Source organism: Rhizobium sp. T1470 (assembly GCF_042140505.1).
GTDB classification, from domain to species: Bacteria; Pseudomonadota; Alphaproteobacteria; order Rhizobiales; family Rhizobiaceae; genus Rhizobium; species Rhizobium favelukesii.
On the sequence record NZ_CP148094.1, the window covers coordinates 686,124 to 741,139 of the forward strand.

Annotated in this window: 56 protein-coding genes, 7 pseudogenes and 1 other annotated feature (2 of these 64 cut by a window edge); of the genes and pseudogenes, 43 read left to right on the top strand and 20 right to left on the bottom strand. The window is 58.7% G+C overall.

Going from position 1 to position 55,016, the window contains the following annotated elements; translation table 11 throughout:
- The 5 genes from WGT02_RS37730 to WGT02_RS37750 all read left to right on the top strand — a co-directional run.
- Positions 1-189 carry the 3' portion of a hypothetical protein gene (locus WGT02_RS37730; protein ID WP_024316507.1) on the top strand. 123 nt of this gene lie to the left of the window's left edge, so 189 of the gene's 312 nt are visible here — the last part of the coding sequence; its start codon lies off the left edge, out of view; it ends in the stop codon at positions 187-189.
- A gap of 417 nt (positions 190-606) precedes the next feature.
- The gene (locus tag WGT02_RS37735) at positions 607-987 is read left to right on the top strand and encodes a nuclear transport factor 2 family protein (RefSeq protein WP_024316506.1); all 381 of its coding nucleotides are present in this window, start codon (positions 607-609) and stop codon (positions 985-987) included.
- Positions 988-1,118: 131 nt separating this feature from the next.
- Positions 1,119-1,487 carry an AbiEi antitoxin N-terminal domain-containing protein gene (locus WGT02_RS37740; RefSeq protein ID WP_245272563.1) on the top strand — a complete coding sequence of 123 codons (369 nt, stop codon included), beginning with the start codon at positions 1,119-1,121 and terminating at the stop codon, positions 1,485-1,487.
- A 203-nt stretch (positions 1,488-1,690) separates the two neighbouring features.
- Positions 1,691-1,924 (top strand): type IV toxin-antitoxin system AbiEi family antitoxin domain-containing protein, encoded by a 234-nt coding sequence (locus tag WGT02_RS37745; protein ID WP_225040513.1) that lies wholly within the window; start codon positions 1,691-1,693, stop codon positions 1,922-1,924.
- A 359-nt stretch (positions 1,925-2,283) separates the two neighbouring features.
- A complete protein-coding gene (locus tag WGT02_RS37750) occupies positions 2,284-2,430 on the top strand; it encodes a DUF1127 domain-containing protein (RefSeq protein ID WP_065814348.1) in 147 nt (48 codons plus the stop codon).
- 217 nt (positions 2,431-2,647) lie between these two features.
- Here the strand turns inward: WGT02_RS37750 and WGT02_RS37755 are convergent, their stop codons facing one another.
- The 3 genes from WGT02_RS37755 to WGT02_RS37765 all read right to left on the bottom strand — a co-directional run bounded on the left by WGT02_RS37755 (position 2,648) and on the right by WGT02_RS37765 (position 3,940).
- The gene (locus WGT02_RS37755; protein ID WP_331000965.1) at positions 2,648-2,845 is read right to left on the bottom strand and encodes an ATP-binding protein; all 198 of its coding nucleotides are present in this window, start codon (positions 2,843-2,845) and stop codon (positions 2,648-2,650) included.
- A 362-nt stretch (positions 2,846-3,207) separates the two neighbouring features.
- A complete protein-coding gene (locus WGT02_RS37760) occupies positions 3,208-3,609 on the bottom strand; it encodes a response regulator transcription factor (protein ID WP_225040511.1) in 402 nt (133 codons plus the stop codon).
- Positions 3,610-3,634: 25 nt separating this feature from the next.
- Positions 3,635-3,940: an FAD-dependent oxidoreductase gene (locus WGT02_RS37765; protein ID WP_375679957.1), complete on the bottom strand. Its 306-nt coding sequence runs from the start codon at positions 3,938-3,940 to the stop codon at positions 3,635-3,637.
- 92 nt (positions 3,941-4,032) lie between these two features.
- Here WGT02_RS37765 and WGT02_RS37770 point away from each other — a divergent pair.
- Positions 4,033-4,292: pseudogene (locus WGT02_RS37770) on the top strand (MFS transporter); the annotation flags it as partial.
- 376 nt (positions 4,293-4,668) lie between these two features.
- Here the strand turns inward: WGT02_RS37770 and WGT02_RS37775 are convergent.
- A complete protein-coding gene (locus tag WGT02_RS37775; RefSeq protein ID WP_037070569.1) occupies positions 4,669-5,706 on the bottom strand; it encodes a LacI family DNA-binding transcriptional regulator in 1,038 nt (345 codons plus the stop codon).
- Between the two features lie 160 nt (positions 5,707-5,866).
- Between WGT02_RS37775 and WGT02_RS37780 the strand changes: the two genes are divergently transcribed.
- The 12 genes from WGT02_RS37780 (at position 5,867) to WGT02_RS37835 (ending at position 16,070) form a co-directional block, all read left to right on the top strand.
- The gene (locus WGT02_RS37780) at positions 5,867-7,144 is read left to right on the top strand and encodes an amino acid ABC transporter substrate-binding protein (protein WP_208245555.1); all 1,278 of its coding nucleotides are present in this window, start codon (positions 5,867-5,869) and stop codon (positions 7,142-7,144) included.
- Between the two features lie 74 nt (positions 7,145-7,218).
- Positions 7,219-7,965: an ABC transporter ATP-binding protein gene (locus WGT02_RS37785; RefSeq protein ID WP_024314217.1), complete on the top strand. Its 747-nt coding sequence runs from the start codon at positions 7,219-7,221 to the stop codon at positions 7,963-7,965.
- Positions 7,965-8,690: an ABC transporter ATP-binding protein gene (locus tag WGT02_RS37790; protein WP_208245554.1), complete on the top strand. Its 726-nt coding sequence runs from the start codon at positions 7,965-7,967 to the stop codon at positions 8,688-8,690. Before WGT02_RS37785 ends, WGT02_RS37790 begins: the two co-directional genes overlap by 1 nt.
- A gap of 11 nt (positions 8,691-8,701) precedes the next feature.
- Complete coding sequence (locus WGT02_RS37795) at positions 8,702-9,580, top strand: branched-chain amino acid ABC transporter permease (RefSeq protein WP_024314215.1); 879 nt, start codon at positions 8,702-8,704, stop codon at positions 9,578-9,580.
- Positions 9,580-10,623, top strand: a complete 1,044-nt coding sequence (locus WGT02_RS37800; RefSeq protein ID WP_208245553.1) for a branched-chain amino acid ABC transporter permease — start codon at positions 9,580-9,582, stop codon at positions 10,621-10,623. The genes WGT02_RS37795 and WGT02_RS37800 overlap by 1 nt, the downstream gene beginning before the upstream one ends.
- A 69-nt stretch (positions 10,624-10,692) precedes the next feature.
- Positions 10,693-11,478, top strand: a complete 786-nt coding sequence (locus WGT02_RS37805; protein WP_208245552.1) for a glutathione S-transferase family protein — start codon at positions 10,693-10,695, stop codon at positions 11,476-11,478.
- Positions 11,479-11,510: 32 nt separating this feature from the next.
- Entirely contained in the window at positions 11,511-12,437 is a 927-nt protein-coding gene (locus WGT02_RS37810) for a dioxygenase (RefSeq protein ID WP_082321287.1), read from the top strand.
- Entirely contained in the window at positions 12,434-13,201 is a 768-nt protein-coding gene (locus WGT02_RS37815; RefSeq protein WP_231052451.1) for an SDR family NAD(P)-dependent oxidoreductase, read from the top strand. Before WGT02_RS37810 ends, WGT02_RS37815 begins: the two co-directional genes overlap by 4 nt.
- A complete protein-coding gene (locus WGT02_RS37820) occupies positions 13,201-14,079 on the top strand; it encodes a 3-keto-5-aminohexanoate cleavage protein (RefSeq protein WP_024314210.1) in 879 nt (292 codons plus the stop codon). The genes WGT02_RS37815 and WGT02_RS37820 overlap by 1 nt, the downstream gene beginning before the upstream one ends.
- A gap of 42 nt (positions 14,080-14,121) precedes the next feature.
- On the top strand, positions 14,122-15,126 hold the full coding sequence (locus WGT02_RS37825) for a zinc-binding alcohol dehydrogenase family protein (protein ID WP_208245551.1): 1,005 nt from the start codon (positions 14,122-14,124) through the stop codon (positions 15,124-15,126).
- Positions 15,127-15,134: 8 nt separating this feature from the next.
- Entirely contained in the window at positions 15,135-15,467 is a 333-nt protein-coding gene (locus tag WGT02_RS37830; protein WP_029709955.1) for a cupin domain-containing protein, read from the top strand.
- Positions 15,468-15,500: 33 nt separating this feature from the next.
- Positions 15,501-16,070 (top strand): gamma carbonic anhydrase family protein, encoded by a 570-nt coding sequence (locus tag WGT02_RS37835; protein ID WP_225040509.1) that lies wholly within the window; start codon positions 15,501-15,503, stop codon positions 16,068-16,070.
- Between the two features lie 270 nt (positions 16,071-16,340).
- Here WGT02_RS37835 and dinB read toward each other — a convergent pair whose 3' ends face one another.
- A complete protein-coding gene (dinB, locus tag WGT02_RS37840; RefSeq protein WP_225040545.1) occupies positions 16,341-17,435 on the bottom strand; it encodes a DNA polymerase IV in 1,095 nt (364 codons plus the stop codon).
- 347 nt (positions 17,436-17,782) lie between these two features.
- Between dinB and WGT02_RS37845 the strand changes: the two genes are divergently transcribed.
- The 6 genes from WGT02_RS37845 (at position 17,783) to WGT02_RS37870 (ending at position 25,621) form a co-directional block, all read left to right on the top strand.
- On the top strand, positions 17,783-18,544 hold the full coding sequence (locus WGT02_RS37845) for an ImuA family protein (RefSeq protein WP_208245541.1): 762 nt from the start codon (positions 17,783-17,785) through the stop codon (positions 18,542-18,544).
- Complete coding sequence (locus tag WGT02_RS37850) at positions 18,459-19,982, top strand: DNA polymerase Y family protein (RefSeq protein WP_024314206.1); 1,524 nt, start codon at positions 18,459-18,461, stop codon at positions 19,980-19,982. Before WGT02_RS37845 ends, WGT02_RS37850 begins: the two co-directional genes overlap by 86 nt.
- Entirely contained in the window at positions 19,979-23,248 is a 3,270-nt protein-coding gene (locus WGT02_RS37855) for an error-prone DNA polymerase (protein ID WP_208245539.1), read from the top strand. The genes WGT02_RS37850 and WGT02_RS37855 overlap by 4 nt, the downstream gene beginning before the upstream one ends.
- A gap of 355 nt (positions 23,249-23,603) precedes the next feature.
- Positions 23,604-24,575, top strand: coding sequence for an agmatinase (gene speB, locus WGT02_RS37860; RefSeq protein ID WP_208245537.1), 972 nt, complete (start codon positions 23,604-23,606; stop codon positions 24,573-24,575).
- A gap of 378 nt (positions 24,576-24,953) precedes the next feature.
- Positions 24,954-25,331, top strand: a complete 378-nt coding sequence (locus tag WGT02_RS37865; RefSeq protein WP_208245535.1) for a type II toxin-antitoxin system RelE/ParE family toxin — start codon at positions 24,954-24,956, stop codon at positions 25,329-25,331.
- Entirely contained in the window at positions 25,328-25,621 is a 294-nt protein-coding gene (locus WGT02_RS37870) for an XRE family transcriptional regulator (RefSeq protein WP_208245533.1), read from the top strand. The genes WGT02_RS37865 and WGT02_RS37870 overlap by 4 nt, the downstream gene beginning before the upstream one ends.
- Before the next feature lie 129 nt (positions 25,622-25,750).
- Here WGT02_RS37870 and WGT02_RS37875 read toward each other — a convergent pair whose 3' ends face one another.
- From WGT02_RS37875 to WGT02_RS37890, 4 genes and pseudogenes are all read right to left on the bottom strand, one after another.
- A complete protein-coding gene (locus tag WGT02_RS37875; protein ID WP_208245531.1) occupies positions 25,751-26,278 on the bottom strand; it encodes a flavin reductase family protein in 528 nt (175 codons plus the stop codon).
- Between the two features lie 15 nt (positions 26,279-26,293).
- Positions 26,294-27,646: an LLM class flavin-dependent oxidoreductase gene (locus WGT02_RS37880; RefSeq protein WP_208245529.1), complete on the bottom strand. Its 1,353-nt coding sequence runs from the start codon at positions 27,644-27,646 to the stop codon at positions 26,294-26,296.
- Positions 27,647-28,018: 372 nt separating this feature from the next.
- On the bottom strand, positions 28,019-28,234 hold the full coding sequence (locus tag WGT02_RS37885; protein WP_024314201.1) for a hypothetical protein: 216 nt from the start codon (positions 28,232-28,234) through the stop codon (positions 28,019-28,021).
- A 104-nt stretch (positions 28,235-28,338) separates the two neighbouring features.
- A pseudogene (locus WGT02_RS37890) lies at positions 28,339-28,631 on the bottom strand (hypothetical protein); the annotation flags it as partial.
- Between the two features lie 195 nt (positions 28,632-28,826).
- On the opposite strand from WGT02_RS37890, the gene WGT02_RS37895 reads away from it, so the two are divergent.
- A complete protein-coding gene (locus tag WGT02_RS37895) occupies positions 28,827-29,171 on the top strand; it encodes an antibiotic biosynthesis monooxygenase (protein WP_208245666.1) in 345 nt (114 codons plus the stop codon).
- A gap of 438 nt (positions 29,172-29,609) precedes the next feature.
- On the opposite strand, the gene WGT02_RS37900 is transcribed toward WGT02_RS37895, so the two are convergent.
- Positions 29,610-30,251, bottom strand: a complete 642-nt coding sequence (locus tag WGT02_RS37900) for a dihydrofolate reductase family protein (protein WP_208245664.1) — start codon at positions 30,249-30,251, stop codon at positions 29,610-29,612.
- Positions 30,252-30,341: 90 nt separating this feature from the next.
- Here WGT02_RS37900 and WGT02_RS37905 point away from each other — a divergent pair.
- Positions 30,342-30,686 (top strand): annotated as a pseudogene (locus WGT02_RS37905) (winged helix-turn-helix transcriptional regulator); the annotation flags it as partial.
- 103 nt (positions 30,687-30,789) lie between these two features.
- On the opposite strand, the gene WGT02_RS37910 reads toward WGT02_RS37905, so the two are convergent.
- The gene (locus WGT02_RS37910) at positions 30,790-32,286 is read right to left on the bottom strand and encodes a DDE-type integrase/transposase/recombinase (RefSeq protein WP_208245018.1); all 1,497 of its coding nucleotides are present in this window, start codon (positions 32,284-32,286) and stop codon (positions 30,790-30,792) included.
- A gap of 113 nt (positions 32,287-32,399) precedes the next feature.
- Between WGT02_RS37910 and WGT02_RS37915 the strand changes: the two are divergent.
- Positions 32,400-32,582 (top strand): annotated as a pseudogene (locus WGT02_RS37915) (transcriptional regulator); the annotation flags it as partial.
- A 317-nt stretch (positions 32,583-32,899) separates the two neighbouring features.
- Here WGT02_RS37915 and WGT02_RS37920 read toward each other — a convergent pair.
- Complete coding sequence (locus tag WGT02_RS37920; protein ID WP_024314198.1) at positions 32,900-33,244, bottom strand: helix-turn-helix transcriptional regulator; 345 nt, start codon at positions 33,242-33,244, stop codon at positions 32,900-32,902.
- Positions 33,245-33,352: 108 nt separating this feature from the next.
- On the opposite strand from WGT02_RS37920, the gene WGT02_RS37925 reads away from it, so the two are divergent.
- The gene (locus tag WGT02_RS37925) at positions 33,353-34,099 is read left to right on the top strand and encodes a glucose 1-dehydrogenase (protein ID WP_024314197.1); all 747 of its coding nucleotides are present in this window, start codon (positions 33,353-33,355) and stop codon (positions 34,097-34,099) included.
- A gap of 354 nt (positions 34,100-34,453) precedes the next feature.
- On the opposite strand, the gene WGT02_RS37930 is transcribed toward WGT02_RS37925, so the two are convergent.
- The gene (locus WGT02_RS37930) at positions 34,454-35,914 is read right to left on the bottom strand and encodes a SulP family inorganic anion transporter (protein WP_208245527.1); all 1,461 of its coding nucleotides are present in this window, start codon (positions 35,912-35,914) and stop codon (positions 34,454-34,456) included.
- 72 nt (positions 35,915-35,986) lie between these two features.
- Positions 35,987-36,042 (bottom strand) — a sequence feature (sul1 is cis-regulatory element that is thought to sense ions involved in sulfur or methionine metabolism; They are found in Alphaproteobacteria).
- Positions 36,043-36,291: 249 nt separating this feature from the next.
- Between WGT02_RS37930 and WGT02_RS37935 the strand changes: the two genes are divergently transcribed.
- The gene (locus tag WGT02_RS37935) at positions 36,292-36,600 is read left to right on the top strand and encodes a GNAT family N-acetyltransferase (RefSeq protein WP_375679968.1); all 309 of its coding nucleotides are present in this window, start codon (positions 36,292-36,294) and stop codon (positions 36,598-36,600) included.
- 86 nt (positions 36,601-36,686) lie between these two features.
- On the opposite strand, the gene WGT02_RS37940 is transcribed toward WGT02_RS37935, so the two are convergent.
- Together WGT02_RS37940 and WGT02_RS37945 are read right to left on the bottom strand one after the other, a co-directional pair.
- Positions 36,687-37,664 carry a LysR family transcriptional regulator gene (locus WGT02_RS37940; RefSeq protein ID WP_208245526.1) on the bottom strand — a complete coding sequence of 326 codons (978 nt, stop codon included), beginning with the start codon at positions 37,662-37,664 and terminating at the stop codon, positions 36,687-36,689.
- A 16-nt stretch (positions 37,665-37,680) separates the two neighbouring features.
- Positions 37,681-38,403 carry a UTRA domain-containing protein gene (locus WGT02_RS37945; protein WP_208245525.1) on the bottom strand — a complete coding sequence of 241 codons (723 nt, stop codon included), beginning with the start codon at positions 38,401-38,403 and terminating at the stop codon, positions 37,681-37,683.
- A 226-nt stretch (positions 38,404-38,629) separates the two neighbouring features.
- Between WGT02_RS37945 and WGT02_RS37950 the strand changes: the two genes are divergently transcribed.
- The 4 genes and pseudogenes from WGT02_RS37950 (at position 38,630) to WGT02_RS37965 (ending at position 41,641) form a co-directional block, all read left to right on the top strand.
- Complete coding sequence (locus tag WGT02_RS37950) at positions 38,630-39,457, top strand: transporter substrate-binding domain-containing protein (protein ID WP_208245524.1); 828 nt, start codon at positions 38,630-38,632, stop codon at positions 39,455-39,457.
- Between the two features lie 90 nt (positions 39,458-39,547).
- On the top strand, positions 39,548-40,189 hold the full coding sequence (locus tag WGT02_RS37955; RefSeq protein ID WP_208245523.1) for an amino acid ABC transporter permease: 642 nt from the start codon (positions 39,548-39,550) through the stop codon (positions 40,187-40,189).
- Positions 40,186-40,854 carry an amino acid ABC transporter permease gene (locus WGT02_RS37960; RefSeq protein WP_024314191.1) on the top strand — a complete coding sequence of 223 codons (669 nt, stop codon included), beginning with the start codon at positions 40,186-40,188 and terminating at the stop codon, positions 40,852-40,854. The genes WGT02_RS37955 and WGT02_RS37960 overlap by 4 nt, the downstream gene beginning before the upstream one ends.
- Positions 40,851-41,641, top strand: a pseudogene (locus WGT02_RS37965) (amino acid ABC transporter ATP-binding protein). The gene WGT02_RS37960 and the pseudogene WGT02_RS37965 overlap by 4 nt, the downstream one beginning before the upstream one ends.
- A 158-nt stretch (positions 41,642-41,799) precedes the next feature.
- Here the strand turns inward: WGT02_RS37965 and WGT02_RS37970 are convergent.
- On the bottom strand, positions 41,800-43,023 hold the full coding sequence (locus tag WGT02_RS37970; RefSeq protein ID WP_024314189.1) for an NAD(P)/FAD-dependent oxidoreductase: 1,224 nt from the start codon (positions 43,021-43,023) through the stop codon (positions 41,800-41,802).
- 101 nt (positions 43,024-43,124) lie between these two features.
- Between WGT02_RS37970 and WGT02_RS37975 the strand changes: the two genes are divergently transcribed.
- Complete coding sequence (locus WGT02_RS37975; protein WP_040680843.1) at positions 43,125-44,663, top strand: sodium:proton antiporter; 1,539 nt, start codon at positions 43,125-43,127, stop codon at positions 44,661-44,663.
- 253 nt (positions 44,664-44,916) lie between these two features.
- Here WGT02_RS37975 and WGT02_RS37980 read toward each other — a convergent pair whose 3' ends face one another.
- From WGT02_RS37980 to WGT02_RS37990, 3 genes are all read right to left on the bottom strand, one after another.
- Positions 44,917-45,810, bottom strand: coding sequence for an alpha/beta fold hydrolase (locus tag WGT02_RS37980; protein ID WP_208245522.1), 894 nt, complete (start codon positions 45,808-45,810; stop codon positions 44,917-44,919).
- A 209-nt stretch (positions 45,811-46,019) separates the two neighbouring features.
- The gene (locus WGT02_RS37985) at positions 46,020-46,478 is read right to left on the bottom strand and encodes a GNAT family N-acetyltransferase (RefSeq protein WP_208245520.1); all 459 of its coding nucleotides are present in this window, start codon (positions 46,476-46,478) and stop codon (positions 46,020-46,022) included.
- Positions 46,479-46,652: 174 nt separating this feature from the next.
- Complete coding sequence (locus WGT02_RS37990) at positions 46,653-46,979, bottom strand: GYD domain-containing protein (RefSeq protein WP_208245519.1); 327 nt, start codon at positions 46,977-46,979, stop codon at positions 46,653-46,655.
- Between the two features lie 1,085 nt (positions 46,980-48,064).
- On the opposite strand from WGT02_RS37990, the gene WGT02_RS37995 reads away from it, so the two are divergent.
- From WGT02_RS37995 to WGT02_RS38005, 3 genes and pseudogenes are all read left to right on the top strand, one after another.
- Positions 48,065-48,898 (top strand): IS5 family transposase, encoded by an 834-nt coding sequence (locus WGT02_RS37995; RefSeq protein ID WP_037070297.1) that lies wholly within the window; start codon positions 48,065-48,067, stop codon positions 48,896-48,898.
- Positions 48,899-48,992: 94 nt separating this feature from the next.
- A pseudogene (locus WGT02_RS38000) lies at positions 48,993-49,364 on the top strand (hypothetical protein).
- 277 nt (positions 49,365-49,641) lie between these two features.
- Entirely contained in the window at positions 49,642-50,400 is a 759-nt protein-coding gene (locus WGT02_RS38005) for a hypothetical protein (protein WP_024314183.1), read from the top strand.
- 119 nt (positions 50,401-50,519) lie between these two features.
- On the opposite strand, the gene WGT02_RS38010 is transcribed toward WGT02_RS38005, so the two are convergent.
- A complete protein-coding gene (locus WGT02_RS38010) occupies positions 50,520-51,416 on the bottom strand; it encodes a LysR family transcriptional regulator ArgP (RefSeq protein WP_024314182.1) in 897 nt (298 codons plus the stop codon).
- 125 nt (positions 51,417-51,541) lie between these two features.
- Between WGT02_RS38010 and WGT02_RS38015 the strand changes: the two genes are divergently transcribed.
- The 6 genes and pseudogenes from WGT02_RS38015 to tnpB all read left to right on the top strand — a co-directional run.
- Positions 51,542-52,123, top strand: coding sequence for a LysE/ArgO family amino acid transporter (locus tag WGT02_RS38015; protein WP_374046195.1), 582 nt, complete (start codon positions 51,542-51,544; stop codon positions 52,121-52,123).
- Positions 52,124-52,143: 20 nt separating this feature from the next.
- Complete coding sequence (locus tag WGT02_RS38020; protein WP_208245517.1) at positions 52,144-52,776, top strand: LysE family translocator; 633 nt, start codon at positions 52,144-52,146, stop codon at positions 52,774-52,776.
- A gap of 16 nt (positions 52,777-52,792) precedes the next feature.
- Positions 52,793-53,689, top strand: a complete 897-nt coding sequence (locus WGT02_RS38025) for a dihydrodipicolinate synthase family protein (RefSeq protein WP_208245515.1) — start codon at positions 52,793-52,795, stop codon at positions 53,687-53,689.
- Positions 53,690-53,937: 248 nt separating this feature from the next.
- Positions 53,938-54,347, top strand: a pseudogene (locus WGT02_RS38030) (cupin domain-containing protein).
- Positions 54,348-54,482: 135 nt separating this feature from the next.
- Positions 54,483-54,926, top strand: a complete 444-nt coding sequence (locus WGT02_RS38035) for a transposase (RefSeq protein WP_375679911.1) — start codon at positions 54,483-54,485, stop codon at positions 54,924-54,926.
- A protein-coding gene (gene tnpB, locus WGT02_RS38040) for an IS66 family insertion sequence element accessory protein TnpB (RefSeq protein WP_208245196.1) crosses the window boundary here: on the top strand, positions 54,923-55,016 show its beginning. The gene runs 260 nt beyond the window's last position; 94 of the gene's 354 nt are visible here — the first part of the coding sequence; its start codon is at positions 54,923-54,925; its stop codon lies off the right edge, out of view. Before WGT02_RS38035 ends, tnpB begins: the two co-directional genes overlap by 4 nt.

The following is a 55,016-nucleotide window of genomic DNA, read 5'->3' on the forward strand; positions in this document are numbered from 1 at the left end:
GGTTTCTGGGGAGCATCGAAGGTGCATGTCATTGCAGTCGAACGGAAATCCATATCGGGGCTGAGCTCGGACGAACTTGTCCAGAGCGGGTTTCTCAGCGTCGACGCAATGGTTGAAAATCTTCGTCCGGCACATCCCTGCATATCGACAGAATCCGAAGTTACCGTCATCAGTTGGGAGTCTGCATAAAGGCGTATGGCTGAGGAGGCTTGGTGCCTGGTCGTCGTCAAATTCAAGTCTGCTAGACTGGCCGCTTTGATGCCGTCTGGTACCCAAGGAGCTGTTTGTTGCCGCAGTCTTTGCTTGAAGCCTCATTCGGTCGCCTGTAGCATCGACTGCTCGTAAGAGGAAACGATCCGAGAGATGAACTCGAAATCGTTCAGCCTTTGATGGTGCTCGGATCCCACGAGGGTGACGGTCCAGTATCCGCGCATTGTGGGGTGCTCCCGACAGGCGTACCTTTAAACGAGATCGCAGTTAACGGCACGGTGAGGCGACACATGACTGGCGCGGTCGGCAATATGTCACCACGTTTGAGAAAACCATTTCCAACACGTTGAACTCAGGGCTTCCGAATGTAGCCGGAAGCGTAGATGGGAGTTTGAGATGGATGACCGAACCGTGCGCATGGCGCTGGAGCGCCATTGGGATGCCTCGGATGCGGGCGATTTCAAGGTTGAGCATGACATCTACGGCGAGGATGCCGTGCTTTATTACCCGCAATCGGGCGAGCGGATTCGCGGACGGCACAACATTCAAGAGAGCCGGTTCGTACAGCCGAACAAGAAGCATTTTACGGTCCGGCGAATTATCGGCGGCGGCGATCTCTGGGTCACCGAATTCGTACTTACCTATGACGGCATACCAACTTATGCGGTCAGCATCATGGAATTCCGCGAGGGACTGGTGGTCAACGAAACCCAATATTTCGCCGCTCATTTTGACCCTGCACCGTCGCGTGCGCATCTCGTTGAGCGAGTGGGATGAAATCACGTAATCATAGATGCACAGCAACCCGATCGCCGTTGATCCAGATGAGATTCAGGGGTGGGATATAGAAATTACGGAAAATCCTAGCGGTTTGGAAATGTCGTGTTTTATAGCCCTATGGACGACTTATGGGAAAGCTAAACCACCTGCAGCGCGAACTCCCGCAAGGGCTGGTCGTGGACGCCGCCTGGCTGAGCGACCACGGCTACTCTCCACAGCTTTGCCGGAAATGCGTCATGAACGGGTGGCTGGAGCGCGTGGCTCACGGCGTGTACCGAAGGACCGGTGGCAAACTCCTCTGGGAACATCGTCATATCGCTGCAAACCCTGCTGCTACGGCAACCCTTCCTCGTGGGTGGCCGCACAGCGCTGTCCCTTCACGGATTCTCACACTATCTCAGGCGGGAAGAAAAGCAGATACATCACTATGGTCCCGAGCCGGCGCCCTCATGGCTGAACAAGCTCCCTCTGGAAGCCAGGTTCGTTTATCACAATAGCGACGCGCTGTTTCGCAATGAGCCGACAACGTTCGGCACGACCAGTCTGGCCTGGAACGTGAAAGACAAAAGTCAAATCAACGCGGACCCTATCGTCGGCGCGGCTCCTTCAACGTGATGCCCTGGGGACAACGGGAATGGCCGCTCACCCTCTCGGGCGCCCGAGCGCGCCGTCCTCGAAATGCTGGGCGAACTGCCTAACCATGAGAGCTTCGATCAGGCTGACAAAATCCATCGAGGGCCTTACAACCTTGAGCCCGCGGCGGCTTCAGAAGCGACTGGTTGACTGCAAAAGCATCAAGGTCAAACGGCTGTTTTTTCTTCGCGGACCGCCATCAGCTTCCCTGGCGAAAGCAATTGAACAAAGACGCGATCGATCTCGGGACAGGCAAGCCGCATGCTTGTGCGAGGCGGACGTCTGGACCCGACGTATCTGATCCGTTCCGGAGGATATGTATGCCGCTCAGATGCCTCGCAAGATATGGGTCGCGGTCAGCGCCAGGGGTTAGGCGCCGTCGCCGTCATACCCGCCGATCCGCATCGTCGAGCAGTGGCAAGGACGAGTCATTTCCCGTCGTTGCTAGCACGAAGCTCGTGGTTCAGCAGTTGTGGCCGTCACTCGCAATGAGCGGACGGACCGATTGTGACCAGGTCACGCTATGCGCCTGTCGCAAGGGTGGCGTGAAGCCTTGATGCTGTTCGCCAATCAGGGATGCGCCTATATGACAGTCATCGAAGCAAACAAGGCGCCAAGGTTTGGCAGCTCTGCTTCGAAAGCCCAGGAAAGGGGATTATCATGAACGTAGCACGCTCTTTCAACAATTGGCGCAAATACCGTCAGACGGTCTCCGAACTCGGCCGCATGAGCTCGCGCGAGCTCTTCGATCTTGGCATCGAACGCGCGGACATCCGCAGTGTCGCCCGGGCAGCGATTGCTCGCTAAGGCGAGCGCCAAAGTTTCGACGTGTCGAGCGTCTGCCAGCCCTCTGACAGACGCTCTTTTTTGGTAGAGTTACTTTCGAAGGTGTCGGGAAATTCTGCCGAGCCACCGCCAAGCCCATTGCTCGCATGTTGCCCACCGTTGGCACTGAGCGCTCTGCTTCCCCCGCTGAGGCCGGATCTGCCGGATTTCACACTCTGAGCGCCGGCTGTCTTTTCGTTTACGCGGTGGGTTCATGACTGGCGTCCGATTCGATCGGCAATGTGAAGATAAACACAGCACCCTGCGGTTCATTCTTTTCCGCCCATATCCTTCCTTCGTGAGATTCGACAATTGAACGACAAATTGGCGAGCCCCATGCCCATTCCGTGCCCTTTCGTCGTAAAGAATGGTTCGAATATCCTGTCAGGGATTTCAACGCCCCGTCGGTGGACGCGCACCTTCACGACTTTGTCACTCACCATGATGTCCATGGCGTTGCGAATGAGGTTGATCAGAACCCTGCTGGATCTGTACGCGATCGAACCTAACTGGCGGCATGTCGCTCGCAACCTCAACATCCATGTACACAAGATGTCTTGACGGATCTTCGGCCACGAGGTCACGTCTCACGCTGACGACGCTGACGACGCTGACGACGCTGACGACGCTGACGACGCTGACGACGCTGACGACGCTGACGAGCGCCGCGAGATTTCTCGTCTTTTCGGAATGCCTGAACAGCGCTTTGAGCTTTATTGCCGCTCCCCTCCTGTGTGAACGGGATAAGCCATTAATCAATCAAAGCAGAAGCCTGAAGCATCGGATGGCGTCTTCCATCCGATACGGTTTTTTTAAGAAACGGCAACGCTCGGGCAGGGAAGATTGTCGGAGTTCCACCACGGCAGAGGTCATAACGATTGCCAACTTTGGCCAATCACGATGGATGCGAACAGCTAGGCCTAGTCCGTCGATTTTTCCGGTCATATTAATCGAGGTGAACACCAAACCAATGTCGTGGTCCCCTTGCAATATGCGCAAAGCATCATCGCCATTCGAGGCGTCGGCAACGTAAAACCCGGCCGCTGTGATCGCGTTGACGGCGGCATCTCGCGTCTGTGCGCTTTCCTCGACGATGAGTATCGTTGGCAGCGGCAAAGCAAGTTCCCCTATCAAGTGCACCTCTATCTGCGTAATCACCACTATGAAACACGTATGCTGCGGCGCATCAATACCGACCTGACTTATGCTGCTCGTCGGGATCGTCAGTGCCGAACGGCCGAGCCTCCTCCGCGTAGACTTTCGAATGGGCCGGCTTCAGTGCTATTATTGCCTGCCCTGCTGCACGAACGCCGCTTTGATAAGCGCCGTAGGCAGTTGAAAAATCGGTGGCACTCGTCGCTTCGCCAGCGAAGAATAGCCGATTGTCGAATGGCTTCGCCAGTTGACGGCGGGCTGGCCTGGCCTGGCAGTGCATGGCTGTAAGCTCCGCCGATCGTGGCGACCTGCGCCCAGCCGGAAGCAACGAGCGCATGAAGACTCCGCCGAACGGCCGCTCCAAAGAGATTGACGAGTTGTTCAATAGCGCGCGCAAAGGCTGCGTTAGTCCCCTCCGCGGCGGCTGCACGTGCGCCCGCCCGCCTGTCCAGCGCGCGCCGTAGGGACGGCGCTTATGGCTGGGGCGTCACCGAAATGCCGCCGATCCCGGCAAAATGGTGGAATGGTTCATGGTCGAATCCTGGGCCGAGCATCTGCGCCAGCACAAGCGCGTGTCGAAGGCGGACGCCGACATCCAGGAAGAGGTAAGGCGATTCCATCAAGGGCCGGAGCCCCCGGTTGTCCGCCACTTGCTGTCAATCAACCGTCCTGCCCAGGGCATCGCCTGACTAAAGTGTCTGGCCTGACTGATCGAATGACCGGGGTTAAAGAGGTCCCCACCTTTTTTAAAAAGATCGCTCGGAGAGCATTGGTCTTAGCGACAACCCGAACTGCGGGCCTCGACCATCGCCCCTCAATTCGCCTTCGCCTTGCTGTCGCTGTGAAAACGCCGCAGTAGCCTTTTCACCGGACACCTTTATCGGCTTTCCTCGCAAACAAGTGCCCGCTTTTGTCGTGGCGCTGCGGTAAGTGAGACGCGTCGATGGGATTCGTATGCGCGGCATAGGTCCGAACTTTCTTCAGGACGAAAGGAGCGCGAATTGCTCGGCTTAAGGGGCATAGCGTGGCTGCGGCTAAATGGCGTGAAAGATCTGCGGAGCCAGGTTAGGCTCCGTTGGCGGTACGGGCGGTGCTGTCCCGGACGATGAGTTCTACAGGCAGGACCGTTGCCACCGGAATCATCGCCTTGTCATCGGAATTCAGGAGCCGCAGGAGAATATTGGCTGCCGCTTTTCCCGCGCCGAATTGCTGAATACGGATCGTGGTAAGCTTGGGCTGAATGAGGTTCAGAAAGGGCATGTCATTGAAACCGGTAACTGAAATCTGCTCTGGGCAGGCAATATTTCGTTCCCTCATTGCCTCAATGGCTCCCAGAGCCAATCGGTCGTTGGCGCAAAGCACGGCCGTAAACGGTCTACCCGTGGTCAGCAATGTCGCAAGGCATCGTGCGCCTTCCGCCTCGTCGAACCGCGCAGCAACGGCGATCAAATCATCCGCGACGTTGATGTTCATGTCCTCTGCCGCCCTGCGGAAGGCTGTCAAACGAAGTTGGCCCGTCGACAGATCCTGCGGGCCGGCGATATGGGCAATGCGCGTATGACCAAGGCTCCGCAGATGTCGCAGCATCTGACAAATGCCGGAATCCTCATCGTTGACGACCGAAGGAATGGGCGAGCCATCGACCTTTCTGTTTAGCGTGACAACGGGCAATCCGTCTTGAGCAGCCTTTGCGATCGCCGGGTCACTTCGGAGTACCGCGGCATGGATGATCCCGTCCACGCCGCGGTCGCGCAATACGTCGATCAGCCGCTCTTCCCGTTCGGCGTCGCTATCCGTATTGACGATGATGGAGGCGTAGCCAAACGGCTCGAGAACACATTCGATTCCGCGAAGGATCGGCGGAAAAATGACGTTGGTGATATCAGGGATCATGACCCCGACGGTCATTGTCCTGTTGGTGCGAAGACCAGCGGCAATTCTGTTCGGACGATAGCCGAGCGTGTTCGCCGCCGCCTGGATGCGATTGGCGACTTCCTCGGTGATGTTCTTGCGTTCGACAGGATCGAGCGCGCGTGAGACGGTCGAGACATGAACTCCTGTCTCGCGCGCTATGTCCTTCAATGTAATTCGTTTTTTTAGCATATACATGCTCCAGAAGCACGATCTAGCATATCGATTGCATACAGTCAGCGGCTGCCTTGGAAGACGGAGGAGTTTCCAGATGGCATCGGTGGGCGGAATTTCGGCATTTTGTGCAATCGATTGCACGTAGATTTCGTGGTGGAACGGTGGAGGAGCATCGATGAGGCTTTCAGGACTTTTTGCGGCAACGGTCGCCTTTGCGCTAATCGGAGCGAACGCGCACGCGGGGAATATCAAGATCGGTGCGTCGTTGCCGATTACTGGCAGCCTGTCGGTCAGTGGCGAAAAGCACAAGCGCGGATATGAACTCTGCACGAAGCTGATTAACGACGCCGGCGGCATTCTCGGGCGGCAAGTCGATCTCGTCGTCAGCGACAATCGTTCGGATCCGGCAACCGCGATCAATCAGTACGAGCGCTTCATCAACGTCGACAAGGTGGATGCGGTTTACGGCACCTTTTCAAGCCGCCTCACTTATCCGGTGGCAAGCATTCTGTCCAAATACAACATGGTCCACCCGGTTCCATCAGGCGGCGCACTGCGCATCTACGAGCAGGGCTACAAGAACCTCTTCTACTTCCAGGTCGGCGCGGCAGAATATACCGGCAAGGATGTGGTCAATGTCATCAAGGATCTGATCCCGGCAGGGCAGGGACCGAAGACCGCCGCGATCGTGCATGCCGACGACTTCTTCGCCAACGCCATCGCTTCAGGCTTACTTGGCGAAAAGGTCGTCGATGCGGCAACCAACAAGCAGATCGCCGACCTTGCGCCTGGTTTCCTGAAAGACGCCGGCATCGACGTGGTCATGCAGGAGAAATGGCCCGACGACGGCTTCAATGACTGGCTGAACCTTGCCAACTCGATTAAGCGTTCGGGTGCCGAGTTGATCATCGGCCTGACGGCATCGGAAGAGGAAGCCGTCCAGCTGACCCGGGCACTCAAAACGGTCGGTGCCAAGCCGAAGTTTGTCTACCTGAGCCAGGGCGCACAGCACGAGTTCATCGACGGCGTAGGTGCAAGCGCAGCCGAAGGCGTGATGGTTCATGCCAACTGGCACAAGGACGCGCCTTTCGAAAGCACGCTCGCGCGCAAGCCGTTTACCAATGCCGACTTCGTCAAGGCCTTCAAGGCAGCCTACGGCGTCGATCCGGATGAGGACAGCGCCATCCCGTTTGCTGTCTGCCAGGGCATCGAACAGGCGATCGCCGGAGCGGGCTCGACCGACAACGCCAAGATGGGCGAATGGCTCCGCCAACGTACTAAGGACAATCCAGTGCGCACTGTACTCGGCCGCTTCTCATGGGACGATCGGGGCCTTGCCAAGGACAAGTCCTACATCATGACGCAATGGCAAGGGGGCGAGTTGAAGTTCGTCTATCCGAAGGATGAGTTCAAGGGCGTTTCGCCGCTCAGCTACCCCAAGGCAGGTTTCTGACGAAACCGTCAGCGGGGCTGCCACAGGTCGCCCCGCGTTCAAAAAGCCAGCATACGATAATGGAGGCCGGGCAAATGCTCGAAGTCAGGAATCTCTGCAAGCACTACGGAGGGGTAAAGGCCGTCGATGGTGCTTCCTTCACCGTCGAGAAGGGGTCGATCACGGCTCTGATCGGACCCAACGGGGCCGGCAAGACCACCGCGTTCAACTGTATCAGCCGTACCGCCACGCCCAGCGGCGGCGAAGTATGGCTCGACGGCGAGCGGATCGACAATCTGCGCCCGCATAAGATCACCGCCAAGGGTCTCAGCCGCACCTTCCAGATCTCGCGCAACCTCTCTGACATGACAGTGATCGAGAACGTCATCGTCCAGTCGAAGGTTCACGGATTTGGCGGGCTCTTCCGCCCGGCGATGAGCCGGGATGAGAAGGACAAGGCAATGTCGATCCTCGATTTTCTCGGGATCACGAGGATCGCCTTCGAGGATGGTCATAACCTCTCCTACGGCCAGAAGAAGCTGATGGATCTCGCGGCTCTCCTGATGTCCGACCCGAAGGTCATCCTGCTCGACGAGCCGGCCGGTGGCGTCAATCCATCGCTGATGGAAGAGATCGTGGATCGTATTCGCGCGCTAAACGAGAAGGGGATGACGGTCCTTATTGTCGAGCACAACATGGATCTCATCATGCGGCTTTCACACAAGGTCGTCGTCATGGCACAGGGCCGCGTCATCTGCACGGGCACGCCTGATATTGTGCGCAAGGACGCACAGGTGCTCGACGCCTATCTCGGCGGCGTTCTGGAAGAGGAGGAAGCGTGATGGCCGAACTCCTACACGTTTCCGATATCACCGCCGGCTACGGCGACGGACCGGCCATCCTTGATGGCGCCCATCTGACAGTCGAGCCGGGCAAGGTGCACTGTATCATCGGGCCCAACGGGGCCGGCAAGTCGACGCTGCTGAAGTCCATCTGCGGGATGCTCACAATCCGTGACGTGATCTTCAGGAGCAAGCGGTTGAACGGCATGCGCCCGGATCAGATCCTGAGGGAAGGCATCTGCTTCGTGCCGCAGGAGCGCGCCCTCTTTCCGAAGATGACGGTGCGCGAGAACTTGCGCATGGGCGGCTTCATCATCGACGATCACAAGGAGCTCCATCGCCGCGTCGAGGAAGTCCTCGAACGCTTCCCGATGCTGAAGGCAAAGGCGGACGAGTTTGCCGGCACCATGTCCGGCGGGCAGCAGCAGACACTTGCCATGGCGCGCACGCTGATCATCAAGCCGAGCATCGTCATGCTGGACGAGCCGTCGCTCGGTCTCGCGCCGAAGGTGATCCAGGAGATGTTCGACATCATGAAGACCATGTCGGCGGAGGGCATCACTGTTCTTCTCGTCGAGCAGAACGCCCTCATGGGCCTGAAGAATTCCGACTGGGGCGTCGTGCTCGATCTCGGCAGCACGCTCTTCGAAGGGCCGGCCAAGGAGATCCTCGCCGATCCACGCATCCAGGAACTCTACCTTGGTGGCAAGAAGGCCGCCGCCTGAAGGGAACACAAATGGCTGAAATCATCCAGATACTGATACTGGGACTGGCGCTCGGCGGCGTCATCGCTTTGATGGGGTCGGGCCTGTCGCTCGTCTTCGGTGTGATGCGCATCGTCAACCTGGCCCATCCGGTGCTCATCATCGGTGGCGCCTATGTCGCCTACTGGGCCTTCGCGCTGTTCGGTCTCGATCCGATCCTCATGCTGCCGGTTGCGGCCGTCGTCATGGCGGCCGTGGGCGTCGTGCTTTACCGGCTGCTGTTCGAGCGCGAGGCAAAGAGTGCCAAATACTCCGAGATGACCGTGCTTCTGACCTTCGCGCTGGCAATGATGGTGGAAGGTCTGCTCGGCAGCCTGTTCAGCAACACGCAGCGGATCACTTCGCCAGCCTACGCAACCGATGCGATCTTCATCGGAGATATCTTCATTCCGAAGGGCCAACTATATGCCGGTCTCGTCTCGCTGGTTATCATCGGCGGGCTGACGCTGTTCCTGAAATACTCGCGGCTGGGTTATGCCATTCGTGCCACCACCCAGAACCGTGAGGCTGCAGAGCTGCTCGGCGTCAATGTCAACGCAATCAGCATTCTTGCCTTCGCGATCGGCATCGGCCTCGCAGGTGCGGCTGGCTCGCTCGTCAGCTTCGTCTTCAGTTTTTTCCCTGCCAAGCATTGGGAATGGGTAGCGATGCTGATGTCGGTCGTCGTCCTTGGCGGCATGGGTAGCATCCTCGGTACCGTCGTCGCTGCACTCGGCCTTTCCATCATTGCCGCCTTCGTCGGAACCTGGATCGGAGCCACGTGGTCGACGATGACCTTCTTCCTCGCTCTTTTCGTTATCCTGCTCGTCCGGCCCCAGGGCCTGTTCGGCGAAAAACCGGAGATGGCATAATGACTGTCACGTTTCCCCAATCCAGCGCTAGCACGGTGCGAGAGGCGCGGCGCGCCCACAACGAGAAACTGGCGCTCAAAGCCGATCAGACCCGGGCGACCTGGTTTCCCCTTGTATTGCTTGCAGCTCTCGCAGCCCTGCCGCTCCTGCAGTTTACTGGCAACTACAACTATCTGCTGCATCTGGTTCTTTTCACCGCCTGCTCGGTCGCCATGGCATCGGGCTGGAACATTCTCGGCGGATTTGCCGGCTATGTCTCGCTTGGCCACAGCGTTTTCTTCGGCATTGGCGGTTATGTCGCCGGCATGCTGTTTGCCCGCTACGGCATCTCGACCATCGTCACCGCTCCGCTTGCCGGTCTGGTGGCCGCTGCTGCCGGCTATCTCGTCGGGCTCGTTACGCTGAAGGTTCGAGGGCCAAGCTTCATCATCTCCTCGATCGCACTCCTGATGATCGCCCGCATCCTTTTCGACAACTGGGCATTTATCGGCGGGACCAACGGTCTGACGTTGCCGACCAATAGCTTGACGGTGCAGTGGACGAAGCTTCCCTATTATTACGCCTTCCTCGCGATCGCCGCTTTCACCGTTTGGGCGACCTACAGGATCAAGCATTCCAAGTTCGGCCTCGGCCTGAGGGCCATTTCCAAAGATGAGATCAAGGCGGAAAGTGCAGGCATCAACACTAGGCTCTACAAGGTACTCGCCTTCGCGCTCTCTGCTTTTTTCGTCGGCATGGCCGGCGCCGTCTGGGGCGAATACCTGACCTACCTGCGCCCGAATATCTTCCTACTCATCAATATCTCTGCGAACCTCGTGCTGATGTGCATCCTCGGGGGCAAGGGAACGATTGCAGGTCCTGTCATCGGGGCAGTCGCGATCGTGGCGCTCAACGAATTCTTCGTAGCGACGATGGGTGCCTCGGAAATCAACATCCTCGGAACCGGTCTGGTGATGGCGCTCGGGCTCGTCTTCTTTCCTCTCGGCCTGGTGGGCACGCTCGCAAAGAAGGGCAAGCTCCCCAGGATTCTGAACTGGGACTGATCGCAGGGCAGAAGCCTGCCACGCAACGTTCAACGATGGAACTCGCCCAAGTGGCACGGGGAGGAAGTCATGCCCGAATACGTGCTCTATAACGCACCGCAATCGACCTGCAGCCAGCGTGTCCGCTACACCCTTCACCTGAAGGGAAAGACCTTCGAGGAGCACAAACTGGATCTCTTCAAAGGCGACCAGCTGAAGCCGGACTATCTCGCGATCAACCCCAATGGCGTCGTGCCGGCGCTCGTTCACAATGACGTGCCTGTGATCGATTCCGCTGTGATCATGGAATATCTGGAAGATATTCTCGGCGACGTCGCGCCGCTTCGGCCGCACGATCCGCTCGAGGCGGCACGGATGCGGACGATGATGCGCTTCATCGACGAAGTCCCGACGCCTGCCGTGCGCGTGCCGTCGTACAACCTGGCGTTCCTGCCACACTACCAGGCAATGACCGAGGATGCGTTCCTGGCGGTCTGCGAAAGCAAGCCATTGCGCCGGGAATTCTTGCTGAAAATGGGGCGCACCGGCTTTCCCCAGTCCGAAATGGACGAGGCGATCGGGCGCCTCAGGCGCGGGATCGATCGGATGGCACATTGGTTGCGCGATTCAGGCGGGCCATGGCTGCTCGGGGCTGACATGACGCTGGCCGACATCGCCATCATGCCGGTGATCGTGCGCATGGACGACATCAACCTTGGCTACCTGTGGGCCGATGCGCCTCAGATTGCCTCCTGGCTGGAGAACATCCGAGCAACCGAAGCATTCGCGAAGACCTACTATCACGGCTCACTGCTGACCGAAAAATACCCGCATCTGCAGACCCTGAAACAGACATCGGCACATGTTGCCGCATGACCAGCTTGGTCCGTTAGAAGGAGATAAAGACAATGCAACACATCACCATAGAGCCGAAGCTCATCGCCAAGGTAGAAGATGTCACGCCCACCGTGCTCGCGGCGATGGCCAAGACCACCAACCCGCGCCTCAAAGCTGTGATGGATAGGCTGATTCACCATCTTCACCAGTTCACTATCGAGACGCGCCCGACCGAGGAAGAGTTCGAATACGGGTTGCGCTGGATCGCGGCGCTCGGCCACCACACGCACGAGACCAACAACGAGGTGGTCCTTGCCGCCGACGTGCTCGGCGCTTCGACGCTGATCGATCTCATCAACAATGACGGCATGCAGGGCGAGACGATGTCGGCCCTCCTCGGCCCCTTCTATCGCGGCCACGCGCCGGACTGCGCGAACGGCGATTGCATCGCCCGCTCCGAAACACCGGGGCCCGCATTGTTCTTCAAGGGCCGGGTGATCGGGCTCGATGGTGCGCCCGTCGCAGGCGCCAAGCTGGATATCTGGCAGGCCTCGCCCGTCGGCCTTTATGAGAACCAGGACGCGGATCAGGATGATTTCAACTTGCGCGGCGTCTTTCACACGGATGAGGCAGGCAGTTTCCATTTCACATCGGTGAAGCCGGCGGGCTACCCGGTCCCAACGGACGGACCTGTCGGCGTCCTTCTTCACGCCCAGCACCGCCACCCGATGCGTCCGGCCCACATCCATTTCATCGTCTCTGCGCCCGGCCACAAGACGCTGATCACGCAGATTTTCTCTGACACGCCGCAGGCACTCGCGACCGATGTCGTGTTCGGGGCGAAGGTGCAGATCGTCGGCGATTTCGTCGAGCATACCGAGCCGCACGCGGAATACCCAGGCGCGCAGCTTCCTTTCTATAGCTGCGAATACACCTTCAGGCTTCTCGAAGGCGAGCCGACTTATCCGGTGCCGCCGATATCGGGAACGAAGGCATGATGGTGACCGCTATGACTTTCTCCGAACTGCTGAAGGGCAAGGTCGCAATCGTTGCCGGCGGCTCCGGTGGCATCGGTCGCGAAACCTGCCGCCTGCTCGCCGAGGCCGGTGCTAGGGTCGTCATCGGCTACCGCGCCGGCAAGGACAGGGCCGAGGCGCTTGCGGAGGCACTGCCGGGCACCGGCCATGTGGCCCTTCCGGTATCGATCGAGGACACGTCGTCCGTCGAGGCCTTCCGCACCGCAGCGCTTGCGGCCTGCGGTCATGCCGACATACTGATCAATGCCGCCGGCGTCACCAGACCGGTGCCACATGCCGATCTCGAGGCGCTGACCGACGAACTGATCGATCAAGTCTTCGCCAACAATTGGCGTGGTGTCTTCGCGACTGTCCGCGCCTTTGCGCCGGCACTGCGCGACAGCGGCAACGGGCTTATCGTCAATGTTTCCTCGATCGCGGCCTTTACCGGCGTCGGCTCGAACATCGCCTATTGCGGTGCGAAGGCGGGCCTCGACATCATGACCAATTCTCTCGCCAGGGCTCTCGCTCCGGCGATCCGTGTCATGGCCGTCTCGCCTGGTGTCGTCGACACCGAGTTCGTTCCCGGCCGCGACCAGGAATTCAAGGACAAGGCGGCGGCCGCAACGCCATTAAAGCGCATCACGACGCCGACCGATGTGGCTGAAGCCATCCTTGCCTGTGCGACGCATCTGAAATTCTCGACGGGCACTCGCATCGTCGTCGACGGAGGGAGGCATCTCTGATGCAGCAGAACGTCATCATTACCTGCGCCGTGACCGGCAATCTCACGACGCGGGAAAATCATCCCGGCCTGCCGGTGACGCCGCAGGAAATTGCCGCCTCCTGTCTGGAAGCAGCGGATGTCGGCGCGGCGGTCGTCCATATCCATGTGCGCGATCCTCAAACGGCAAAGCCGTCGATGGACATCAAGTACTATCGCGAGGTCATCGAGCGGATCCGGGCAAAGAATGATGCCGTAATCCTCAACGTCACCACCGGGCCGGGTGGCCGCTATCATCCCAGCGACGAAAACCCGGCGGTGGCTGGTCCGCGCACGACACTGATGCGGCCCGAGCGCCGCGTTGAGCACATATTGGCACTGAAGCCCGATATTGCGACGCTCGATCTCAACACCATGACCTTCGGCGCCGAAGTGGTGATCAACACCCCCGGCAACGTCAAGATCATGGCGGAGATCATCGAAAGCGTAGGCTCAAAGCCGGAACTGGAGGTCTTCGACACCGGAGACATCCAGCTCGCCCATGATCTCCTCAAGGCCGGCGTGCTGAAATCGCCCGCCATGTTCACGATCGTCACCGGCGTCAAATACGGCCTGCCATCGACCACCGATGCGATGGCGATGGCCGCGCGCATGCTGCCGCGCGACGCGGTCTGGACCGGGTTCGGCGTCGGACGGATGTCGTTTCCGATGGCCGCGCAGGCCTATCTCCTGGGCGGGCACGTGCGTGTCGGGCTGGAAGACAATTCGTACATCGCCAAGGGTGTGCTCGCAAAGGGCAACGGCGAACTCGTGGAGCGCGCGCGCGACATCATCGAGAAGATGGGCGGCCAGATCGCAAGCGCTGCGCAAGCGCGCGAAATTCTCAAACTGAAGTCTTGAACTGCCGTCGGCTCAACTCAGCCTTAGAAAGGGGATAAGACCATGAATATTCAGATCGATACCAAGGCAGGCAAGGCGTTGCGGGTGACCAGCGCCTCGCCGGATCTCGATAATCTTCAAATCGAAGTTGTCGACGTCAGCGTGCCAAGGCCAGGCCCCGGGCAGGTCCTCGTCGAGATCGTAGCCGCTGGTGTCAACCCGAGCGACGTCAAGGCCTCGCTCGGTCACATGCCGCACGCCATCTGGCCGCGCATACCCGGTCGCGATTTCGGCGGCATCGTGCGGGAGGGGCCGAAGCACATGATTGGCCTGGAAATCTGGGGCGGCGGCGGCGAGCTTGGCATTACCCAGGACGGCAGCCACGCCAGGTGGATGGTGCTCGACCAGAAAGCAGTGCGCGAAAAGCCTGCCAATTTTACCATGGAACAGGCAGGCTCAATCGGTGTCCCCTTCATCACCGCCTATGAGGGATTGCGCGAAGCCGGCGGCGTTCAGCCGACCGACGTCGTGCTCGTCTGCGGCGGGAACGGCAAGGTTGGGCAGGCAGCGATCCAGCTTGCCACCATGGCCGGCGCCAGGGTCTTTGCCGTCGAATACAACGATCAGCCGCTGATGGGCCACGCAAACCGCCCTGTCGAGATGCTGAACAGCAGCAAGGACGACGTGGCGGCCATCGTTCGCGAGAAGACCGGCGGCCACGGTGCCGATATCGTCTTCAACACGGTCGGCAGCCCCTATTTCGAGATCGCCAACAAGGCGATGGCGAAGCAGGCGCGACAGATCTTCATCTCGACGTTCGATCGCGCCGTACCCTTCGACATTTTCAACTTCTTCCGCGGCCGGCACAAATACATCGGCATCGACACGCTGGCACTATCTTCGGTCGAAGGTGCCCGCATCTTCGACAAGCTGAAGGCGAAGTTCGAGGAAGGTCTGCTCAAACCGTTCCCGATCAGCCCCGCCACGTGCTACCGCCTTGACGAGGCCGCCGAGGCCTACGCATCGGTGCTGCGCGGCACGCCGGACCGCGTGCTCCTGAAGCCTTGAGGCGCGCGATGCAGGTAACCCGCTATAGCGAAGCTCAGTCGTACGAGGCGGCGGAGCACTATGACATGCGCTGCCTTCGCCTTCAGGGCAAGGAGGCGACTGCGACCGACACGATTTGGATCGGCCTCTCGCATCTCCTGCCGGGCGGGCACACCTCTTTGAAGGACGCCCCGGTGGAGAAGATCTATATCGTCGTCGCTGGCTCAGTGACGATCGAGACGCCAAACGGCGAGGTGACGCTCGGTTGCCTCGACAGCTGCCGGCTGGCGCCGGGCGAAGCACGTGCTCTTTTTAATCGCACGAATTCTCCAGCGACCGTTCTGCTCGCGATGCCTGTCTAGGCCGCTAGCGGCGAGGAACTAAAGGCGAGGGCGATGATGACAACTGCTGAGCCGCGTTTTTTCCGCTTAGGGACGCGCAGTCCAACTGTGCCACAGAACGGTCATTACTATGTGGCGCCCGGAGCCAAAATCATCGGGGATGTCCATCTAGGCCATGACGTTAGTATATGGTTCAATGCCGTTCTGAGAGGCGACAACGAGCCAATCGAGGTGGGGAGTGGAAGCAATGTCCAGGACGGCTGCATTGTCCACACCGATCCGGGGTTTCCGGTGCGGATCGGAGAGAATGTGACCATTGGTCATAATGCGGCCGTCCACGGTTGTTCGATCGGCGCAGGCAGTCTTATAGGGATCGGCGCGACCGTACTAAACGGTGCGGTCGTTGGAAGGTTCTGTTTGGTGGCCGCAGGTGCGCTCATACGCGAAAACATGGTAATCCCCGACCGTTCGCTTGTGGTCGGCATTCCCGCGCGCATCGTAGGCAACTTGACGGCGGAACAGACAGAACGAATGGCAGAAGGGAGTGCCCGTTACCGCGGCAAGATCCAAACCTACGCCGGCTCGCTCAGTCCCCTGGCACAGGCATCGATACGGCAGCCCTGATGGCGACGAGGACAAGAACCAAGACGGCAGCGAGGCAAGGCTTTCGATCGTGGAGGGGCGTGCGCCCGATAGAGCCTTGGCCGCCGCAAGGAGGGACGACCCTCGTGGCATCGCACAGTCCACCTCCCTCGATGCCGCTTGTGACAAACAACTCCCCAACGACCTTGAGCCGTGAGAGCTCTGCGCTGGCAGAGTTTTGCAGTATGTCTTGAACAACGTATCTTGCCTTTGACAGTCACTCCCGCAGGCCAGTCGTAACTCGTGATTGCATCACAGCGTCAAGGCGAGCTGCGGCTGGTCTGCATCGTCGACAGCATCGAGAGACGAAAGCGTAACTCCCAGCAATCGAATGCCTTTCGCTACTGGAAAAATAGGCGAGAGCAGCAGCTTTACGATCTCGGAGATCTCAGCCGCGCTCGCCACCGGCGCGAGGGCCGTCTTGCTCCGCGTGATCTGCGTGAAATCCGACCACTTCACCTTCAGCGTCACGGTCTTGCCACGGATGGCGCTGGCCTCGCAATAGCGCCAGACTTTATCGACCAACGGCTGCAGGCCGGCGCGGGCGCTCTCGAGATCATGGATGTCTTCCCGAAACGTATCCTCCGCGCCGACCGATTTCCGGATGCGATCGGGCTTGACCTGGCGCTCGTCGATGCCGCGGGCGATCCAGTAGAAATACGGCCCGGACTTGCCGAAATGCTGCTGCAGGAAAGTGAGATCACGCGCTTTGAGATCGGCGCCGGTCTCGATCCCGAGCTTCAGCATCTTTTCCGCTGTCGCTGGCCCAACGCCATGGAACTTCTTGACGGGGAGCGCCTCGACGAAGGCCGGCCCGTGCTTCGGCCTAATGACGAACAGGCCATCGGGCTTGCGCTGGTCAGAGGCCATCTTTGCGAGAAACTTGTTATAGGAAACGCCGGCAGATGCAGTGAGCCTTGTCTCAGCCTTGATCCTGGCGCGGATCTCCTCGGCAATCTCCGTTGCGAGCTCCACGCCCTTCAGGTTATCGGTAACGTCGAGATAGGCTTCATCGAGCGATAGGGGTTCAATAAGCGGCGTGTATTCGGCAAAGATCGCATGGATCTGCTGCGAAACGGCTCGATATACATCGAAACGATGCGGCACGAAAATCAGCTCTGGACACTTGCGTTTGGCCGTCACCGACGGCATCGCCGAGTGGACACCGAATTTGCGCGCCTCGTAACTGGCAGCTGCGACCACGCCGCGTGCCTGCGGATAGCCGACGGCGACCGGTTTGCCTCGAAGTTCCGGATTGTCGCGCTGCTCGACCGAAGCATAAAACGCGTCCATGTCGATATGGATGATTTTGCGCACGCGGCTGCGAGGGGAGGGGACCTCGTCCATACCGCTCTTGCCGTCATCGTCCGGTTTTCGCGTCCCCAGCATCCATTTCCTTTTATTTGTCGCTGTAGATCTTATCAGAACCGGTGTCAGGAATAAGCAGCAGTGTTTTGGCATCGGGAGTAATCGTTCATCTGAACTGCCACAAATTTCGCTTGGTGCGTCTCCATCGTTGTCTTCAAGCTATCCCGCTGCATTTCATCAGCAAATCGGCAAGTCCGCCAAGTCCAGCGAGCCATTCGTCCAAAGCAGTCGCTTGGTGGTTGATTGACTCCTCTTTCATTTAAGAACAAATAGGGAACATATCAGCAGTTTCTGCCGTTTCAAGCCTGAAGGAGGTGCCATTTCGCATGCGTGACTACGTTGTCAATCCTGTTGTCGCCGAGCTGCGCGAACGCATCGAGCGGCTTGAAGGCGGGATGACACGCAGTCGCGCGGTGCTTCCTTTCGGCGTACCCGCAATTGACGACCGTCTTCCCGGTGGTGGGCTGGCTCTTGGTGCGCTCCATGAAGTCGCTGGTGGCGGCAACGGTGCGATTGACGGCGCCGCCGCAGCGCTGTTTGCCGCAGCCGTCGGCGCCCGTAACCGGGGCAAAGTTCTGTGGTGCGTGACGCGGCCGGATCTCTTCGCGCCGGCGCTGGCCCAGGTGGGCCTGCTGCCGGGTCGTGTCATCTATGTGGAGGCCGGCGACGAAAAGGCGCTTCTTTCCTGCATGGAGGAGGGACTGCGGCATGGCGGGCTGGGTGTTGTCGTTGGAGAGCTTGCGCGGCTATCGATGACCGCCTCGCGCCGACTGCAGTTGGCCGCCGAAAGCTCAGGCACGATCGGGATTGCCGTCCGCCGCTGGCGCCGGCAGACCGAAGCGTCCGATTTCGGGCAACCGACAGCGTCGCTCACGCGCTGGCGGGTCTCGGTGCTGCCGTCCTCTCCCTTGCCGGTTCCAGGGATCGGCCGGGCGCGCTGGCTGCTCGAGCTGATCCGCTGTCGCGCCGGCGAAAGTGCAGATTTCGAAGTGGAGGCTCCAGATGCCAAGGGTCGTATCGCTCTTCCTTCCGAACTGGTCCACGGATCGCCTCAGGAGGAAACTGGGCGACGCCGCGCCTCCGCCTGAGACGCCACTCGTCCTCGTTGGCCGCCAGCAGCGCCGGCGTGTCGTCCTGGCGGCGAACGCGGCTGCGATCGCCGGCGGCCTGAGGGTGGGCATGCCGGCAACCAAGGCGCAGGCGCTGGTTTCCGGTCTCACCCTTATGGACGCCGATCCCGCCGCCGACGCCGAGGCGCTTGATCGTCTGGCACTTTGGGCGCTGCAGCGCTATGCGCCGATCGTTGCCGCCGATCCGCCCGACGGGCTGGTGATCGACACGACAGGTGCCGATCATCTGCATGGCGGCGAGGAACTGATGCTGTCGGGCATGGTCAACCGCTTTTTCGCCTCCGGCATTGCCGCGCGCGCGGCAGTCGCCGACACCTGGGGTGCAGCCCATGCCTGTGCCCGGTTTCTGGCCCATCCGACACGTGTCGTTCCGCCGGGCGGCCAGGCCGACGCCGTCCAGGGTCTTGCGATCGCCGCGCTGCGGCTCGATGCCGCCATCGTCAACGGTCTTCGCGTTCTGGGCTTCAATACGATCGGTCAGGCGGCCAGCGCTTCCCGTGCACCGTTGACGCTGCGCTTCGGGCCGGAGCTTGGCCGCCGCCTCGATCAGGCGATGGGCAGGATCGCCGAGCCGATCGATCCGGTGCGCACCCCGGATCTCATCGAGGTTCGCCGCGCCTTCGGCGAGCCGATTGCGGCGGCCGAGACGATCGCGCGCTATACCGCCAGGCTCGTGGACCAACTCTGTCGGGCGCTTGAGGAGAAGGGGCTCGGCGCTCGGCGCGTCGATCTTCTCTTCCACCGCGTCGACAACTCTTATCAGGCAATCCGCGCCGGAACCGCGACACCGGTTCGCGACGTCAAGCGGCTGACACGGTTGCTGACCGACCGGATCGAGACCATCGATCCCGGTTTCGGCATCGAGATCATGTCATTGACGGCAACCCAAGCCGAGCCGCTCATTGCTCGACAGGTGATTTCCTCGTTGATCGGGGAACCGGAAGCCGACGTATCCGGGCTGATCGACATTCTCTGCAACCGCATTGGCGAGCGGCGGCTCTATCGCTTCGCGCCGGTCGCAAGCGACGTCCCCGAACGCTCGGTTTCCCGCGTTGCACCGATGGCCCCGGACAACGGCGAGACCTGGCCCGATCATTGGCCACGGCCGACGCGACTGCTGGCACATCCCGAGCTGATCGAGACCATGGCGCTGCTGCCTGATCATCCCCCCGTCAGCTTCACCTGGCGCGGCATCCGACGACGGGTCAGGCGTGCCGACGGGCCGGAGCGCGTCTTCGGCGAGTGGTGGAAACGCGATGCCGAACTGGCAGCCGTTCGCGATTATTTCCAGGTCGAGGATGATGCCGGCGAGCGCTATTGGATCTTTCGTTCCGGTGATGGCGAGCACGGTGACAGCGGCAGTCACCAATGGTTTCTACATGGGATATTCGCATGACGAAGACGCCACGCTATGCCGAGCTGCAGGTGACGTCGCACTTTTCCTTCCTGCGCGGCGCTTCGTCCTGCGAGGAATTGTTTGCGCAGGCGGCGGTGCTCGGTATCGAGGCCTTGGCGATTGTCGACCGCAACAGTCTCGCCGGCATCGTGCGCGCCCATCAGGCGGCCAGGGACACGGGAGTGCGGCTGATCGTCGGTTGTCGCCTGGATCTCACCGATGACGTGTCGGTCCTCGTCTATCCGACGGATCGGCCTGCCTATGCGCGCCTCTGCAGGTTGCTGTCGCTTGGCAAGAAACGGGCCGGCAAGGCAAAATGCCGGCTCGACTGGACCGACCTCGTGGCCTATGGCGAAGGCCTGATCGCCGTTCTTATCCCCGATCAAGCCGATCAAACCTGCCAGTTGCATCTGCGCCGCTTGAAGGAGGCTTTTGGCGATCGCGCCTATGTGGCGCTCACACTGCGCCGCCGACCGAATGATCAACTGCGGCTTCACCAGCTCTCCAACCTGGCGGCGGCCATGGATGTCGAGACGGTCGTCACCAATGACGCGTTGTTTCATGTGCCGGAGCGACGCGTCCTGCAGGACGTCGTCACCTGCATTCGCCACAACGTCACCATTGACGATGCCGGTTTCCGGCGGGAACGGCACGCCGACCGTTATCTGAAGCCGCCGGAAGAAATGGCACGGCTCTTTCCGCGCTACCCCGAAGCGCTCGCCCGCACCACCGAGATCATGGAGCGATGCCGCTTTTCACTCGATGAACTCGCCTATCAATACCCGGAGGAGCGATCCCACCCGGAAATGACGGCGCAGCAGACATTGGAACAACTGACCTGGGAGGGTGCGGCCTGGCGCTATCCGGAAGGGTTGCCGCAAAAGGTCAAGAAGAACCTCGAGCATGAACTGCAGCTGATCGAGAGGCTCCAATATGCTCCTTACTTCCTGACAGTGAACTCCATTGTCCGCTTTGCCAGATCAAAGGACATTCTCTGTCAGGGCAGGGGATCGGCTGCCAATTCATCCGTCTGCTATGTACTCGGCATCACCTCGATCGATCCCGACATAAATGACCTGCTCTTCGAGCGCTTCGTCTCCGAGGAGCGTCGTGAGCCGCCGGATATCGACGTCGATTTCGAGCACGAGCGGCGCGAAATCGTCATGCAATGGGTATTCGAGACGTATGGCCGCGACCATGCCGCCCTCTGCTCCACCGTCATCCGATACCGTTCGAAGGGCGCCATTCGCGATGTCGGCAAGGCGCTCGGCCTACCGGAGGACATGACAAAGATGCTCTCGTCGCAGGTTTGGGGTTGGGGCGAGGACGTTGGCGAGAAACACGCCGAAGAGCTCAATCTCAATCTTGGTGACCGGCGCCTTCGCCTGACGCTGGAGCTTGCCCGGCAATTGATGGGTGCGCCGCGTCATCTGTCGCAGCACCCCGGCGGCTTCGTTTTGACCCGCGATCGTCTGGACGAACTGGTTCCGATCGAGCCGGCGGCGATGGTCGACCGGCAGGTGATCGAATGGGACAAGGACGATATCGACATCTTGACGTTCATGAAGGTCGATTGCCTGGCGCTTGGCATGCTTTCCTGCATGAAGCGTGGCTTCGATCTGCTGGCCAGCCACAAGGGCATTAATCTCGATCTTACGACCATTCCGGCCGAAGATCCGCGCACCTATGCGATGATCAGGAAGGCCGACACGCTCGGCACCTTCCAGATCGAAAGCCGGGCGCAGATGTCGATGCTGCCCAGGATCAAGCCGCGCACCTTCTATGACCTCGTCATCGAAGTGGCAATCGTCCGACCGGGCCCGATCCAGGGCGACATGGTGCACCCGTACCTGAGGCGCCGGGAGGGAAAGGAAGCGGTCGTCTATCCGAAGCCGGAACTGGAAAAGGTGCTCGGCAAGACGCTCGGCGTGCCGCTCTTCCAGGAGCAGGCGATGCGGGTGGCGATCGAATGCGCCGGTTTCACGCCAGGTGAGGCCGATCAGCTGCGCCGCGCCATGGCGACCTTCAAACATACCGGTGGTGTCTCGAGGTTCGGCGAGAAGCTGATCGCCGGCATGGTGGCGAATGGCTACGCACCGGAGTTCGCGGAGAGGACCTTCGAGCAGCTCGAAGGCTTCGGCAGCTACGGCTTCCCCGAAAGCCATGCGGCTTCCTTTGCGCTGATTGCCTACGCCTCGTCCTGGCTGAAATGCTGGCATCCGGATGTCTTCTGCGCGGCTCTCCTCAATGCGCAGCCAATGGGCTTTTATGCACCCGCCCAGATCGTGCGCGACGCGCGTGATCATGGCGTTGACGTCCGTCCCGTCTGCGTCAATGCCAGCCGCTGGGACTGCACGCTCGAGGCCACGGAAGACGAAAACCGGTTTGCCGTGCGCCTCGGCCTGCGTATGGTCAAGGGGCTTGCCAATAACGATGCGGCGGCGATCGTCGCGGCGCGCGCAGAATTGCCCTTCAGCTCTATCGATGATCTCTGGCGGCGGGCGGGCGTGCCGGCCGCCTCGCTCGTCGAACTGGCGGAAGCCGATGCCTTCCAGCCATCGCTGAGGCTCGCCCGACGTGAAGCCCTCTGGGCGATCAAGGCGTTGCGCGACGAGCCTTTGCCGCTTTTTGCCGCCGCCTCAGCTCGTAAAGACCGGACGGTATCAGAGCTCAATGAGCCGCTGGTGGCGCTAAGACCCATGACGGCCGGCAGCGAGGTCGTTGAGGATTACGGCCATGTCGGGCTGACCTTGCGCTGCCATCCAGTCTCGTTCCTGCGCGACGATCTTGCCAAGCGTCGCATCGCCACTTGCCGTGATGCGATGCAGGCACGCGACGGCACGTGGCTCGAAGCCGCCGGCCTCGTGCTCGTTCGCCAGCGGCCGGGATCTGCAAAGGGCGTGATGTTCATCACCATCGAGGATGAGACCGGAATTGCCAATCTGGTGGTCTGGGTGAAGACCTTCGAGACGTACCGACGCATCGTGCTCGGCGCCGGCATGGTCGGCGTTTATGGCCGCATCCAGCGGGAAGGCGACGTGGTGCATCTCGTTGCCCACCGGCTGAGCGATCTTTCCGACGACCTTGCAAGCGTCGGCGATCGAGAGGCCGTCTTTCCGCTTCCGCACGGGCGAGGCGACGAGTTTCACCATGGATCGCCGGCGCCCGATCCGCGCGGGCTGCCGAAGGGGCCGCGCCCGCGCGACATCGTCGATCGCTATCTGCATCTCGAGGCGATCAAGGTGAAAACACGGGATTTCAGGTGAGGAAGACAGCGTCATGGACCGCGGGCGTGGGGAGGCTGCGTGCCATGCACCTTTGAATTCCTCGATCTGGGCGATCAGCGGCAGGATCTCAGGCGTGAGACGCGATTTCGATAGGTCGAGCGTAGTCATCCATTATCCCATCCGTTTCCATCCAATGGGCAGTGGCGCAGCGCGATCCATTTTCATCCACTGCCGGAAAGTGTGCAGCGTAAGTTACGGGGTTTGGACTGGAGGCTTCCTGGAAGTAAAAACATTCGGCCCGAAGCAGGTTGATCGGGAGTTGCAAAAAGATGTGCTTGCCTGCGAGACATGAGGACCACACATTGCCTAACCATTACAAAGACAGGACAAAACGATGAGTGGCACTTTCTTTCAACCGGTCGATGCTGCTGAAGTGCCACGCTTTGCCGGCCATTCCACCTTTATGCGCCTGCCTGCCGTGCATACCGCAGCCGGGCTTGATATCGCACTGGTCGGCATTCCCTGGGATGGCGGTACAACAAACAGGGCAGGCGCCCGGCACGGGCCGCGGGAGGTTCGCAATCAGTCGAGCCTCATGCGCCGCGTGCACCATGTTTCGGGCACCGAGCCGTTCAGCATCGCCAATGTCGCCGATGTCGGCGATCTCTCCGTCAACCCGATCGATCTTATCGACGGCCTTAGTCGCATCGAAACGGGCATGGATCAGATTGTCGCTGCTGGTGCCATTCCTCTCTCGGTCGGCGGCGACCATCTGACGACTTTGCCTGTGCTGCGTGCCGTGGCAAGGCACCGACCAGTCGGGCTGATCCATTTCGATGCTCATTCCGATACCAACGACCGCTATTTCGGCGACAATCCCTACACGCATGGAACGCCCTTCCGTCGCGCGATCGAAGAGGGACTGCTGGATCCCAAGCGGATCGTCCAGATCGGAATTCGCGGCTCGATTTACGATCCGGGGGAGCACGACTGGGCCAAGCAGCAGGGCGTGCGCATCATCTACATGGAGGAGTTTGTCAGTCGCGGCGCCGAGGACGTGATGCGCGAGGCGCGAAGCATCGCTGGCGACCTGCCGACATACGTTACCTTTGATATCGACAGCATCGATCCCTCCATGGCGCCTGGAACGGGAACGCCGGAGGCGGGCGGCTTCACGACCCGCGAGGCCCAGCAGATGATCAGGCTGCTCGCCGGCGTCCAGATCGTTGGTGCCGACGTCGTTGAAGTCTCGCCACCGTTTGACCTTGCCGGCATGACGGCGCTTGCCGGCGCCACAATGATGTTCGAACTTCTGTGCGTCATCGCCAAACAGGTCGGGGATCGACGCAACGCGGCCAATGCCTGATGCCGAGCGATTGTCCGGAATTATGCAACTGCCAAGACTCCTAGCCGCTGAACTCGTAGGACAGTCACGATCCTATTCTATGGGATGGTTGCATATGGGTTGTTAGCGACCCTCGACTGGCATCCGGTTGGACATGACGTGGGCGGCAGAACGCGGTCTTCGACCGACCGTCACTGTCCGTTACAGCGGAGCGTCCGTCAGCGGCCACGAGGCGCAGGACCGCGTTAGGCTGATGATCCTTTCCGCCGTTGGAGCGGAGATGGAACTTCTCGGTAAAATATGCGATCGGCAACTAGCACTAGAGTCGTCCGCCGACTTGCAATCGTCTATCGCTCAAATATTTGGTTGCCAAAGTGAACCTTATACGGTTCAAGTCAAATGAAGCGCATTGTAGCGAAATTCTTCGTTACGGACGAGGGGGCGGAACCTGTTAAGGAATGGCTTAAATCGCTCGACAAGGCAGATCGCCACACGGTTGGATCTGACATTGGGGCGGTTGAGTTCGGCTGGCCATTCGGAATGCCTATCTGCAGGCCGATCAGGGAGGGCGTCCGCGAAGTAAGGTCTAGCATTAAAGACGGAAGCGTTGAAGCCAGAACTTACTTCGGAATTGATAACGGCATAATGCTCTTGCTTCACGGCGAAGAAGGCAAGGATGGTCAACGGGACGCGATCAAACTGGCAGTCAAGCGCTCGAAAGAGCATCAGGAACGATCAAAACGGCTAAGGAAGATAGACAAGAGGAAAAAGAAATGAGTGACTTACATTCTTCTATCGGCGGTACCCTTGAAGACTTCCTCGATGAGCTTGGCGAAAAAGAGGAAATCTATGGCGAGGCGATCAAGCGGGTTTTGACGTGGCAGATTGAGGAGGCCCGGAAGAAGCAATTGATCACCAAGTCTGACATGGCTACGAGAATGGGCACAAGCCGGACTCAGGTGAAAAGAGTGCTTGATCCTCACAATGTGGCAGTTTCACTCGATACACTCGACCGAGCAGCCCGTTCGGTAGGTAAAAGGCTAAAGGTTGAACTGATCGACGCTTGAACGGTTCGACCAGCTTAACCTTCGGGCTGCGGCCGCAAACGGACGCTGACCTGTGTCGTGCGTAGCGAAGAGCCTACGAGTTCAGAGGCGCAAGGCTGATGGCAGTGCTTGTATTCCGCGATTGTCCTGTCAGGGGCAGATGACTGCCTCTCCGGACAGGCGTCGGTAGCCGCCCCGCCAGTAGAGAAGCGGTTCGACATCCTCGCGCGTCTCGATCGCGCAGACGCGGCCGATGAGGATCGCGTGCGAATGGTGATTGAGGACCGTTTCAAGCTCACAATCGAGGACCGTCAGAGCATCCTTCAGGGCCGCAGTCCCGGTTGAAAGACGATACCATTGCGCGTCTTCGTAACGCTCAGCACCTTGCCGTCCGTCGAACCCTGCAAAGGACTGCGCGACGTGCCGCTGGTTAGCGGTGAGCACATTGACGCAGAAGCGACGATACCGCTCGACCACCGGCCACGAGGACGACCCGCGGTTGAGGCTGACGATGATCGAAGGCGCTTCTGCAGACAGCGAGGAAACCGAGGTCGCAGTAAAGCCTGTCCGCTCGTCGCCTTCGCCAACAGTGATGACGCTCACCGCACCGGCAAGCTGGCGCATCGAAAGCTTGAACGCGGATTGATCGACAATGGATCTGGTTGCTAACTCTTCCATCGACTTGCCCCTTCGTCAGCCTTTGGCTCGTGCCGTCGCGAAGCGATTGACCGGCATTGATAGGCCAAGGTTCTCGCGAAGCGTCTTGCCTTTGTATTCTTCGCGGAAAAGCCCACGACGGCGCAATTCCGGCAGGACGAGCTTTACGAAATCCTCAAGGCTCGACGGCAGCGTCGGGAACATCAAAATGAAGCCATCTGCCGCACGGGTCTCGAACCATTCTTCCATGAAGTCTGCAATCTGGGTCGGCGTGCCGGTAATGCCGTTGCCGGTGTGCTTCTCGGCATAGTGGCGCACGAGCTCACCGACGGTACGCCCTCCCTTGACGAAATCGACCAGTTCGTCGAACAGGGCGCGTGAACCCTTCGGTGTCGGCGGCAACCGATCCATGGGAAAGGGCCTGTCCAGCGGTACACCGCGCAGGTCAGCCTCGAGAAACTCCGAAAGCATCAACCGCCCGACATCCGGATGCATCTTGTCGATGAGATAGTCGACCTTTGCCTTCGCTTCGGCTTCCGTTTCGCCAACGTTCATTACGACGCCGGGCATGATCTTGAGGTCGTCGGGATTGCGCCCGTAGGCTGGCATGCGGCCCTTGACGTTCTCATAGAATGCGCGGTTCCGATCGATGTTTGAGGCAAGGCTGAAAACGATCTCGGCCGTCCGCGCCGCCATGTCCATGCCGGGTTCAGAACCGCCGGCCTGCGCGATGATGGGCCGGCCCTGCGGTGACCGGGCAATGTTGAGCGGTCCGCGCACCTGGAAGTGCTTACCCTTGTGATTGAGCGTGTGATGCTTGGTCTTGTCATAATAGACACCGCTCTCGCGATCGAGAAGCAATGCGTCGTCCTCGAAACTGTCCCACAGGCCGAAGACGACATCCACGAACTCGTTGCCGCGCTCGTAGCGTAGCGCATGCGGGTCGAGGCCTTCGCGATTGAAGTTATAGCCGGTCTCGTCGTGGTCGGAGGTCACGACATTCCAGCAGGCGCGGCCGCCGCTCAAATGGTCGATAGAGGCAAAGAGACGCGCGACATTGTAGGGCTCGTAGTAGCTGGTTGAAACAGTAGCCACGAGGCCGAGATCCTTCGTTGTCACCGACAGGGCTGACAGCAACGACAAGGGCTCGAAGCGATTCATCTTCGTCGGGATACGGGCGAGCGCGTCCGGATCGCCAACGGCTGCGGCCGGTGAATCGGCCATGAACATGAAGTCGAACTTCGCCGCCTCCGAGCGTTTGGCGACGTCGAGAAGATGGCTGAATTCATTGGCGCCGTGAACGTCACTTGCCGGATGCAGCCAGGACGCGGGATGAAAGCCGAACGTGTAGACGAAGGTGCCGAGTTTCATCTTGTCGGTGCGGGCCATCGTATTCTCCCCAGGCGCTTTGAACGACGATTGCCTAAGGTAACGTCACGCGACTTTTCACATCAATATCGCAACACTGATTTCCTTTTTAGTTTTTCTAAAGAGTCATGGTGCTGAGTCCTAAAAACCTTTGGGAGCGGAAATACGCTCAAATCTCGCACTTTCCATGCCAAAGGTGGGGTTGGAGATCAAAACATGGGAGGCAGATTGGATATCTGACCAAGTCGATGTCGCAGGCCTGTGAAGTGTGTACTCCAATCCGAGGCTTGCCCCCTCTGCGAAGTATCACGATGACTTGCGCGGTTCAAAAAACGCAACTGCAACGGCCTGCTTGTCCCTTGAAAGTTCTGGAAGCCTGCGGTCTTGCGGGATCTACCAGTTGCCTGGATCTACAGTGTGATCGATGCTTGCGAACTCATCCGCCCTTGCTTGATCGAGCATCACCTCTGTGGTCCTGTTAGTTTCATCAATTACGTGAAAGCTAAGTGGCGGCGGGCCTACTACGAGCTGCTGGTAAAAGAGCAAAGCGGCTTCTTCGACTGTGTCTGCTTGCAGCTTTGACGTGACGGCTACGGTGAACGTATGCATGCCATCGATCTCCGTTCTTGGTTACGTGCCGGGCCCCCATCAACAGCCCAGAAGCTGTATTAAGATGTCTTAGGGCTCGGAATTGACGTAACAGTAAAACATGCGTGGAGAAAGTGCGTTCCGTCGCCGATCTCGTCGAGTCGCCCATGCGTAACCAAGCCTGGCTGTTTGCGAAAGTTCAATGTAGGAGGGGTCGGAGAAGAGAGGCTTGTACTGCTGCATTCCTGCCTGCAGAGGAGCGTGGTATCGTTATGCGGCGCACGCATTCAATGCGAGTGAAATTAATGCCTTTGGAAAGGCAGAAGCCTTGTTATTGCTGGATCAGGCGTCCCACGATGACATAGGCAACCTCTTTTTTGTTCGTCTGACTTCCTGGAAGATAGCGGCGAGTGGCAATCTGCAACTATTGAGCATGCTTGAGAGCGAGTTGTTTTCAAGATACGCGCTTTGTCATAAACCTGTGATCGAAGCAAATTCCTTGCTGCTGGCGTTCGTGCATTGCATCACGGTTGCGTGGCGTGGCTGCGGTGTAAGGATGGCGTTCCAATCCGGTAATTCCTGTAAAGCTGCCCGTTGCCAACGAGAGGTCGGCATGTCTATCGCTTCCTTGCCTGCACCACCCTACTACGTGGTCTGCTTCTCATCGCAACGAACCGATGTCGAAGACGGTTATGGTGAAATCGGCGTTGCGATGGTGGAACTGGCAAAGCAGCAGCCTGGCTTTCTGGGTTTCGAAAGCGCCCGCCGTGCTGATGGTTTCGGCATAATCAACTCTTATTGGAGGAACGAGGAAAGCATCCGAGCATGGAAAGCCGTTGTCGATCACGTTGAGGCGCAACGCCGGGGCCGGACAGACTGGTACACGCGTTATGAAATCCGCGTCGCCCTTGTTCAGAGAGCCTACGGATTTGAAGCTGATGTTGTCGAAGTGGGATGATTTCCGCCACAGACCGGCCCCGGCCAAACATGACCGATCCTCATGTTCAAACTTTTGTTGCTATTATTCTTGTTGAGCACATCAAACTCGAACCGTCTGCTCCGGGGGAGAACGCAGAGATGATGCTGGAAGACCTTTGCCGCCTGTTGAGAAGCGGGCATGTCTGGCACCAGGCGTCGTCGATACGATGACCCAGCCAATCGTCGTCCGGAGAATAGCCCTAGCTGCTGCCGTTCGGGAATGCTATTCGACGGCCGCCTTCCGCTCTCGGCCCAGAGCCGCCATTCGATTGCCGCAAAAGTCGGTATGGAACCGCCGATTTTTCCTACGCATAGCTGCGCCATGCGAGCAGTCAAGCGTGGTAGGCACGAACATTCGCGAAGCGTTCGTCAATCGGATGGGTCCAGTCCGCGTTGATGACAAAAGAAATGGTGGACCTTATTTCTTCAAAACGATGTGAGTAGCTTTCTCCGTCGCCTCATGGGCGGCGACCCGAAAGCCGAGCGAAGGCAGGTCGATGCCGGCAAACATTGCTTCGCCTCTCCCGAGCACAACTGGCGAAATGGCAAAGTGTATCTCGTCGACCAAGCCAGCCTGAAGATATTGGCGCACCGTGCTGACACCGCCGCCGATCTTGATATCCCTGCCACCGGCGGCGGCCTTGGCCTGCATAAGCGCCTCCTCGACCCCGCCGGAGACAAAATGGAAGGTCGTGCCGCCTTCCATGACTATTGGCGCGCGGGGATAGTGCGTCAGGATGAACGTCGGTGCATGATAGGGCGGATTGTCGCCCCACCAGCCTTTCCAGTTTTCATCGGGCCATTCGCCGCGCATAGGGCCGAACATGTTGCGGCCGAGGATGAAGGCACCAAAACCGGTATTTCCCGACGATGCGTATTTCGCGTCGGCACCTTCCGATTCGCCCTCTTTACCGAACATCGCCTGGAACGTCCGGGTCGGGAAAAACCACTCAAACAATTCCGCACCGCGCTTGCCCAGGGGGTCGTTCAGGCTTTGCTCCAGTCCGGCCCCGAAGCCATCGACCGAGAGAGAGAATGCTGCAACGCGCACTTTCGACATGATTGCCTCCATCTAATTGCAGATTAAAACTGGTTGCATCTTAAACACGACTGGTCCTACATTGCAATTGGCTCATTAAGGGAAGCAAATATGGATATCGAGCGGCGGTCGGGATGCCCGATCAATCTGACGATGGAGGTGTTGGGGGACCGCTGGAGTCTCATCATCATCCGGGACATCATGTTCGGTAATCGCCGGCATTTTCGCGAGTTGCTCAATCGGTCCGACGAAGGGATTGCCTCCAACATACTCGCCGCGCGCCTAAAGCGTCTCGTCTCGCTCGGCTTGGTCACCAAGCTGGACGATCCCACCCACAGCCAGAAGGCGATTTACAGTCTGACAGAACCGGCGATTCAGCTTGTGCCGATGATCGCTGTGATCGGCGCCTGGGGCCGGCGGCATCTGCCTGTCAGCGAAGACTTGAGCATCCGCGCTATAGCGCGACGATCAGGATGAGACGCCGTATTGCCTCGCCTGTGAATGTTCCTGATGCACTTGATCATTGCCTCACAAGATTGCTCCTTTCTGCTGCGAGCGTTCAAGTCGCGGAGAGTTGAGCTGTTTCGGAATTTGCGCCGAAGATCATGGCATGGGCTTTATTTCGACGCCACTCTTTGACGCGCCGTTGCACTGTTCGCAGGAGTCCGTCGGGGTACTCATTCGGATAACGCTCTTGAAGCCGCTCGAGCAACTCGCGGCCTGTCCGCCAAGGTTCCTCCTCAAACCAAGAGCGGAGATCGTCGGTCACGCGGATGAGCGGGTCTGGTCTACGTCGCTCTCGGCGCAGTTTTGGTTTCGCTTTGGCCGTCGGACGGACTTCGCCTTCCGTCCAGGCGTGGCGCAGGTTCTGCAAGAACGTTTCGATATCCGGCGTGGCTGTTGACAGCGAGGCATTGCTGGCAACCTCGACAAGACGCTGCTGCGCTGTTCGAATATCGCGCAATAGTTTCACAGGATCCAACTGATCGCCGATGTGCGATAGCCGATTTCGGACTTCGGTCGGTGTTCTCGGATCTGCCAAGAGCCTCTGATAGGGTGTCGCAGGAGGATGATAGATCTTTTTGACCACCGCGCCATCGCGACGCTTCTCCCGCAGCTTAAAGGATGGCTGAAAGAAGTTTATGAACAAGCGCACCGATCGGTATAGATCGGCCAGGGTCGCAGCGGCCTCGACCCCCTCATAGCGATGATAACCAACAATGCGGCGAACGATCGACCCATTCTTCTGCTCGACGAAAGCCTGATCATTCTTGCGGTAGGGACGGCAACGCGTGAACTCGATATTGGAATCAAGGCAGTAATCCCTGATCGTTTCGTTGATGAACACGCTGTCATTGTCCGTATCGAAGCCGAGCAGCGGAAACGGCATCAGACGCCGCAACTCACTCAACACTTCCGTCAGAAGCTTCTGCTCACGCACAAGCAGAGGCGCACATTCCGTCCAGCCACTGGCAATATCGGTGAGGACTAGCGTTTGGACGAAGCTGCCCCGCGCAACGGGGCCGGAGTGGGAGACAAGATCTGCTTCAACAAACCCAGGCGCGGGATCATCCCAGTCAGAGAATGTCCGGACGGGGACGCTACGCCTTAACGCAGACGAAGCCACCGAATGCCGGCGTCGCCGGCCGCCCGCTGTTTCGCGAATGTCTTTCAGAGCGCGATCAATCGTCGCGGCGCTCATCTGCAATAACAGAGCCCGAACCCGGTCATCCAGGTTGAGGTGTCCGTGCCGCTCCATGGAGATGACCAGCGTCGGGAGCAGCGCCTTTAGCCGCTTTCCACAAACACGGTCGGACGACTCCCACAACACGATAAGCGCTTGGCGGGCGGCTTCGTCATAGATCCGAGGACGTGGTCGAGACGCGACTTGATTATGTGTGCCGCGGAGTAACCGCATCGCATGTTTCCGGTGCATGCCGCTGATCGCAACGAACTGATCGAGAATGCGCGATTTTTCCTCTCGGCTGCCTTGGAGGTAGCGCTTTGCTAAAGCTGCAATCAATTCTTTCTTGGTCGTCACGCTGATGTGCCTCATCTGATTTGCTCCGCACCCACAAATGCTGGGAGCAAATCAGATGAGGCAACGGCCAATAATCAAGGAGCATTTTTGGCGAGGCAATGCGAGTCTCACCTTGTTTGTCGCCGCGCATCCGCGCCGAACTTCTTGAGACTGGCGGATCGGCCCTTTGGGACGACTTCATGAACGATCTTAGAAACATTCACATTGCGGACCCGATCGGCGGAGCAAATGGAAGTGTCACATCGCCTGTCTTGATAGGTCTTACCAACGCCTTTCTCGACGTCCGCGCAAAAATGGAACGCAAAGAGTGAGATTGTTTTGTGCCGACGACAACGGGAATGCTTCGATTTGGTGACAGCGTTCCAAATACCTTGGATTAGGCAAGATCATGTCCGGAAAAACAAAGAAGTACCGGAGCAAGTTCATAGATTTGGCAATGCCTTGGCCACGACATCAACAGCAAACATTCAATGCGTCTCAAGTGGTCTGGCGACAACCGCAATGTCCGGTAATGGCCCCTTTCCGGAATGACCGCTCAACCGCTCTGGGCCCCTTAAGCGGTCGCTATCACGCTCGAAAGATATCGCAAACTCTGGAGAGACAGCTCGCCCAACCCGTCATATAGCTGTCAATCCGCCTTCTCCTCTCCGGGAAGCCATCCGTAAGCACTCAGAATTGCCATAGCGAGACCTGGAAAGCGTTCATCCAATTCCGAGCAGCGCGAATGGTTATGCATTTCGACGCCCTGACGCTCGCAGCGGATAAGGCCGGCCTCGCGCAGCACTTTGATGTGGTTCGATAGCGATGACTTGGGGATCACGCGCTCGCGCATGTTGGCAAACGCAGCGCACGTCCCGCCGGAGCCGCTGCCCGCAATTTGCGCGAATATCGCCGCGCGCTCCGGATCGGAGAGGGCATGCAAGATCGCCTCAGGCCGTACGTCCTCTATTGCTGGATGAAAGAGCGGTCTCATGACTTTTTGTATATGGGGGCTTGAAACCAAGATCAACAGTTCCGAATTTCCGAACTATGGAACAATGCCGCCAATTCCGACGGCACTCCGAGTTGAAAGGAATGCGCCATGGGTAAGCTCGCTGGAAAAGTCGCCGTCGTGACGGGGGGCTCCAAAGGGATCGGTGCCGCGATTGCCAAGGCACTCGCAGCGGAAGGTGCACAGGTGGTGGTGAACTACGCTTCGAGCAAGGCGGGAGCGGACGCGGTGGTCCAGACGATCACGGCGGCTGGTGGCAAAGCCATCGCGGTCCAGGGCGACGTTTCGAAGGCCGAACAGGCGCATGGACTGGTGGACGCTGCAGTGAAGGAATTCGGCCAGCTCGACGTGCTGGTCAACAACTCGGGGGTATACGAATTCGCGCCGATCGAGCAGGTGACCGAGGAACAGTATCGTCGCATGTTCGACGTGAACGTTCTGGGCGTTCTGCTGAGCACCCAAGCAGCGCTCAAGCATCTCGGCGAGGGTGGCAGCGTCATCAACATCTCGTCGGCGGCGACCAGTCTCGCTCCGCCAGCCTCCAGCGTCTACACCGGGACCAAGGGCGCATTGGACAGCATCACCAGCGTGCTTGCCAATGAGCTAGGCCCGCGCAAAATTCGGGTCAACGCGATCCTCCCGGGCATCGTCGAAACCGAGGGTACCCACACCGCGGGGTTCATCGGCTCGGACTTCGAGCGCAGCGCAGTGACCCAGACTCCGCTCGGCCGTATCGGCCAGCCGGACGACATCGCTGGGGTCGCTGTCTTCCTCGCTTCCGACGATGCCCGTTGGCTGACCGGCGAGCGATTAGTGGCCAGCGGCGGTTTTCGCTAATGATCAGTTGATGTTGTGCGTGCTCCTTCACGGGGGCACGCACCGCCTCGCAGCTGAAACGCGATGGCTTCGACGCGGGCTCGCTGCGCTCTCTGCAGCTAATGGTTCCCGATAGCCCCTCCTTTGAGGATAGATGGCAACGGTCTTTGGTAAATGGGAATGGCACCATGTCCGCATTTGGCGGCTTGCAGCCATTGCAACTGGCCGAATTCAAAAATTCCGGAAGTCCGTGTCAAAATTCCGAAATTTCGCATCCGGCTACAGCCGCTTTCAGGCCGCAAAGCGTCGGATAAAGCGAGACAGCCGCAGAGGCACATTCGTTTCTACGGCACTTTCCAACATTCAGCCTTTTAGTCAAACCTCTTTGAGTTTGGTTGAGCCATCAAGACGTCCGATCAATGTTGCGCTTGCCTCGTTCAGGCCGCTGACTTGGGTCACGATTCCATGCGCTTTAAAGCGTTCAACGACTTTATCGAGCGCTGCCGCGGCGGTAATGTCCCAGAAGTGCGCTTGGGATACGTCGATATGAACCAACTTCCCTATCGCTTCCTCAATATCAAACGCATCAACGAAGACATCAGCCGACGCGAAAAACACCTGACCTGCTACTTTGTAGGTTAGGCGGTCTACACCAACGGCCGTCTCTATCCGCAAGAGGCGGGCCACCTTAAAGGTGAAAAATACACCGCTCAGGAGTACGCCTACGGTCACGCCCAGCGCAAGATTCGAGCTGGAAACCGTGACAATAACGGTCACTGCCATGACAGCGCTCGACATCTTGGGATGAACAACAAGCGTCTTCAATGACGACCAGTCAAACGTGTCGATGGACACCATGACCATAATCGCCACCAGTGCTGCGACAGGAACTTGCGAAACCCAGGGCTTGAGCAGGACCATTAGGACAAGCAGAAAAGCACCTGCGAATAGCGTTGAAAGTCGACCGCGTCCGCCGTACTTCACGTTGCTGACAGTCTGGCCGATCATCCCGCAGCCCGCGATTCCGCCGAAGAGGCTTGCCGCCGTATTAGCGATGCCGAGGCCAATACATTCCCTGTTCTTTGAACTCGGAGTGCCCGTAAGATCGTCTACGACACTCGCCGTCATCATGGATTCCATCAGGCCAACCATGGCTATGGCGAGCGCCGGTCCGGCGATGATCGTTAGGGTTTCCAGCGTTATGGGAACGGAGGGCCAGCTAAAGATTGGCAGGGAGTCAGGCAGCCTACCGAGATCGGCAATTGTCATGACCGGGAGTTGCAGAGATATTGATGCTGCGGTCAGAACGAGAATACAGATCAAGGGACTTGGGATAGCCGTCGTGATCCTCGGAACCAGGTAGATGACCGCAAGTCCACCGGCGAGCATGCCGTACGCCAACCAGTCTCTCCCAATGATGTGTGGAAGCTGGGCTGCAAAGATGAGGATCGCGAGCGCATTGACGAAGCCTGTGCGGACAGACTTCGAAACGAACCGCATCAATACGCCGAGACGAAGAAGTCCGAAGGCGATCTGGAACATGCCCGCGAGTAGTCCAGCGGCAAAGAGGTAAGGTAGTTCATGGGTGTGAACCAGCGGTGCTGCCACAAGTGCTACTGATCCCGCAGCGGCAGAAATCATGGCGGGACGGCCGCCCGTGAAGGCAATGACGATCCCGATCACGAAAGACGCGAAAAGTCCGATCTGAGGATCGACGCCCGCGACGAATGAGAATGCTATAACCTCGGGGATAAGAGCGAAAGTGGCGACGGCTCCAGCGAGCATTTCGCGCATAGGATTGGCGGACCAATCCCGACGAATGGATGAAAATTGCATGTTATAAGTTCTCGCAAAGCATGGCGAACGCGCTCTGATTGAGCGGTCGATTAAAATGGCATGCTGGTTTTGCGTGGTCTGGCGGATCGGCGGCCAGAAGAGCCACCCGGAGTTTCACCGGGTCCGTGGTGAGTGATTTCTTACTATCGTCTTTATTTCGCGACGCAACAAAAAAACTTCCTATGGCCGCTATTGGGGCGATGCGGCCACTGCCGCTCAAATGCAGATTGGCCAGAATGAGACATGGAGCGAACTGAAATCCAGATACGTCCTGCGGAGACTGGCGATTTAGCCACCATCGAAAAGATCGTCGTCTTATCCTGGCGGCGTACCTTTGATCGGCTGATATCCTCCGATTTCCTCAGCTCGATGCTCGGATGCTCTCAACTCCTGGCGCGGTCTACCGTGTCGCCACGACGGAAGATGGCGGCGTGATCGGATGTGCGTCGGGCGGGCCAAGCCGCTCGGGCTACTTCGCTGAAAACAAGCTATATGCCATCTACCTGATGCCCGGTTTTGAACGTCGGGGCATAGGACGAAGGTTGTTCGGGAGCGTAGTGCGTGCGCTTATTGCATCGGGGCGCAAGCAGATCTGCCTACAATCGTCGATAACGGCGGTTCCGAGCCGCAGTAAACGCTCATGGGTGCATTGCCGCTGCCGGCCTAATGGGCACCGCCAGGGCTAGAACTCCATCATCCTTGTCTCTCGACCTTTGTTGGATTGAAGCATCATCCACTTCCCGCGGGGCGGGGGTTCGCCGGTGGCTCCCCATCATGAAATATCGCTTGAAGACGGGTTTATTTTTGGCTCGGACAAAATGGACGGCGCGGAGATCTGCGCCTGCCGTCGGGAGATGGCAATAACCCAGTTGCGAAACTCCGGGCCATAAGGCTTTTGTAGCGCGGAGCGGTCCCAGGCGAGGAAATAGCTCTCGCGCAACGGCATTCTGATATCGACCGGAATGACTAGTGTCTGCGCTTCCAGTTCGTCGGCAATCATCGACATCTGCGCAAGCACGATGCCACGCTTGTTGACGGCAGCGTCGATGGCGCTGCTCGATAAGGTGAATGACAAGCCGGAAGGCGGCCCCTTGAATCCGGTACCGATCTTCGCGGCGAATTCCGTCCAGCTGGGGTAGGGCGTGAAGTGTCGCTCCCATTCGACATGCAGCAGCGGGTAGGACAGCAACTCGACGGCCGAAAGGCTGCGGCCGTCGATCAGCGCGGGGGAGCAGGCAGGCACGACCCAATCGCGAAACAGCTCTGCATAGTGGTCGTGCTGCAAGACGTCGGATCCGTAGCTGACGCGGAAATCGACCTCGTCGAAGCCCATTCGCGGCTCCTTGTCGCGGCCGGTGATCCTTACATGTGCATCGGGATGCAGCGCTTGCCAGTCAAAGATGCGCCTGCCGATCCATTTGTTGACGACGGAGGACAATGCGCTCAAGACGAGCGCATTCTCGTTGCGTGCGCGCTCCAACACCTGCTCGGCCAGCGCAAATTGTTCAAAGCCCTTCGATATCTCGCGGTGGTAGAGCCGTCCCCATTGCGTCAATTCGACGGTTCGGCCACTGCGTTCCAAAAGGGTCACACCAAGAAAGCTTTCGATTTTGCGGATCTGCTGGCTGATCGCGCCAGGAGAGACGTTCAGCTCCGCGGCAGCAGCCGTCACGCTGCCGCAGCGCCCGACGGCTTCGAACGCCTGTAGGCCTTTGAGAGGAATTCCCCGGAATATCTGCTCGTCGCTCACCGCGCTCCCTTTATGGTTACCGGCGTGACGCCCGCTTCTCGGCAGGATGAAAGACGCCCGCAAATTGGAAGCGGTCGCCAGGATGCGTGATCTCGACATAGGTCACCATGCGGTCATTCTGCCAAGTCTGTCGAATGAGACTGAGGCAGGGCTCACCACGCTCGATTTGCAGAATGCGTGCAGTCGTAGCGTCGGCCGAGACTGCCCGTATCACATGCTTGGCCCTGGACCAGGGCACTTGCGACAGAAGCCACTTCGCCGGTGGCACGGTCGCGAAGCTCTCGTTCCTCGCAAGCGGCACCGTATCCAGCAGAATGATCCGCCGCTCGATTGCCGTGGGCTTCCCGTCGACGATATGCAGACACTGAATCCGTAAAATTTCGGCACCCGTCGTGCCATGCAGCTGGGCGGCCTCAACTGGGCCCAGGGTCTCGACTTTTCGCGTCAGGATCTCATACCGATGCTCATAGCCCGCCAAAGTTGCCTCGGTGCCGATATCCTGGATATCCATGACCGTGCGGTCGATCTGCGGCGAGGCGACAAATGACCCGGTTTTCCGCTTTCGTACGACGAGACCCCGCTCGACGAGCGCGGTTAACGCCTTGCTGACAGTCATGCGCGAACAGCCATAGTCGTTGACCAGATCGTGCTCTTTCGGAATGCGAGCGCCCGGGCGCCAGTCGCCGCTCAGGATCTTGGTCTCGATATCCTTGAATATCCTGAGATAAATTGGCTCCAATACGCGACCTCATCACCCTGCAGGCGAAACGATGCAAACGCGAAATTCGCGCCCCCAAGCAGCCGTTCGGCATAAAAATTGCGTTCGCTGACTTTGACGTTGACACCTTAGGCTAGCCTATATCTATTTGTATAGTCAAAAGCGGAGCAGAGAAGTCCGCACACGGGACTGAAATCGGGAACTCGAACCCACCCTGGCGGGTGTGGAAACTGGAGAGATGACAATCATGATCGCACGTTCATTGCTTAAGGGCCTCGTCGGCGCCGCGTTTCTGGTGGGGGCGACACTGTCTGCGCATGCCGCAGATACGCTCGCCGCCGTCAAGGCCGCCGGCACCCTCAAGGTCGGCACGGAAACCGCCTTTGCGCCCTTTGATTTTATCGATGCCGGCGAGCATGCTGGTCTAAACGTTGATCTTTTTGCCGAAATCGGCAAGGAGCTCGGTGTTAAGATCGAGTGGGTGGCGCTTCCTTGGGATGGCGTCTTCCCGGCACTCGAAGCCGGCAAGTTCGATGTCGTCGCCGGCCCCGCCACCATCACCAAGAAGCGCATGGAGCGTTACCGTTTCACGCCACCGATTGCTGAAGCGACGATCGCGATCCTCAAGAAGGCGGGCGACACGACCATCAGCAAGCCGGACGATATCGCCGGCAAGACGATCGGCGTCGGCAAGGCCACCTCGCAGCTCGACCAGCTGAAGGAATTCTCGGCAACGCTGCCTTCGAAGGTCGATATCCGCGAATACCCGGCCTTCACTGAATCCTATGCCGACCTCGCTGCTGGCCGCATTGCCGGTGTTGCCAACTCGCTCCCGAATATCGCCTTCGTTGCAAAGCAGCGCGAGGGAACGTTTGAAGTCGTGCTGCCGCCGTTCGGCAAGAAGTCCTATTTCGGCTTCATTGGCCTGAAAGACACCGATCATGCGCCGCTGATGAATGCGATCGATGCAGCGCTGCTGAAGATCAAGGCTGACGGCCGCATGGCCGAGTTGCAGAAGAAGTGGTTCGGCGCGACCTTCGAGACGCCTGATGCCGTCAAGGATCCCGCATTCTAATAACAAGCCGATCGCCGATTGCGCCCCGCCCAGGGGCGCAATCGAAGACGCCATCGGTCTCCATGACAGCCAAGCGGGCAAAAGCGGGACATGTCGATCAAACTCTTTGAATTGCTACTTTACGCATCGATCTACACGGTGGCGATCAGCGTCGTCTCGATTTTGATCGGTTTTGCGATCGCGATCCTTCTTTCGGGCATGCTGCTGTCGAAGCAGGGGCTCTTCGTTGTTCCTGCGCAAATTTTCATCAGTTTCTTCCGCGGCGTGCCTCTGCTTGTGCAGTTGCTTTTGATTTACAACATGTTGCCTGCGATCGGGTTGAACGTGCCGAGCATCGTTGCCGCAATCGTCGGCCTTTCGCTTTGCACGGCGGCTTACCAGGCAGAGAACATGCGCGGTGGTTTTGCCAGCGTCCCGACCGGTCTCGTGGAATCGGCCGAGATGGTGGGCCTGACGCCGGGCCAGATCTTCCGCCGCATCAAGGCGCCGATCGCGCTGAGGCTGACTTTCCCGGCACTGGTCAATGAGGCCATCCTCATCCTCAAGGCGTCGTCGCTGGTGTCCGTCGTTGGCGTCATCGAATTGACCCGCATGGCGCAGGACCTCGCAGGCAGCACCTTCCTGCCGCTGCAGATATTTGCTGCTGCAGGCCTCATCTATCTCGTCATCAACTGGATCGTGGCGCTTGCCGGTAATCTCATAGAGCGCTCTCTTCCGGGAGTGCCGCGATGACTTTCGATATCAACATCATACTTGACCAGCTGCCGGCAATCATAAGCGGCGCCGGTGTCACGGTTCTGATCTGGATCGTCGGGACGATCGTCGCCGCCATCCTCGGATTTTTCGTCGCTGTCGGCCGGCGGTTCGGCGGCGTCCTGCTCGACAAGGCGCTTGGTCTGATCGTCGCCGTGCTGCGCGGCACGCCGTTTCTCATCCAGATATTCTTGGTCTACTACGGCGGTCCGTTCATCGGCCTGTCACTCGATCCGCTGCCTGCGGGCCTGATCGGCATTTCGATCTATGGTGCAGCCTACTATAGCGAAATCTTTCGGTCCGGCTTCATGGCCGTTCCAAAGGGTCACATCGAGGCAGGTGAGTGCGTGGGCCTGACGCAGGGACAGATCATTCGGCGCATCCTGTTGCCCGAGATGACCATGCTGGTGCTGCCGCCATCGCTCAACATGGCGGTTCTCCTGATGAAGGAGACCGCCGTCCTTTCGATCATCACCGTTCCGGAGCTGACGGCAACACTGAGCGCCATTGGCGCCCAGCAATACGCCTTCGTTGAAGCCCTCTCCGTGCTGGCGCTCTTCTATTGGGTGCTTGTGGAAATCACGGGGCGGCTTGGCCATCTCGTAGAAACGAAACTTACCAGATTCAGGTTTTTTAACGCATGAGCCTCCCCGCGATCGCAGTCAAAAATCTCGTCAAGAAGTTTGGGGACACGACGGTGCTCCAAAACATCGATCTCGAGATACCGCAGGGGCAGGTCTCCTGCCTGATCGGCCCGTCAGGCTCGGGCAAGAGCACGCTTCTTCGTTGCATGGCGTTTCTTGAGGAAGCAACCTCCGGAACGATCACGTCAACGGCGAGGTCTTGGGTTTCACCGAAAATGCACAGGGCGTGCGGGAGCGCATTGCGCCTGCGGCCAACCGTGCGATCCGTGCGCAGATCGGTATGGTGTTTCAGCAATTCAACCTCTGGCCGCACATGACGGCGCTCGGAAATGTCAGCGAGGCGCTGAAGACCGTTCACAAGATGAGCCGCAAGGATGCCGAAGAACGGGCAATGTCTCAGCTCGTAAAAGTCGGCCTGGAAGGCCGGGCAGGGCACTATCCGTCGCAGCTTTCCGGCGGGCAGCAACAGCGCGTGGCGATCGCCCGTGCGCTTGCCCTCAAGCCAAAGATCATGCTCTTTGACGAACCGACCTCCTCTCTCGATCCGGAGCTGACGGGCGAGGTGCTGAACGTCATGCGCGATCTCGCGGCCGAAGGCATGACGATGGTCGTCGTGTCGCACGAAATCGGCTTTGCGGCCACGGTCGGGCAGCAGATCGCGTTCCTTGACCACGGGAAGATCGTCTTCACCGGCCCTCCGAAAGAGGTGTTTAGAAAGCCGAGAAATGCGCGGCTAGAACAGTTCCTCGACACCTACCTCGATCGCGGAGCATCGATGTTGCTCTGAGGAGCGGCTAGAAAAGCCCGGGTGCTCGCTCGGCGATGTTGTCGAGGAGTACTCGAAGCGTTTGAGGAAGACCGGCCGAGAACTGCCGCAAGCCTTTACGGACCGGTGTCGGCAACTCTGCTTGGCGAACGACGATCGGCTGTCGGGCAAATCGGATTTCAAGCTAACGGCTCTGCCACCTGTTCGGCGGCACGTATCCCGCTTTGCCAGGCGCCATGTGCGGTAGAGAAGTCCGAAGGATGCGTCGCCTCTCCCGCGAAGAACAATCTATCGTCAATGGGGCTGGCCAGGATCTTGCGGGCGCCGGCGTATCCTGGCAGCGCATGGCTGTAGGAACCGCGTATCCAGTCGGTGTGGCACCAGGACGAGGCCGTCAGCGGCCGCAGGTGGCGGCAAATGTTGCTGCCCAATAGGGATGACAATTCATCCATGGCAAAGGCGAACGCATCCAAGAGCCCGCTGCGCGCAATGGCGACAGCGCCAGTTCCCCCGAAGAACGCCTCAATCACGGGTCGGCCGAGCGGTCGAATATAATAACTACCGGTATCGCTACTGCGGGGATTTCCGAGGAGGTGCGTTTCGGGCTCAAGCCCATGGTTGCCATGCAGTTCGAAGAATAGCTTGTCAGCCAGGCCGAGCGGTAAGTTGCTTGCGGCATGCAGGTGATCGTCGGCATCCGCGTCGAACGCGATCGCCCCGCTTGCTAGCACAGCGGTCGATACGGTGATCACAGCCGTGCGAGTGGTGATAGGGCCGCGGTCGGTATCCAGCCGGACGCCTCGATCAGTCAGGGCGATGCGGCGCACAGGAGACGACAGCCGCAGCGTCACGTCCGGAACGCTCGCCGCGATTAGATGGCCATAGCCTTCGCGCACCCGCCAGTTGCTGTCGGTCGCCGCATCGTCATAAGCCAGGAAGTCGGCAATCGACAGGCGCTCGAGGGGGGCGCCGTTCATATATCCGCTCAGCGACTGGAAATAGGCATTCCATTCGCCGTTAGGCTCGAGCGCGTCAGCGGCACGGTCGCTTATCGGCGGATCGCTTCGCATGCGACTTTCAAGTGCATTCCATGCAGTCGCCGCGGCCGCCTGATCGTCCGGCGTGAAGCCGAGATCATGCCATTGCTTTTGCCATGCTGTGGGTCCGCGTACGATCGTGAACCCGGCTGTGCGACCGAGGGCAATGAGCGGATTGCGCTCGGCCGAATGCAGCCAGCCACAACCCATATCCAGCGGGATTCCACCCAGTTCGATCGTCCAGGCGCGGCCTCCGACGCGGCCGCTGGCTTCCAGCATAATCACCGAACGGCCGGCCGCCGCCAGTGCGCGTGCCGTAGCAATCCCAGCCGCGCCGGCGCCGACAATCGCAACCCCGTAATCCACAGTCGCCGCTCCGTTGTGAGGGCTCCATCGCTATCACGGCATAGGTTTATAGAGGAACCGTTACTGCTTCAACGCTGGCGAAAGGCTGCTACTATGAGATGATGACTTTCTTTGAGACCCTCGTTGCGTTGCTTGCAGTCGCCATCTTGCTTTTGCAGGTAACCCGACGCATGCAGCTGCCTTATCCCGGCATCCTTGCCGCTGCAGGCGTCGCCGTGGCGATGTTGCCCGGCGCGCCAAGCATCCCGATCGATCCGCCGACCGCGCTTGCGTTGTTCATCGCGCCCGTCCTGATCGATTCGGCCTACGATTTCCCGGTAGGTGCGGCGCGACGCATGCTCCTGCCACTGTTCTTCTACGCCGTGTTGGCTGTACTGGTCACGACCGGTGTGGTCGTCTCGATCAGTGCGCTGACCGTCAGGCTACCCATCGCGGTGGCGATTACGCTGGGCGCAATCGTTGCGCCGCCCGATGCTGCCGCGGCCACTGCGGTCCTGTCCAATTTACCGGTCTCCCGTCGCGTCGATGCCCTGCTTAAGGGCGAAAGCCTGTTTAACGATGCAACCGCACTGCTGCTCTTCAGCGCCGCGCTGACCGTCCAGGCGCGCGGTGGGGTCGATGCAGGAACCGTGCTGCAACTTGTGTCTGCCGCACCCGGCGGGATTCTGTTCGGCATCGCCTTCGGGTTGCTCGTCTCGCGGCTGCGGCCGGTCACCGAAAACACCGTCGGCGGCACACTGTTTCAGTTCGTCTACGCGTTTGCGACATGGCTGATCGCGGAGCGTCTGCATCTATCGGCCGTTCTGGCGACGGTGGCGAGCGCGATGACGATCGCCACGCTTGCCTCGGTCGAGGATTCCCCACGCATGCGGGTGCATTCGTTTGCGGTCTGGACGACGGTCGTCTTCTTGCTGAACGTAGTGGCGTTCCTGCTGATGGGATTGCAGGCTCGTCGCATCGTCGAAGCGATGTCCGCGCCCGAGTTGGAGCGGGCGATTGGATTTGCCGCGGTCGTCGTTGCCGGCGTCATCGCAACACGCGTAGCGATGGCGTTCCTGTTCCACACTATTGTGGTTTATCGGCATCGGCGCGGCCATGATCTTGTACCCTTCGCGCCGGGCGAAACCTTGCTTGTAGGATGGGCCGGCATGCGCGGGCTCGTCACCCTCGCCACGGCGTTCGCGCTGCCTGCGAACTTTCCCGAACGAGATCTCGTTGTCTTGACGGCTTTTGCGGTCGTGCTGGCGACATTGGTTATCCAGGGTGCCACACTGGCGCCCATGATCGGTTTCTTCAAACTTGAGAGACGGGCTGAGGCGCGTCAGGAGCTTGAAGCGGCACGAAGATCGCTGGCCGAGGCCGCGCTCAAGCGACTGGACAAGGAGGAGGGTGTGGAGGCGGAAGCCGTACGGCTGGCTTATCGGCAGCTTTGTGAAGGCAGTGATCAGATCCAGACTTTGCCGCTCGGTCGCCGCCGCGGCCTGTCACTGGCCGCGGTGCTGGCGCAACGCCAATGCCTTGAAGAGCTGCGCGATGCCGACCGCGTCGGCCCTGGCCAATATCTCGAACTGCAGGAGGATTTGGACTGGAAACAACTTGCGGCCGGGTCCGATGAAGATCGGCGTATCACTGAAACCTAGAAATTAGCGCGATAGTGAGGGGCATCCGACGGGGTGTTCATGCCAGGTTGACAAAATTCCGTCTCAGCCATGACCAAGATGGGCCGCCATGAATGCACAAATCAGGATACCGAGCCAGGAGCACTGCGGCGCAACCAGTGTGGACGAACCATCCGCAGCAAAAGTGCTGAAAGCATTCGGGCCGAACACCAGCGTCTGCTGAGCCGCCTGCGTCGCACTCTTCGGCTGCGGTATTGGCCATTGCGATTGGATGTCACAGAAAACTTTTCAAGGCATTCAGCAGTTGGTCCGGTGCTTCCTCTTGCGGACTATGCCCGCAATCAATGGCGTGGCCGCGCACGTCGATGGCTTTATCGGCCCAGGTTTCCAGCACATCGTAAAGCGCACCGACAGTTCCCTTTGCGCCCCACAATATCAAGAGAGGCACCTGGATGCGCTTGTCTTTGTCAATCGCATCATGAATGAGATCGATGCTCGCCGCCGCGCGATAGTCCTCGCAGATTGCATGACGCGTGGCTGGGTTGGCAAAACAGCGTCGATACTCCTGAAGGACAAGCGGATCGACCGCGTCCGAGTTCTTAAATCTGTCTTTCGATATGCTGATCGAGAAAGAAATCCGGATCACCTGCGATAAGGCGCTCGGGCAGGGGTATGGCTGAATGAGAAAAAACCACCAGAAATACCGGCGAGCAAATTCCATGTCGGTTCGTGCGTACATGGTCGCCGTCGGAGCGATGTCGAGAAGGGCAAGGCTATCGACCGCGTCGGGATGATCAAGCGCCATTCGATGGGCGACACGCGCGCCGCGGTCGTGGCCAACAATTGAGAAATGTCCAAACCCCAACGCTTTCATGACTTGTATCTGGTCTAACGCCATCGTCCGCTTGGAATAATTGATGTGACCGGGCCCTCCATCGGGTTTCGAACTGTCGCCGTAGCCGCGCAGATCAGGTGCGATGACGGTGAATTTTTTGGCAAGGACGGGTGCCACCTTGTGCCATGTCAGATGCGTCTGTGGGTGACCGTGTAAGAGGAGCAGCGGTGGCCCATATCCTCCAATTGCTGTTCTGATCGAACAGTCCTCAAGAGGAATGTCATACCATCTGAAACCCGGTAAAATTTCAGGGTGACCTCGTACCTGTTCCATGAATATTTACCTTGGCCAATGTTCAGGCTGAAGTTAGCAGCTTTAACGGCGATGGACCCTGCGTGATCGCATGGGATCTAGCGGGTTGAATCCGTAACGCAATATTCAAGGGCTAAGATATTTGAAACTTCATTTTGAACTTGATGGTCTCGTGGTCAGCGTCAGAACTCAAGCTCGCAGCAGCTCCCAGCACGCAGCCAGAACTGCAGTTAAAATTTCAGCCGCATCTCGCGAGCGATCTCGAAACCGAGACAACGATAGAGCGCCTCGCCTGCCTCGGAAGAGTGGAGCACGATCCCGGTGCAGCCTACGTCCCGCAAATAGTCCAATATCATGCACATCAGTTTCTTCGAAACTCCCTGTCGCCGATAAGCTGGCTCCACGAAGAGGCTCCAGACGTATCCCTGGAGCAAGTGTTCCGATTTCAATGCCGCGGGATAGGGCATCTGGTGAAGCTGACATGAGGCCGATCCCGCAGCGATTTCGCCGTCAAACGCGATGAAGCTCGCCAGCGCACGATCCCGACGCCCTTCCTCGAGGAACTGGCGTGTGACGGCTTCGGCATCCGCTCGAAAATGGTCGGCAGGTGTCCCATAGCTCTCCCAAATCAAGAGATAATGTCGAACAACGACATCGTCGTCCTCAGGCGTGGCTTTCCTGTACTGCATACCTCTACAACGCTTGAGATTTCAAAAGGATGCATTGGCGATCGCGTCGCCATGGGCCTGTCGGGACGCGCCACGACGTCAGATACATCGCCCCGAAGGCGTCCCGGGCTCCAGTTTGGGTGTCGACTTCGTCGACCAAAATGGCCGCCGGCAAGCCAAAGGTTGAGCCGCTGCCTACGCTGCCGGTGGACGATACCGAATTGACTTCGCCTTTTCCAAGGCGTCGATCGTATCCTCGACGGTGAGGAGGACAGTGGTCTCAATAGAGCTGAGCGCGCCTCCTGCGCCGATAGCAAGCGCGACAGCCGCCATCGATACGTTATTAGGCGCCTCCCACAGATTCCAACCATCATGCTCGCCAAAGGCGTACCAGAACCCATGGAGCTTTCCGCCCACAGACTCGATGTAGGTCCGTGCCGCCTCTCGGCGATCCTCGGGGTTCTCGATCATGCGAGCCCACGTCTCGGGCGTGTAGCTGAAGCGCGTAAGATACATGGCCATGGTTTGGTTCCTCCGTCAGAACAACACAGCTAACGCTCAAGCCGGAAAGAACGCGAGTCATTTCCAATGTGCGGATCGGGCCTCCCTTCCTGTGTCGGTCGCAAAGAGGCAAAGACTTATGGCAGGCGTCGCGCGAATGAGGGCAGGATGTCGCGGCACGGCGCCCTACATTCATTGAGGACGTGATAGCGACTGGAGGAGCGGTAGCGGACGCCTACCGTATGGCCGCCGAAGAAAGGGCTCAAGTTCTTGCTGTTGTCTGTGCCATTTGGCGCGGTGAAGTGCCCTCAGATCAGTGATGTGCCCGAAATTCCCGCGTTCTCAGCATTCGGCATGCCGACTTGGAAAATGCGTAAGGCTTGGTGTCCGTCAGCGACATAGCTTGACCGACGGACGTGACAGTGACTGCTCTTGGGGCGCATTGCGGACCTACAATACACAAGTTGTACGGCAGACCCTTTGGCGCTCATTTCACCATCGGAACTACCGCATAACAGAGAAATGCTTCGTTTCTCTACGCCCAACGCCGGTATCTATTGCTTGAAGTCAGCAACAGAAACTTATTAATCAGTTCAGTTAGTTCAACCTAACGGCATCGAAAGATAGCATTCTCAATCGACTGCGGATTGCCCGTGGCGGTCATGATATTGCCGAAGTCGGAACCGATCTTCCTCGAAGAGGAGGCCGGAGCCGATGAACGCTGACGACAATCGCTATGTCGAAATCACAACACGACTTCGCTCGGTTAAGTCATTCTGCGATTTCCTTTCTCGCGGTGGAATTGTTCGCATCGCCCAGTCCGATAGCGGACCGTATCAGGACGTGACTGCGGCTCTTCTTCAACGACATTGCCGGGAGGCGGAGGCACTAGAGCGAACGCGGAGACACCTCTTCCCCGACCGGGCCGACGAGGACGTCCAGCCGAGCCTTTACAGCCGACACGATCGCCGGCACTAACGGTTGGATGGCCAGGAAGGCCTCATACGCTCTGGTGAGACATCTCTTAGAGGCTGCCTCAAAAAGAAGTGGGTGATTTCAACAGGTTGTGATTCCTTCGGATTTGCGAAGATTCGATGGAGTTCACGATGGCCTGGACCGAAACCACCCGTCGGCAATATGCCCGGCGAGCAGCACGCTATGCAAGCGATATGACGGATAGAGAATGGCGAATTGTCGAGCCGCTCCTACCTGCGCCCCGTCGACTTGGGCGACCGCGAACAACGGTGCTGCGTGAGGTCATGAATGCGCTTTTGTATATCGCCTCGACCGGCTGCCAATGGCGGATGCTGCCAAAGGACTTTCCGCCGTGCTCGACGGTTCAGCGATACTTCTATGCGTGGCGGGGTATTGGGCTTTGGGCCCGCATCAACCACCATCTAGTGATGGCGGCGCGCGAACTGGAAGGCAAAGAGGCCAGTCCTACGGCAGGCGTGATCGACAGCCAAAGCGTCAAAACCACCGAAAGCGGCGGCATTCGAGGTTACGACGCCGGCAAAAAGATCAAGGGCCGCAAGCGCCATATCGTCGTCGACACACTCGGCCTGCTGGTTGGCCTCATGGTTCACAGCGCCGATATCCAGGACCGCGATGGCGCTCCCGATTTACTGAAATCCATTTGTCACAGATGGCCATGGTTGCTGCATGTTTTCGCCGACGGTGGCTATGCGGGCGACAAATTGAAACGGAAGCTGAAGAAGGTCGGTCGCTTCACGGTCGAAATCATCAAGCGCAGCGACAAGACCAAAGGCTTCGAAGTGCTACCACGCCGTTGGGTCGTCGAGCGAACATTTGCATGGCTTGGAAGGTGCCGGAGATTGGCGAAGGACGTCGAAAAATCCATCGCTTCAGCCGAGGCATGGATCATGATCGCCCATATCCGCCTCATCACTAGACGTCTCGCAAGGTATTGTTACCATTGAACTCTTTTCGAGTCCGACTCTTAGGTAAAGCCCGGGAGGGGCCAGGTGCGAGAAAATGTGCATATCTTATGCATAGGGCTTTGGTGGGAGTGAAATGGTCGAGGCTCGTATGGCGCACACAACGGTAGTCTCTGAGTTTGTCGATAGCGTGCAGGAACTGCGCACGCCCTAAATTTCCCCCAATCGCCTGTCCAAAGCTCTCGGTGTGCCCATTGCCGGCTTGGCGGAACCGACAGGCGTCCATCGCAGCACTCTACGCAATCCTTCTTCCGAAAGGCTGCAAGGACGCATGCGGGAAATGATCGAGGTGATCTCGGCCGCGGCTGAACTGACTGGAGCACTTGATAAGGCAATCGACTGGTATCGAAACTAGCGTCACAAGACGGCCGCGGAACTCGTCGCTGAAAGACATGTCGAAGCCATTCTGGCCTATATCTGTGATCTTGGTAACGGCGCGCGCGGGTGAGGCTTTATGCGTCTAGATCCGCTGAGCGAGATTTTTCACCGTTTCCTCGCCCCAATGGGGCGCGCGTCTTCCCACCAGTGGGCAGGGGCTGTGGTCGCAGCCCGTCAACGAACGCCTCGATGAAGCATACCGGATTGTCAGGACCGACATACTCCTCGACCGCTTCCGGCAGAAGCAACATCTGGGAGCGATCAATTCCTGATAAATGTGCCATGGAAAAATCTACGATGGCCCGCTACTTTGAGGAATCCCCGACGGCGGCCTTGGAGACAATTGCGTGTTTGAAGACCAGTCATTTAGCATCCCGGTTGATCAGATCGAATGCCGCGTTTTCGGAAATTTTCAGCTTTCTGAAGCTGTGGAAGAGACGAGGAAAGCAAATTGGGAAGCTCTCCTCATAAAGAATTCCGCCGCCTTCGACGGGGCTTTGCTCCGCATGGCAGATCATCGGATTGAAGATGGCCGCTTAATTGTTGGTGCAAATAGCACGTCGTTTTCTGCATATGTGGCAACACGCCATCCCAGATTCGGTGATAGGCATCCGCACGCGGCACGAGCTGATCCGCTCGGAATGACTGCTGTTGTCTTGACAGCAGACGACGGTGTCATCGTCACGAAGAGAAGCCTTTCGGCGGATCAGAACCCTGGCGGGCTCTATCTTATCGGAGGCTATGCTGAACCCGGTAAAGGCTCTGATACGGTCGATCTTTTTCAGGAAGTTGCTCGCGAGATCGCAGAGGAAATTGCTGTCTCTGATCTTACCCGCTCTGCATCGTTTGCAATTGGACTTGCTTACGATCCTGTCTTCTGCCACCCGGAACTATTCCTGTTGACAGTCAGCAAAACGTCAGCGGCCGATATTTTAAAAGGCGCTCAAAATGCGCCAGATCGAAACGAAGCCGCTCAACTCCTCGCGTATCCACTGCGCGACGTTCTTGATGAGGGCGGCCCACTGGCGAATGCGCCAAAAACATGGAGCTTCGTCAAAGCCAGAGATTTTCTTCGACAGCACTTGCTGGCGAGTGGCTCCATTTAGAGTTTTCGCGCAGTCGCCATCAGTTTTGGGACAACGATAGGCTGCCTTTAGAACCGGAAGCTGTTTCAGTCGCACCTTTAGGCCCGCGGACGATCGCTCTTGGCGAAAGGGGTCTTACCTCAGATCAGACGGCGCTTTGCGACTTCGCTCACTTCGAGGGTGAGACCAGCCAGGCGGTCAGCGGCAAGACGGTTGATTTGCCAGTATAGCGGAATGTCGAGGGGCGTTTCCGGTATCAGCTCTATCAGACGTCCGGCGAGAAGATGCTCACGCGTCAGCTCGACTGGGTTCATGCCCCAACCCATGCCAGAGAGGCTGGCTTCGATGAAGCTATTGGTCGACGGAAGCCAATGGCTCGGGAAATTTACTGAGTGCCCCAGCGTGCGGCGTACCCAGTCGCTTTGAAGCTTGTCCTTCTGGTTGAAGGTAAGCGCCGGGGCGTTGGCGATAGCCTTGGGAGTTACCCCTTCGGGAAAATAGCGAGATACGAATTCTGGGCTCGCCGTTGCATGGTATCGAAGAGAGCCAAGAAAAAAGCGTCTGCACCCCGATATCGGCTTTTCCGCGCTCGTCACGGCGGCAACGACGCGGCCGCGCTGCAGCCATTCCGCAGTATGGTCTTGGTCATCAACTGAAATACTGACCAAGTAGCTGGAGGATTTCGAGAAGTTCGAGATGGCCTCCAGGAACCATGTTCCGAGGCTATCGGCGTTGGTAGCAATCTGGAGCATAACCCTGTGCTCGGGATCGGCAGGATCGACCAGCGACGGCAGATGCTCAAACAGCTCGTTTTCGAGCATGCCGACATTGTCCATATGCCGACAAAGCCATTCGCCCTTCTCGGTTGCCGTGCACGGATTGCCGCGGACGATCAGGGCAACGCCCAGACGCTCCTCCAGCTGTTTAACCCGCTGCGAAACGGCTGACGGCGTGACGTTGAGAAGAGCAGCCGCTTTTTCGAAGCTGCCCGATTGGACGACGGCCAGGACGACGCGGAGAGCAGAATAGTCGAGCATAAATTAGAACCGCTTCATTTGCTTTAGCAGATTTAAGTAGCCTAAATTGCTCTCTGGGCATACCGGGTCCAGAGTTTGTGCAAGGCGGGCATCAGAAATTGGATATCTCGGTCTACTTCACTGGCATGATGATGGGCCTCAGCCTCATCGTCGCCATCGGCGCACAGAATGCGTTTGTTCTTCGCCAAGGTCTTCGAGGTGAATATGTATTTGCCGTTTGCCTCGCCTGTGCCCTGTCCGACGCCGTCCTGATCGTGCTTGGGGTGACCAGCCTCAAGCAAATCGTGGAGCTATTGCCCTGGCTCAATCCCGTCATGCGGTACGGTGGAGCAGCCTTTCTCGCCTGGTATGGAGCCAAGAGCCTCTGGTCCGCATTCTTGTCTTCGGGAACGTTGACCGTTGGAGCAGGAAGTCCTTCAAGTTTAAAGAAGACTTTGGCCACCTGTCTGGCTCTCACCTGGCTCAATCCGCACGTCTATCTCGACACCGTCGTCCTGCTTGGCACGATCTCGACGCGATTTGCCGGCTATCAGTTGTCCTTTGCGGCAGGTGCAACCACAGGGTCATTCCTCTTTTTCTTTTTGCTGGGTTATGGCGCGACACGACTGCGGCCGATCTTTTCCCGACCCGCGTCCTGGCGCATACTGGAAATGGTTATTGCATTCGTCATGTGGCTGATCGCGTTCAACCTTCTGGGGGGCGTCTAAAAAATCGAAAGGTCGACATATTGTCAGCGGACTTCCACCAGCTTCTCATCGTTTTTACAGCCTATGTAATCGCCGCGGGTAGTCCAGGCCCGAGCAACATGCGGATCATGGGCGTCGCCATGAACCAGGGCAGGCGAGCGGCGCGCGTTCTCGCAGCGGGAGTTGCCAGCGGGTCGATTTGCTGGGGGATCATGGCCGCAACCGGTGTTTCGGCAGTTCTGAGCAGATACGCGCAGGCGCTGATTGTGCTCAAGATACTTGGAGGTCTCTACCTACTCTGTATTGCCCTTAAGGCTGGCAGAGCCGCGCTCACTCCTGATCACCGAATTTCGCAGCACACAGGGGACCAACCTGCGTCCGTCGCAGCCATCTATAAACGTGGACTGCTGATGCACCTCACCAATCCTAGGGCGATACTTGCCTGGATAGCGCTGATGACACTCGGTCTTGGCTCGGAAGCTTCTCCCCGTACCGTTGTCACGGTCCCCGCAGGCTGCGCCATGCTTGGAGTGTCCATCTTTTGCGGTTACCCACTCGTCTTCTCGACGGCGCCGATGGTTGGAATGTATCGCCGTGCCCGACGCTGGATCGAAGGAACATTGACCCTGTGTTTTGGCTTTGCAGGGCTGAAACTCTTGTTATCCCGCACCTGAACATAGGATTTTCCTCGTGCCGCTCTTCCACGGTTTATCAGCTTTTCCCATTACCCCCGCTGACGCTTTCGGCTCGGTCGACACGGCCGCACTTGCGCGCCTGCTGAACCGAATCCAGATCGCCGGCGCAGACGCCATCGGGCTGTTGGGTAGCACAGGAGGCTACGCGTTTTTGTCCCGGACAGAACGGCAACGCGCGGTGAATACAGCAATGTCCACGGTCGGTGGAAAGATACCGGTCATCGTGGGTGTTGGAGCCCTTCGCACTGACGAGGCTCAAGCCTTGGCGCGTGACGCCAGGATGGCAGGCGCTGATGGTCTGCTCCTCGCGCCGATGTCGTACACGCCACTATTCGAAGACGAGGTCTACGAGCATTTTGCCACCGTCGCGGATGCCGGAGAACTTCCGTTATGCATCTATAATAATCCCAGCACCACGAAGTTCACATTCAGCAGAACACTGATCGCGCGCCTAGCAAAGGTGGCAAACATCCAGGCCGTGAAGATGCCGCTGCCGGCTGACGGCGACTTCGGAGCCGAGTTGACAGCTCTCCGTACCGAGACGCCAGCGAACTTTGCTATCGGCTATAGCGGTGACTGGGGCGCGGGATCGGCAATCCTTGCAGGTGCTGACGCCTGGTATAGCGTCGTTGGAGGTCTACTGCCCGTAGAGGCCCTCGCCCTAACGCGAGGCGCTCAAGCTGGCGACATCGCCGAAGTGGAACGGTTCGACCGATTATTCCAGCCTTTGTTCAGCCTCTTCAAGGAGTTCGGCAGCTTTCGGGTCATGTACGCCATTGCGGCTGCCTTGGACCTCGGCAGATATGATCCGCCACGTCCGATCATGCCATTACCAGAAGCTGCTGCGTCCAGGGTGCAACGGGCTCTCGACCATCTCTCCGTGCGGTCCTAAGGCTTCTGCCTGCCAGAGCAAGATGCGCCTTGAGGTGACGACCGCGCATTGCGGGAGGCTCATCAACGATGACGCTCGATACGGGCGTCATCGGGATGTTGGAGGCATGCAGTCTTTGGACTCTGGGCGCCGTCTCTGCTAATTTTGTCCAGCAAGCGGAGGAGGAGACCTTCGTATATCTGGTTTCGAACCGGCCACGGTTCTAAATAAAAGACTTGCAGGGCTCAATTTACGCAGGAGGACGTCTCATGCGCGGGTGTGCTATTGCTTGCATATGCGCCGCATTGATGGCGCTACCGGCGGTCGCCGCTGACAAACCGCATAACGCCAAGGTCCCACCGTCTTCGCCCACAAGCTGCCGAACGTGCCTGGAAAGAGCATGCGCGGCGTTTTGGTTGAATACGGTCCCGGCGGATCCAACCCTTCGCATACGCATGCGAAGAGCGCCTTCATCTATGCAACCGTGATCGAAGGGCGCATCAAAAGCCAGGTCAACGATGGCCCGATCAAGGTCTTCAATACCGGCGACAACTGGATCGAGGTGCCTGGCGATCATCACCGCGTGAGTGCCAATGCCAGCGAGACTGCACCAGCGAAAATCCTCGCAGTCTTCGTGGTGGATACCGACGAAACGACGCTGACGATCCCCGATAAATGATCGAGGCCTTCGGCTTGATGTCTGCGAAAGCCAATTCGCTGCCGCATCTCTTGCGATCGCCTGCGCGAGCTGTGTGTATGCATCCGGGGGAGGCCGCCTTGCTGAGAAGTGAGCGGAATTGGATGATCTGTCTATATGGACGTCAATATAGACGGTGTAATAGCGATGGACGTAACGATAGAGGGCCGGCCGCAAGTCAGCCGGATGGAGATTGTCGACAGTGGGCGGCGTCGCCGTTTCAGTAACGAGGCCAAACTTGCGATCGTTGCGGAGAGTTATTCCGCTCCCCAGCAGGTCACGGCAACGGCACGGCGACATGGCATCACGCGCTTTCAGTTGAACGATTGGCGTAAGGCAGCACGTGAGGGACGGCTTGGCAGTGGCCGTGGCATTGAGGGGTTTATTCCTGCCCTGTTGGTTCCGGAGCCAGGCATCCCGGTCGCTGCGACCAAGCCTTCGATGGCACAAAGTGGCCTTATGGAGGTGCTGAGCGCGAACGGCCGCCGTGTGATCGTGGACCGCGATGTCGACGTTGAGGCTCTGCTGCGGATTGTCCGAGGACTGGAGACATTGCGATGAACCCGTTTCCGATGGGAACAGGGGTCAAAGTCTGGCTTTCGACGGGGTATACGGACATGCGCTGTGGCTTTCCCTCTCTGGCGCTTCGGG

What these genes read in the sequence shown, in the direction of transcription:
- WGT02_RS37980 (WP_208245522.1), bottom strand. Translation starts at nt 45,810, where the DNA reads ATGGAACAGGTACGAGGTCACCCTGAAATTTTACCGGGTTTCAGATGG.
- WGT02_RS37775 (WP_037070569.1), bottom strand. Translation starts at nt 5,706, where the DNA reads ATGCTAAAAAAACGAATTACATTGAAGGACATAGCGCGCGAGACAGGA.
- WGT02_RS37800 (WP_208245553.1), top strand. Translation starts at nt 9,580, where the DNA reads ATGACTGTCACGTTTCCCCAATCCAGCGCTAGCACGGTGCGAGAGGCG.
- WGT02_RS37880 (WP_208245529.1), bottom strand. Translation starts at nt 27,646, where the DNA reads ATGGCCCGCACCGACAAGATGAAACTCGGCACCTTCGTCTACACGTTC.
- WGT02_RS37985 (WP_208245520.1), bottom strand. Translation starts at nt 46,478, where the DNA reads ATGCAGTACAGGAAAGCCACGCCTGAGGACGACGATGTCGTTGTTCGA.
- WGT02_RS37805 (WP_208245552.1), top strand. Translation starts at nt 10,693, where the DNA reads ATGCCCGAATACGTGCTCTATAACGCACCGCAATCGACCTGCAGCCAG.
- WGT02_RS37740 (WP_245272563.1), top strand. Translation starts at nt 1,119, where the DNA reads ATGGGAAAGCTAAACCACCTGCAGCGCGAACTCCCGCAAGGGCTGGTC.
- WGT02_RS37750 (WP_065814348.1), top strand. Translation starts at nt 2,284, where the DNA reads ATGAACGTAGCACGCTCTTTCAACAATTGGCGCAAATACCGTCAGACG.
- WGT02_RS37765 (WP_375679957.1), bottom strand. Translation starts at nt 3,940, where the DNA reads ATGCGCTCGTTGCTTCCGGCTGGGCGCAGGTCGCCACGATCGGCGGAG.
- WGT02_RS37790 (WP_208245554.1), top strand. Translation starts at nt 7,965, where the DNA reads ATGGCCGAACTCCTACACGTTTCCGATATCACCGCCGGCTACGGCGAC.
- WGT02_RS37855 (WP_208245539.1), top strand. Translation starts at nt 19,979, where the DNA reads ATGACGAAGACGCCACGCTATGCCGAGCTGCAGGTGACGTCGCACTTT.
- WGT02_RS38015 (WP_374046195.1), top strand. Translation starts at nt 51,542, where the DNA reads ATGATGATGGGCCTCAGCCTCATCGTCGCCATCGGCGCACAGAATGCG.
- WGT02_RS37960 (WP_024314191.1), top strand. Translation starts at nt 40,186, where the DNA reads ATGACTTTCGATATCAACATCATACTTGACCAGCTGCCGGCAATCATA.
- WGT02_RS37900 (WP_208245664.1), bottom strand. Translation starts at nt 30,251, where the DNA reads ATGTCGAAAGTGCGCGTTGCAGCATTCTCTCTCTCGGTCGATGGCTTC.
- WGT02_RS37895 (WP_208245666.1), top strand. Translation starts at nt 28,827, where the DNA reads ATGTCTATCGCTTCCTTGCCTGCACCACCCTACTACGTGGTCTGCTTC.
- WGT02_RS38010 (WP_024314182.1), bottom strand. Translation starts at nt 51,416, where the DNA reads ATGCTCGACTATTCTGCTCTCCGCGTCGTCCTGGCCGTCGTCCAATCG.
- WGT02_RS37825 (WP_208245551.1), top strand. Translation starts at nt 14,122, where the DNA reads ATGAATATTCAGATCGATACCAAGGCAGGCAAGGCGTTGCGGGTGACC.
- WGT02_RS37795 (WP_024314215.1), top strand. Translation starts at nt 8,702, where the DNA reads ATGGCTGAAATCATCCAGATACTGATACTGGGACTGGCGCTCGGCGGC.
- WGT02_RS37830 (WP_029709955.1), top strand. Translation starts at nt 15,135, where the DNA reads ATGCAGGTAACCCGCTATAGCGAAGCTCAGTCGTACGAGGCGGCGGAG.
- WGT02_RS37920 (WP_024314198.1), bottom strand. Translation starts at nt 33,244, where the DNA reads ATGAGACCGCTCTTTCATCCAGCAATAGAGGACGTACGGCCTGAGGCG.
- WGT02_RS37820 (WP_024314210.1), top strand. Translation starts at nt 13,201, where the DNA reads ATGCAGCAGAACGTCATCATTACCTGCGCCGTGACCGGCAATCTCACG.
- WGT02_RS37910 (WP_208245018.1), bottom strand. Translation starts at nt 32,286, where the DNA reads ATGAGGCACATCAGCGTGACGACCAAGAAAGAATTGATTGCAGCTTTA.
- WGT02_RS37865 (WP_208245535.1), top strand. Translation starts at nt 24,954, where the DNA reads ATGAAGCGCATTGTAGCGAAATTCTTCGTTACGGACGAGGGGGCGGAA.
- WGT02_RS37835 (WP_225040509.1), top strand. Translation starts at nt 15,501, where the DNA reads ATGATGACAACTGCTGAGCCGCGTTTTTTCCGCTTAGGGACGCGCAGT.
- WGT02_RS37950 (WP_208245524.1), top strand. Translation starts at nt 38,630, where the DNA reads ATGATCGCACGTTCATTGCTTAAGGGCCTCGTCGGCGCCGCGTTTCTG.
- WGT02_RS37870 (WP_208245533.1), top strand. Translation starts at nt 25,328, where the DNA reads ATGAGTGACTTACATTCTTCTATCGGCGGTACCCTTGAAGACTTCCTC.
- WGT02_RS37875 (WP_208245531.1), bottom strand. Translation starts at nt 26,278, where the DNA reads ATGGAAGAGTTAGCAACCAGATCCATTGTCGATCAATCCGCGTTCAAG.
- WGT02_RS37990 (WP_208245519.1), bottom strand. Translation starts at nt 46,979, where the DNA reads ATGGCCATGTATCTTACGCGCTTCAGCTACACGCCCGAGACGTGGGCT.
- WGT02_RS37885 (WP_024314201.1), bottom strand. Translation starts at nt 28,234, where the DNA reads ATGCATACGTTCACCGTAGCCGTCACGTCAAAGCTGCAAGCAGACACA.
- WGT02_RS37955 (WP_208245523.1), top strand. Translation starts at nt 39,548, where the DNA reads ATGTCGATCAAACTCTTTGAATTGCTACTTTACGCATCGATCTACACG.
- WGT02_RS37735 (WP_024316506.1), top strand. Translation starts at nt 607, where the DNA reads ATGGATGACCGAACCGTGCGCATGGCGCTGGAGCGCCATTGGGATGCC.
- WGT02_RS37815 (WP_231052451.1), top strand. Translation starts at nt 12,434, where the DNA reads ATGATGGTGACCGCTATGACTTTCTCCGAACTGCTGAAGGGCAAGGTC.
- dinB (WP_225040545.1), bottom strand. Translation starts at nt 17,435, where the DNA reads ATGGACGAGGTCCCCTCCCCTCGCAGCCGCGTGCGCAAAATCATCCAT.
- WGT02_RS37925 (WP_024314197.1), top strand. Translation starts at nt 33,353, where the DNA reads ATGGGTAAGCTCGCTGGAAAAGTCGCCGTCGTGACGGGGGGCTCCAAA.
- WGT02_RS37780 (WP_208245555.1), top strand. Translation starts at nt 5,867, where the DNA reads ATGAGGCTTTCAGGACTTTTTGCGGCAACGGTCGCCTTTGCGCTAATC.
- WGT02_RS37745 (WP_225040513.1), top strand. Translation starts at nt 1,691, where the DNA reads ATGAGAGCTTCGATCAGGCTGACAAAATCCATCGAGGGCCTTACAACC.
- WGT02_RS37845 (WP_208245541.1), top strand. Translation starts at nt 17,783, where the DNA reads ATGCGTGACTACGTTGTCAATCCTGTTGTCGCCGAGCTGCGCGAACGC.
- WGT02_RS37935 (WP_375679968.1), top strand. Translation starts at nt 36,292, where the DNA reads ATGCTCTCAACTCCTGGCGCGGTCTACCGTGTCGCCACGACGGAAGAT.
- WGT02_RS37995 (WP_037070297.1), top strand. Translation starts at nt 48,065, where the DNA reads ATGGCCTGGACCGAAACCACCCGTCGGCAATATGCCCGGCGAGCAGCA.
- WGT02_RS37975 (WP_040680843.1), top strand. Translation starts at nt 43,125, where the DNA reads ATGACTTTCTTTGAGACCCTCGTTGCGTTGCTTGCAGTCGCCATCTTG.
- speB (WP_208245537.1), top strand. Translation starts at nt 23,604, where the DNA reads ATGAGTGGCACTTTCTTTCAACCGGTCGATGCTGCTGAAGTGCCACGC.
- WGT02_RS38035 (WP_375679911.1), top strand. Translation starts at nt 54,483, where the DNA reads ATGGACGTCAATATAGACGGTGTAATAGCGATGGACGTAACGATAGAG.
- WGT02_RS37810 (WP_082321287.1), top strand. Translation starts at nt 11,511, where the DNA reads ATGCAACACATCACCATAGAGCCGAAGCTCATCGCCAAGGTAGAAGAT.
- WGT02_RS37785 (WP_024314217.1), top strand. Translation starts at nt 7,219, where the DNA reads ATGCTCGAAGTCAGGAATCTCTGCAAGCACTACGGAGGGGTAAAGGCC.
- WGT02_RS37850 (WP_024314206.1), top strand. Translation starts at nt 18,459, where the DNA reads ATGCCAAGGGTCGTATCGCTCTTCCTTCCGAACTGGTCCACGGATCGC.
- WGT02_RS37930 (WP_208245527.1), bottom strand. Translation starts at nt 35,914, where the DNA reads ATGCAATTTTCATCCATTCGTCGGGATTGGTCCGCCAATCCTATGCGC.